Annotated in this window: 41 protein-coding genes, 1 tRNA gene and 7 pseudogenes; 7 read left to right on the forward strand and 42 right to left on the reverse strand. The window is 36.6% G+C overall.

The features are described from left to right. From ACFIK6_RS02005 to ACFIK6_RS02060, 12 genes and pseudogenes are all read right to left on the reverse strand, one after another. Positions 1-143: pseudogene (locus ACFIK6_RS02005) on the reverse strand (Arm DNA-binding domain-containing protein); the annotation flags it as partial. A 154-nt stretch (positions 144-297) separates the two neighbouring features. Beyond that, a pseudogene (locus ACFIK6_RS02010) lies at positions 298-477 on the reverse strand (filamentous hemagglutinin); the annotation flags it as partial. A gap of 64 nt (positions 478-541) precedes the next feature. Beyond that, positions 542-949, reverse strand: coding sequence for a hypothetical protein (locus ACFIK6_RS02015; RefSeq protein ID WP_375641560.1), 408 nt, complete (start codon positions 947-949; stop codon positions 542-544). Then, the gene (locus ACFIK6_RS02020; protein WP_375641561.1) at positions 946-1,839 is read right to left on the reverse strand and encodes a hypothetical protein; all 894 of its coding nucleotides are present in this window, start codon (positions 1,837-1,839) and stop codon (positions 946-948) included. Before ACFIK6_RS02020 ends, ACFIK6_RS02015 begins: the two co-directional genes overlap by 4 nt. Further along, positions 1,752-2,123 (reverse strand): annotated as a pseudogene (locus ACFIK6_RS02025) (hypothetical protein); the annotation flags it as partial. The pseudogene ACFIK6_RS02025 and the gene ACFIK6_RS02020, both read right to left, overlap by 88 nt. 25 nt (positions 2,124-2,148) lie before the next feature. Then, a pseudogene (locus ACFIK6_RS02030) lies at positions 2,149-2,640 on the reverse strand (ShlB/FhaC/HecB family hemolysin secretion/activation protein); the annotation flags it as partial. 34 nt (positions 2,641-2,674) lie between these two features. Further along, complete coding sequence (locus ACFIK6_RS02035; RefSeq protein WP_375641562.1) at positions 2,675-3,136, reverse strand: SMI1/KNR4 family protein; 462 nt, start codon at positions 3,134-3,136, stop codon at positions 2,675-2,677. A gap of 270 nt (positions 3,137-3,406) precedes the next feature. Continuing rightward, positions 3,407-3,751, reverse strand: coding sequence for an HNH/ENDO VII family nuclease (locus tag ACFIK6_RS02040; protein ID WP_375641563.1), 345 nt, complete (start codon positions 3,749-3,751; stop codon positions 3,407-3,409). 89 nt (positions 3,752-3,840) lie between these two features. Further along, the gene (locus ACFIK6_RS02045) at positions 3,841-6,414 is read right to left on the reverse strand and encodes a DUF6990 domain-containing protein (RefSeq protein WP_375641564.1); all 2,574 of its coding nucleotides are present in this window, start codon (positions 6,412-6,414) and stop codon (positions 3,841-3,843) included. A 5-nt stretch (positions 6,415-6,419) separates the two neighbouring features. Next, entirely contained in the window at positions 6,420-6,887 is a 468-nt protein-coding gene (locus ACFIK6_RS02050) for an SMI1/KNR4 family protein (RefSeq protein WP_375641565.1), read from the reverse strand. Between the two features lie 54 nt (positions 6,888-6,941). Beyond that, positions 6,942-7,514: pseudogene (locus tag ACFIK6_RS02055) on the reverse strand (SMI1/KNR4 family protein). A gap of 53 nt (positions 7,515-7,567) precedes the next feature. After that, positions 7,568-9,639 (reverse strand): annotated as a pseudogene (locus ACFIK6_RS02060) (DUF637 domain-containing protein); the annotation flags it as partial. Positions 9,640-9,849: 210 nt separating this feature from the next. Between ACFIK6_RS02060 and ACFIK6_RS02065 the strand changes: the two are divergent. Beyond that, positions 9,850-10,062: a hypothetical protein gene (locus ACFIK6_RS02065; RefSeq protein ID WP_375641566.1), complete on the forward strand. Its 213-nt coding sequence runs from the start codon at positions 9,850-9,852 to the stop codon at positions 10,060-10,062. A 1,412-nt stretch (positions 10,063-11,474) separates the two neighbouring features. Here ACFIK6_RS02065 and ACFIK6_RS02070 read toward each other — a convergent pair. The 6 genes from ACFIK6_RS02070 to ACFIK6_RS02095 form a co-directional block, all read right to left on the reverse strand. Beyond that, complete coding sequence (locus ACFIK6_RS02070; RefSeq protein WP_375677307.1) at positions 11,475-12,041, reverse strand: biotin transporter BioY; 567 nt, start codon at positions 12,039-12,041, stop codon at positions 11,475-11,477. Between the two features lie 260 nt (positions 12,042-12,301). Next, a complete protein-coding gene (locus tag ACFIK6_RS02075) occupies positions 12,302-12,865 on the reverse strand; it encodes a biotin transporter BioY (protein ID WP_375641568.1) in 564 nt (187 codons plus the stop codon). Further along, complete coding sequence (locus ACFIK6_RS02080) at positions 12,862-13,518, reverse strand: energy-coupling factor transporter transmembrane component T family protein (protein ID WP_375641569.1); 657 nt, start codon at positions 13,516-13,518, stop codon at positions 12,862-12,864. Before ACFIK6_RS02080 ends, ACFIK6_RS02075 begins: the two co-directional genes overlap by 4 nt. After that, complete coding sequence (locus ACFIK6_RS02085) at positions 13,515-14,195, reverse strand: energy-coupling factor ABC transporter ATP-binding protein (protein ID WP_375641570.1); 681 nt, start codon at positions 14,193-14,195, stop codon at positions 13,515-13,517. Before ACFIK6_RS02085 ends, ACFIK6_RS02080 begins: the two co-directional genes overlap by 4 nt. 40 nt (positions 14,196-14,235) lie before the next feature. Next, positions 14,236-15,663, reverse strand: a complete 1,428-nt coding sequence (locus ACFIK6_RS02090; protein ID WP_375641674.1) for an amino acid permease — start codon at positions 15,661-15,663, stop codon at positions 14,236-14,238. A gap of 1,078 nt (positions 15,664-16,741) precedes the next feature. Then, positions 16,742-16,945: a SlyX family protein gene (locus ACFIK6_RS02095; protein ID WP_375641571.1), complete on the reverse strand. Its 204-nt coding sequence runs from the start codon at positions 16,943-16,945 to the stop codon at positions 16,742-16,744. A gap of 450 nt (positions 16,946-17,395) precedes the next feature. Between ACFIK6_RS02095 and ACFIK6_RS02100 the strand changes: the two genes are divergently transcribed. Beyond that, positions 17,396-17,471 (forward strand) — tRNA-Thr (locus tag ACFIK6_RS02100). Positions 17,472-17,998: 527 nt separating this feature from the next. Here ACFIK6_RS02100 and ACFIK6_RS02105 read toward each other — a convergent pair. Next, positions 17,999-18,319, reverse strand: a complete 321-nt coding sequence (locus tag ACFIK6_RS02105) for a hypothetical protein (RefSeq protein ID WP_375641572.1) — start codon at positions 18,317-18,319, stop codon at positions 17,999-18,001. 508 nt (positions 18,320-18,827) lie between these two features. Between ACFIK6_RS02105 and ACFIK6_RS02110 the strand changes: the two genes are divergently transcribed. After that, positions 18,828-18,953: a hypothetical protein gene (locus ACFIK6_RS02110; protein ID WP_375641573.1), complete on the forward strand. Its 126-nt coding sequence runs from the start codon at positions 18,828-18,830 to the stop codon at positions 18,951-18,953. Positions 18,954-19,995: 1,042 nt separating this feature from the next. On the opposite strand, the gene lldD is transcribed toward ACFIK6_RS02110, so the two are convergent. Further along, entirely contained in the window at positions 19,996-21,147 is a 1,152-nt protein-coding gene (gene lldD / locus ACFIK6_RS02115) for an FMN-dependent L-lactate dehydrogenase LldD (protein ID WP_375641574.1), read from the reverse strand. Between the two features lie 1,154 nt (positions 21,148-22,301). Continuing rightward, positions 22,302-23,390, reverse strand: coding sequence for a 2'-deoxycytidine 5'-triphosphate deaminase (locus ACFIK6_RS02120; protein WP_375656669.1), 1,089 nt, complete (start codon positions 23,388-23,390; stop codon positions 22,302-22,304). A gap of 275 nt (positions 23,391-23,665) precedes the next feature. Between ACFIK6_RS02120 and mutL the strand changes: the two genes are divergently transcribed. Continuing rightward, positions 23,666-25,519, forward strand: coding sequence for a DNA mismatch repair endonuclease MutL (mutL, locus tag ACFIK6_RS02125; protein WP_375641576.1), 1,854 nt, complete (start codon positions 23,666-23,668; stop codon positions 25,517-25,519). A 108-nt stretch (positions 25,520-25,627) separates the two neighbouring features. Further along, positions 25,628-25,864, forward strand: a complete 237-nt coding sequence (locus tag ACFIK6_RS02130) for a DUF2093 domain-containing protein (protein ID WP_273787833.1) — start codon at positions 25,628-25,630, stop codon at positions 25,862-25,864. A 19-nt stretch (positions 25,865-25,883) separates the two neighbouring features. On the opposite strand, the gene lpxK is transcribed toward ACFIK6_RS02130, so the two are convergent. The 9 genes and pseudogenes from lpxK to ACFIK6_RS02175 form a co-directional block, all read right to left on the reverse strand. Beyond that, positions 25,884-26,924 (reverse strand): tetraacyldisaccharide 4'-kinase, encoded by a 1,041-nt coding sequence (lpxK, locus tag ACFIK6_RS02135; protein ID WP_375641577.1) that lies wholly within the window; start codon positions 26,922-26,924, stop codon positions 25,884-25,886. Beyond that, positions 26,914-28,236 carry a lipid IV(A) 3-deoxy-D-manno-octulosonic acid transferase gene (gene waaA / locus ACFIK6_RS02140; protein WP_375641578.1) on the reverse strand — a complete coding sequence of 441 codons (1,323 nt, stop codon included), beginning with the start codon at positions 28,234-28,236 and terminating at the stop codon, positions 26,914-26,916. The genes lpxK and waaA overlap by 11 nt, the downstream gene beginning before the upstream one ends. 904 nt (positions 28,237-29,140) lie before the next feature. Continuing rightward, a pseudogene (locus tag ACFIK6_RS02145) lies at positions 29,141-29,415 on the reverse strand (type ISP restriction/modification enzyme); the annotation flags it as partial. A 261-nt stretch (positions 29,416-29,676) separates the two neighbouring features. Next, positions 29,677-29,922: a DUF4170 domain-containing protein gene (locus ACFIK6_RS02150; RefSeq protein ID WP_375641579.1), complete on the reverse strand. Its 246-nt coding sequence runs from the start codon at positions 29,920-29,922 to the stop codon at positions 29,677-29,679. A gap of 46 nt (positions 29,923-29,968) precedes the next feature. Further along, on the reverse strand, positions 29,969-30,772 hold the full coding sequence (locus tag ACFIK6_RS02155) for a 3'(2'),5'-bisphosphate nucleotidase CysQ (protein ID WP_375641580.1): 804 nt from the start codon (positions 30,770-30,772) through the stop codon (positions 29,969-29,971). Beyond that, on the reverse strand, positions 30,759-32,090 hold the full coding sequence (locus tag ACFIK6_RS02160; RefSeq protein ID WP_375641581.1) for a TldD/PmbA family protein: 1,332 nt from the start codon (positions 32,088-32,090) through the stop codon (positions 30,759-30,761). The genes ACFIK6_RS02155 and ACFIK6_RS02160 overlap by 14 nt, the downstream gene beginning before the upstream one ends. Before the next feature lie 1,703 nt (positions 32,091-33,793). Beyond that, on the reverse strand, positions 33,794-34,243 hold the full coding sequence (locus ACFIK6_RS02165) for a hypothetical protein (protein ID WP_375641582.1): 450 nt from the start codon (positions 34,241-34,243) through the stop codon (positions 33,794-33,796). 796 nt (positions 34,244-35,039) lie between these two features. After that, on the reverse strand, positions 35,040-35,606 hold the full coding sequence (gene rsmD / locus ACFIK6_RS02170) for a 16S rRNA (guanine(966)-N(2))-methyltransferase RsmD (protein ID WP_375641583.1): 567 nt from the start codon (positions 35,604-35,606) through the stop codon (positions 35,040-35,042). Next, complete coding sequence (locus ACFIK6_RS02175) at positions 35,587-36,981, reverse strand: pseudouridine synthase (RefSeq protein ID WP_375641584.1); 1,395 nt, start codon at positions 36,979-36,981, stop codon at positions 35,587-35,589. The genes rsmD and ACFIK6_RS02175 overlap by 20 nt, the downstream gene beginning before the upstream one ends. Before the next feature lie 269 nt (positions 36,982-37,250). Here ACFIK6_RS02175 and ACFIK6_RS02180 point away from each other — a divergent pair, with 269 nt between their 5' ends. After that, on the forward strand, positions 37,251-37,697 hold the full coding sequence (locus ACFIK6_RS02180; RefSeq protein ID WP_012754668.1) for a nucleoside deaminase: 447 nt from the start codon (positions 37,251-37,253) through the stop codon (positions 37,695-37,697). A 641-nt stretch (positions 37,698-38,338) separates the two neighbouring features. Here ACFIK6_RS02180 and ACFIK6_RS02185 read toward each other — a convergent pair. From ACFIK6_RS02185 to ACFIK6_RS02195, 3 genes are all read right to left on the reverse strand, one after another. Continuing rightward, positions 38,339-38,830: a hypothetical protein gene (locus ACFIK6_RS02185; RefSeq protein ID WP_375641585.1), complete on the reverse strand. Its 492-nt coding sequence runs from the start codon at positions 38,828-38,830 to the stop codon at positions 38,339-38,341. Between the two features lie 178 nt (positions 38,831-39,008). Further along, positions 39,009-41,924 (reverse strand): isoleucine--tRNA ligase, encoded by a 2,916-nt coding sequence (ileS, locus tag ACFIK6_RS02190; RefSeq protein WP_375641586.1) that lies wholly within the window; start codon positions 41,922-41,924, stop codon positions 39,009-39,011. Between the two features lie 248 nt (positions 41,925-42,172). Further along, complete coding sequence (locus ACFIK6_RS02195; protein ID WP_375677308.1) at positions 42,173-43,897, reverse strand: outer membrane beta-barrel protein; 1,725 nt, start codon at positions 43,895-43,897, stop codon at positions 42,173-42,175. Positions 43,898-45,025: 1,128 nt separating this feature from the next. Here ACFIK6_RS02195 and ACFIK6_RS02200 point away from each other — a divergent pair. After that, positions 45,026-45,199 (forward strand): hypothetical protein, encoded by a 174-nt coding sequence (locus tag ACFIK6_RS02200; RefSeq protein ID WP_375677309.1) that lies wholly within the window; start codon positions 45,026-45,028, stop codon positions 45,197-45,199. Positions 45,200-45,742: 543 nt separating this feature from the next. On the opposite strand, the gene ACFIK6_RS02205 is transcribed toward ACFIK6_RS02200, so the two are convergent. From ACFIK6_RS02205 to ACFIK6_RS02245, 9 genes are all read right to left on the reverse strand, one after another. Next, positions 45,743-46,624: an outer membrane protein gene (locus ACFIK6_RS02205; protein WP_375677310.1), complete on the reverse strand. Its 882-nt coding sequence runs from the start codon at positions 46,622-46,624 to the stop codon at positions 45,743-45,745. 181 nt (positions 46,625-46,805) lie between these two features. Then, entirely contained in the window at positions 46,806-47,366 is a 561-nt protein-coding gene (locus ACFIK6_RS02210) for an outer membrane protein (RefSeq protein WP_375641675.1), read from the reverse strand. A gap of 596 nt (positions 47,367-47,962) precedes the next feature. Beyond that, on the reverse strand, positions 47,963-48,796 hold the full coding sequence (locus tag ACFIK6_RS02215; RefSeq protein ID WP_375641589.1) for a porin: 834 nt from the start codon (positions 48,794-48,796) through the stop codon (positions 47,963-47,965). 336 nt (positions 48,797-49,132) lie between these two features. Beyond that, positions 49,133-49,966 carry an outer membrane protein gene (locus ACFIK6_RS02220; RefSeq protein WP_375641590.1) on the reverse strand — a complete coding sequence of 278 codons (834 nt, stop codon included), beginning with the start codon at positions 49,964-49,966 and terminating at the stop codon, positions 49,133-49,135. A gap of 1,432 nt (positions 49,967-51,398) precedes the next feature. Next, a complete protein-coding gene (locus tag ACFIK6_RS02225) occupies positions 51,399-51,728 on the reverse strand; it encodes a hypothetical protein (RefSeq protein ID WP_375677311.1) in 330 nt (109 codons plus the stop codon). A gap of 1,436 nt (positions 51,729-53,164) precedes the next feature. Further along, the gene (locus ACFIK6_RS02230) at positions 53,165-53,785 is read right to left on the reverse strand and encodes a ribonuclease D (protein ID WP_375641592.1); all 621 of its coding nucleotides are present in this window, start codon (positions 53,783-53,785) and stop codon (positions 53,165-53,167) included. Continuing rightward, positions 53,778-55,172, reverse strand: coding sequence for a M20/M25/M40 family metallo-hydrolase (locus ACFIK6_RS02235; protein WP_375641593.1), 1,395 nt, complete (start codon positions 55,170-55,172; stop codon positions 53,778-53,780). The genes ACFIK6_RS02230 and ACFIK6_RS02235 overlap by 8 nt, the downstream gene beginning before the upstream one ends. Before the next feature lie 84 nt (positions 55,173-55,256). After that, positions 55,257-56,120: a bifunctional DNA-formamidopyrimidine glycosylase/DNA-(apurinic or apyrimidinic site) lyase gene (gene mutM / locus ACFIK6_RS02240; RefSeq protein ID WP_375656653.1), complete on the reverse strand. Its 864-nt coding sequence runs from the start codon at positions 56,118-56,120 to the stop codon at positions 55,257-55,259. 282 nt (positions 56,121-56,402) lie between these two features. Beyond that, positions 56,403-57,650 (reverse strand): aminopeptidase, encoded by a 1,248-nt coding sequence (locus tag ACFIK6_RS02245; RefSeq protein WP_375641595.1) that lies wholly within the window; start codon positions 57,648-57,650, stop codon positions 56,403-56,405. Positions 57,651-57,671: the final 21 nt, after the last annotated feature.

Below are 57,671 nucleotides of genomic sequence, written 5' to 3' on the forward strand. Positions count from 1 at the left end.
CGCTTATTGTGGTGCGTATAACGAAAAAACCAAGAGCGTGTATTGTCTTTTCGAACATTTAACCATAGCCCTGCCCCATCACAATATTTTCCTTGTGGAGCGGACTTTACAAGTAATGCTGATAACCGATGAATCGCCCTCACTTAACGTCCCCTCTCGTCCACCTTTTAGACCACCTTTAATTTCTGATTTGAGATTTTTCCTTTAATACTTACTTTTTTTATTGAATCATAAAAATATGTCCCAATCTTACCTCTATGCATCTTTATATGCTTTGCTTCTTGTTGCTAAGCCCCTGCTTGCCGCGTCTGGGCACACAACAAAATAAAGCGGTACATTTTTATCCTTCGTATGTTTCTCTGCATAAACAGCGGCTTCCTCTGGTGGAGTAAAGATGCCATTAAAGGAGACATGCACCTTGCCATCAGCACCTTCTTATAAATGCTTTTCTTCATCCGTTAAATAATGAGACTGAGGGAACAATCCCGCTATTCCAAACAAATGCAAAGATAGTGTGATTGTTGATCGTCACAAGCAAGACTTAAGGTTTGCATTCAGGTGCATTTTTATATTTTTTACAATAAGGGCTATTTAAGCGCTTCTTGACACTGCGCCTCGGGATCACAGAACTAGGCTGATAAATAGGGAGGTCTCTACCGTTAAAAGGAGAACACCAGTTAGCTCTCTCTTTATCACGAAAACCTGATTGTATCATGCAAGCATCAATGGTTGCATTTGCATTGTAGCTGAGCTTTCTATTTTCTGTATCAGCATTAATAAGGCTTGACAGACCGCATTCTAGCAAGGTTTTTCCTACCTCGGTAAAGTCTGCTCTTGGCTTCTTCCACACAGCCACTTCTCCTAGAGGAGGCTTATCAATATTTTTAATATTACATCCAGCAACACTTAACAAAATGAGCAAGCTTGATAAGTTAAACAATATTTTCATTTTTTGTTCCCTGCTCTCGTTGAATAAAGTTTGTTAAAACCAAATGAACCGTAATCATTTTTACACTTACGACTTGCATCATCATAACAATTATGAGGTCTCGGGTTAAGGCCCAAGACCGCTCTCCCCATCTCTCTGATTGGATTAGTTGCTATAGTCAATAAACTGTTTCCTGCAAACAGCGTCATATATAAAGGATTTTTTATACCTTTCTCCAAAAGTGAGAAATCTAGATTTAAAGGTGCCTTATAAGTCGTAGGACAATTGTAACCAATCACTGTACCAATGGGATCGAATATATAGTTTCGTAAATAAATATGATCTTTTTTACCATCACTCACATAATATAGTGCATTCGCTATCGATAGAGAGTTATCAGCCGCTCCTACAAGATAGAAGTCTGTTTTCTTGGCTACACCGTGAATACCATGCTTTTCAAAGTCACGCATTCCATTACCCACTGTCAGACTACCTCGGCTATGCGCACTAACAATCGCTCCTGTATTGCCATAGAGATACATAAAATTCTGAAACTTCTGATAAAAAGCTACCCCGAACTCTACCAGCTTATCTTCAGCTTTTGGAAAATATGTAAAATACAGGGGTTCATGCTCATTATCAACCAACTGTACCGCATGACGGGCTGCCTCATCTGATGTGTTTAAAATACCATTGTAGAACATACGCCTGTTGCCATCAAAGCCTGCTTGTAAATACTTCTCTTCCTCAGGCGTTAAATAATGATACAGAGTAATGTATTTTCCATCGCTGCCTTTTGTAGGTTTTCCATTTTCATCGGTTAAGCCGAACCCGTAACACGCAAATGCGGATTGCCCAGCATAATGCCCCCCAACTGCGATTGCCCTACTTCTTGCGCATGATTGTTCCAAATCACACCTGCATTGCCAATATTAAAATCATCATATTTATTGTGTGATAAGCCCTTGCCATTGGGGGTAACAATATCAATCGAGGGAACCCCATTGGGCGCTGCCACTATATCCGGACGATATGCGCTACCTGCGTTAGGATCCACAGTAATTTGCGCCTGTAACGCTGAAGGTGCGAATAAACAAGAAAAACCAAGTCCCCCCAATAAAACCTTTTTGAGCATCGTACTGGAGACCAAAACACCTAATAAAGCTGCTCTTTCTGCTCTCTTCTCATATCTCATACTTTAACTCCCCAATAAAAAACGCTTAAAGTTCCATTGTTAATGTCATAAAAAATGTTCCTGATTTTTTGTGCTTAACTGTGCTCCAAAAAATACTGGAATAACTGGCATCAACAGAGACTATGCCTCCCGCAAGCTTAACACCTGCTGTCCAACCGGCAAGCTGGTCACTCTTAATCCCATACAAGGGTTGTGCAAAAACACGCCCATAATCCAAACCAACATAAGGGCGAAGTTCACCAAAAACCTTTTTGAAGGTCGCGTGATTGCTCCACGGAATGGTGCGTAACAACAAATCATTCCGGCTAAAAAAACCGTTATTGCCAAAAAGCAAACTCTCACGCGTGCCACGAACATTGGAGGCGCCCCCCAACGAAATCTGCTCAGCACCCAATAAATTATGCGGTGAATATTGACCACTCAAAAGATTGCTCAGTATAAAGTCCAAGCCCCCTACCTTAAAAGGCGTCATAACACTGAGTGTGCCGGTAAATTTGGCAAATTGTGGCTCAGCATCCCACTTCGTAAATAAAACCATCATGCGAAGAATATCATTCTACACAAACTTTAATTCTTTTACAGAGAAATTCATAAAAATTACTTGCGTAATATTCGGAATCTTCAGATGTATACTTGAGATAGAGTGGGCATTCACCATCCCGAAACTGCGTATAATCAAAATAAAAGGTTTCACCAAAATCAGTTGTGCAGATAACAAGTTGTTTGGGGTCCGTAAAGCCATCTCTTCTATCGAGCAAATTTCGGTAAACAATATCACCAGCAGGAATACCTGCACAGATTTCATAAATACTAAATATTTCTTCACCTCCAATTTCTCCCCCTCCATAATTTTTTAAAAAACTCTTGTAGGAAGAGGTAAATTGTAAATCGAGAGTGTTCTCAGCTGTTTTAATCCTTACATCATCAGGGGCATTATCTTGAGTGCCAAAATTAATAGCATGACTATGCATATCAATATATTGTGCAACATTCGATAAAGTATAACTTTTCATAAATTTTTCTCCATAAATCACAGTGTGTTTTTACTCATAATGAGTGTTTCTACTGATCAATATTTCTCTACCATAGCCAATGGAATTGGGATTACATTGATAGAATATAAAGGATGTTTTCTTGAAGGAGCTCTTTTCTCATTTGTCTCTGTGCAATCATCTCGCATTTACAATATATGATGGAATTAAAGGAAGTGATCATTAAAGTTTAGAGAGCACCTTTTAGTGACATTATTTCAATATTTTCAATAATTACTTTTTCTTTTTTTCCTACTTAGAATTTTTTTTTGAAATCCAACAAATAACTTTTCTGATAAAACTTGTCTTTGGCTTCATAGGCGCAACAAAACTCTTGTCTTGATAAAATGAGTAGAGAACCTCAGCCATAGGACCTTCTTGTGTCATAGGATATAACATAATAGGCCTACAATCGACTCCAATAGGAGCTCTTCCTGATACCATTCTTTCCACATTTGTACCTGTTACTATCTGTCCTTTTTCTTTCCAAGAAGAAACTGTTTCGGGCTCAAACAGTTCATCTTCCTGATAAACTTTTTGACTTTTAAATTCCAGAGGCTCAGCTGCCCCCATAATTTTTTTCTTTATCCATTTCATGATTTATAAGCCCCTTCGATTTTTTTCAAAATAATCAATGTATTCTTTGTTCTAAATAGACTTAACAAACTCTCCTTCCAAGAAGGAGGTTATTCCTCGCTAGAAAGCTCTGAGTGACTATCAAAATCTTTTGCCATCTGTTTAATTAAAGCGTAGCTCACTTGCTTCACCTTTGCTACTTCTTTGCCTAAAGCTAATGCACGTTCAAGGTGGGTTTTATTGATGCTCTCGTCAAAGCCTAGGTGATCCCCTGCCGTAAAGCTTTTCTGATAAGATTGTAAGGTCTCAACATCACCCAATAAAGCAAGAGCGCCAAGATGAAGTAAAGCATAATCCGTATTATCTGCTTTAGACGTTGCCTCCTTTTCCCAAGGAGCTATACCATAATCAGAGCGTAGTCTTTTAGAAAGGTCAATGTCTTTGACTGACCATTCTAGCGCATCATCAAGTGCTTGCTTTAAGCGATCCGCAGTAACTTCTGGTTCAAAGATTTCTAACCCCTTTGCTTCAAAATTAAGCTGTATATCTGGAATATCTTCCGTGTGGGTAGGATCAATGAATTTACAAGCGGTGGAAAGAATGCCCGTGCTAATCATAAAGGCGTTATCAAATTGCGGGTAGTCTTTGGCAATTTCGTCGTTATAAAGAATATCTACTTCACGATCAGCCAATTGATAGCTTGCCATATAGTCATCTTCATTGATTTTCTCGGTTGACCAGCCTAGGCTTTTTAAAAGTGCATGAGCACTTTCCATGGTGAGACGATCATCAATGTCATCTGCTTCATCCACTTCCTCTGCCACTTCAACAGAAGTTGTTTTAGAAGCAACAGATGCTGTTTGCGCATCCAAGCTTAAAATCGGTGCATTTTTCGGAAAACCTGCTCGATAACCCCGTGCAAGAGTAAGAGAGTTGTCAATCGTATATTTCGTGATACCTTCCACAAAGCCTAAAGAGTTTCCCTTTCTAAAATTCTCTTTATAAAATTTGAGTTTTTCAATATCACCAATCAGAATGAGTGCTATAAAGTGACGTGCCACAAGGTGAGCTTCACTGTTTGTTGGCAAAGCGGCATAATCATAGATGATTTGATTGACATTTTGCCGATCAGCCCACTCAAGTATATCTGTACAAATCTCCTTTAGCTTGCCTTCATCCAATTCAGTACTAGAAACTGTATAAAATTCTTCTGCCTCTTTGAGAGCTATATATTGGGGCAATCTAGGAAACATCTCTCTATGAGCCGTAGAAAAACTAAGTGTTGAAAGGGAAGCCTTAAATACAACAATCGGCTCTTCTTCATCACTTTGAAGGTTATACATTATATTGATGATACGGTCTTTACTTACAAAATAAGCATTGCAATCATAGTTCTTATCTCGATAAACTGTCCACCCCATCCTTTTTAAGTCTTCAGAAACTGTATTAAGAAAAGACAAATCTTGCAAACTAAGACGATCATCTATGGCTTTTCGCTCATTAAAGATTTTCAGATGCTCTTCAGCAAATTGAACGGCGTGATTAACATACTTCTCCACTTCACGGTCTTCTAAATGTCCAGAAATCGTACCGGCTTCTAAAAAATTTTGATAAGATTTCAGGATATCAATTTGACCTGTCAATGCTAAACAAGCCAAATGCCAGACTATACGTATATTGTAGCTATACTTTTGAACACGTGTTTTGCTTTCTATTGATGCTTGTAAATCTTGGGCACGTGCCCACTGTATCACCCGCTCAGAGATTTTTGTCAACTCTTGCTCATTCAATATCTCTACACAAATATCAATTCCTTTATCAAAACCACTAAAAATTCCTCCCCCAATCGTGTTAAAAGACTTATAAATATCCGTAGGCTGTACAAGATTACGTTGTCCACAAAAATGAATATACAAGCAAGATAAAGAAATCTCTTCATTAGATATTTCAGCTTCGAGATGAACATTGCACTGATCATAGAGATATACAAAGCCAAAATCTAACTGAATAAAACGATCCGGCAAAGAGAGCCACATCTTTCCAAATTCCGTAGAAAACCACCCTTGCGTTTTGAGAATACGGCTTGCTGCTGTGAGACTCATCAAACGTTGTTTAGACTTTTTGCGTGCAAGAATATCATCTAACTCCCCATTCTTATAGGCCTGTGCAAATAAAATAAGGCGATCAATCCACCCTATTGTTTTGTAATCTGCAAATTCTGGTACATGTAATTGGGGTGTAAACTTAGAACTTTTTAAAGCATCAATATCACCAAGTAATGCTTCCGCAACAGCAGAATGATTAGCAGCTTCTTCACGCAACTTTTGTTCAATATCTTGTGCCTGCGCCCAAGCAATTACTTTATTTAAAGCAGCTTCGATATGGCTTTCGGAAAGATCTGAAGCTGTAACATCGAAATCCTCTTTCGCAGAAAATAGCGTATCTTCATACTTATCCTGTGATACTTCACCACTAGCATATTCCCAAGCAAGGCAATAAGCAGCAGTGGTAAGATTAGCCGATAGCCGAAACTTTCCCCCATCCTCTCCATAATCTACAACATCATAACTAATGCCTACAATGCGGTCGGGAAGATGATAATGCGCAAACATACTACCATCTTCAGCACGATAAGGTTCCCAGCCAAGCGTTTTTAAAATCTCTGTGACATCTTTGGTTTGCATCGTCATTACCCCCCAGCATGATCCATAATTCTTTTACAGAGAAATTCATAAAAATTACTTGCGTAATATTGTGGATCTTTGGGTGGAAAATCAAAATAGAGTGCACATTCTCCATTCTGGAATTGAGAATAATCGAAGAAAAATGTCTCACCAAAATCAGTTCTACTCACAACAAGCTGCTGTGGTTTTGCTAAACCATTTTCTATATCCGTTATATGATAATAAACAATATCATCACTACGAGAAATTTCAAAATTTGTATTATAAACACTTAATATTTCCTCACCACAGATCTCCGCTCTTCCATAATTCTTCAAAAAATTTTTGTAGGAGGATGTGAATTGCAATTTAAGAATCCCCTCTGCTTTTTCAATCAGTGCATCATCAACTGCTTCATCTGTAGAGCCAAAATCGATACTATCGCTATATTTATCAACTAGTACTACAACATCATCTAAGGTATAGGTTTTCATAGATGATCCTCAAAACGTGCGTGATAGACGTTCCGTATTTCCTCACTATCAATTTCACCTCTTCCATAGTTTTTTCCAAAAACTCTTGTAAAAAGGGATAGGTTGCGGAGTGGGAGTGTGCTCAATCTTTTCAATCGGTTGATCACCATCAGGTATCTCTTCTCCCGCGCTTTCTTTAATTCTTTTACAAAGGAATTCATAAAAATTGCTAGCTTAATATTCGCAATCTTCAGATGGAAGCATGACATAGAGTGGGCATTCACCATCCCTAAACTGTGTATAATCAAAGTAAAAGGTTTCACCAAAAGCAGCATCACAAACGATAAGCTGTTCTGGTGTTGCGAAACCACGTTTTCTATCATTTAAATTTTGGAAAACAATATCATCAAAAGGAATATCTTCTCCACACTCCTTATAAAGCCTATAGATTTCATAACCACCAATGTCCCCGCCTTTATAATGTTTTAAAAAAACTTTATAGGAAGATGTGAATTGCAGACCAAGAATTTCCTCAGCTTTTTCAATCACGAGATCATCAACCTGCTTATCTTTGCTAGCAAAATTAACAATATCACCTTCATATTTATCAACTAATACTGTAACATCATCTAAGGTATAGGTTTTCATCAATTATGCTCCATCAATTATTCTATAAGTTTCTTTTCATCAATCCTAGAGCATTACTGCCGATGCTCCTGTCCCCATCTGTCAAAATTTAGACCTATGATACCCCATTTCATATTGATTATTCCTCCTAAACTACTGTTTTTTTGTTCTCCATGCCCATTGCCGTATTCTTTCCAATATTCCTCTCTCTGCTTCTCAAATTTTTTTCTATCTATGAGCGATTGATGTGTTTTTGGATTAGCATGAATCACAGAAGTATATTTTTTATGAAATTCATGGCTCATTTCTGCTAAGGGTCCATCAGGGGTTTGATTTAGGTGATGCAACTCAACAGACTTACCATCATATCCTATAGGTGCTCTTCTTGCTTTCATTCTATCAATATTAGTGCCCCATACCGTTTTTTTGTTATTTTTCCAATCAGAAACTCTGTAAGGATCAAACAGGTCGTCTCTCCGATAAACTGTGTAGGTCTGTCCAAATTTGCTATCGGTAAATTTAGTGGGTTTTTTGTTTAACCAAAGCTTTTTTTCTTTAGCAGCGAGTTTAGTTAGTTCTTTCTTCGCCGCAAGTTTGTCAGGATCTCCTTGAGCTGCAAGTTCTGCAAGATTTTTCTTGGAAGCAAATTGGGCAAAATCTTTCCTAGCAATGAACTTGATCACAGCCTTGTTGCCAAGATTTATAGCTCCCTTGGCTGCTCCAGCACCTCCAGCAAAGTTTTCTAATACTCCGGCTGATAATCTTCCACTTTCAAAACCAGCATTAAAAGCTCCGTCAACCCCCGCTTTTTCAATATTCTCTTTTACGTAATCTATATCCCCTATAAACGCATTCTCAACACCTCCCCAGAATTGACCAGCACCTTCCCAGGCATCATCAATCACATGTCCACTCACGACCCAAGACGCTCCTGTTCCAATGTCTTTAACAGCCCTTTTCGCGCCCCCCCATGGATTGATAGCAAATATCATTATTTGTAACATCATGTTCTTCACAGCGCCATCAGCTAACTCGTATAACTTGATTGGTGCATCGGCAATGAGACCAGCCATAATTCCTGTCGCAAAAGTTCTATCTTGTTGTTCATCAATCTCGAACCATTTTTCGTTAACCTCTCTTCGACACTGATCATCAGGGCACTCTTCTAACTCTTTCTTCATCTGAGCGCGTTGTGCACTCCCCAAAAAGTTATTTGCAGCGGCATTACCTGCGGCATCGGCACCAGCATCAACATCGCCACCGGCAAGGGCAGCGGCAACGCCCCCAGCAGCCCGTGCAACATCAATGGCATGGTCTCTAAAGTCAGCAAACTCAGCATCAATCCTTGCAGTGATGCGGGCTTCCTCTTCCGCAGTTGGGGTGCGACCGTTTAGATCCCCCATTTCCTCTTTCACAATGCCTTGCATCCACAGTTTAAACTGGAGCATAGCAGTTGCTTCGCCGACAGCCCCGCCGATAGCACCGGCAGAGCAAGCGCCACTCGCAACCGCGCCTTTTAAGCAGCCAAGACCGGCGTGGGCAACGATCTGCGTGACCGTATTTATTTTGCCTTCTGCCTTGGCAGTACCAATTTCTTCTGCCAACGATTTGCCAACCGTATCAGACAGGGCGATGCGCAGATTGTTAAAAAAGTTCTTGTCAAGAGAGCCGCCCTCAAGAGCCGTTTGCACGCCTGTGCCAATGGCGGCTTTGATCAGATTCTTTTCCGCTTCAAGGGCGATACGATCGACAAAAGGAGCGGTTTTGGGCAAAGATTGTCCAACACCAGCCATTTCCGTTATTTGGCTGGTTAAGCCTGCTGTCAACATCGACGAGACAATGCTGAGAATATTCTTGGAAGAACCAAGCTCATGCAAGGCGCCGGCAATATTGCCGCGATTATTAACAAGAGCCACAGCGCTTTTGTTAATCAGTGCTTGGACACCTGCCTGTATTGCTGCATTCATGGCGGTACTCGAGCCAAGCCCAAAGCACCGGTAATGGCACTAGCAGCGCCCGAGGCTGCTCCGCCCGTAACCGCCGTGACAGCCAATGCCACGATAGCCGCACCGGCTTCTGTCAATCCTTGGGCTTTATAATCCCAATCTTTAAATTCAGCCTTAACTGCTTGCCAATCAACTTTCCTTACAAATCTTAATCAACTCAAAGTAATAGCCTGAAATAGCAGTGTGTCGTATGGAAAATTAAAAACAAAAACCGAATAAAGAAAAACTTATGTGGGGAACAAAAAAAATGCACTAAGGCTTACCTATAGCGTCACAGGTTTATTGCTATAAAAGCTTCAAATGATGATATCTCTAATACTTTTCGCTTGTTCTCTTGTGATGGCTTTCACATGCGAAAGATATGGACTATGACACCTCTTCAAGCTTATCAAACTGAACTCAAAGGTATTTCCTTATTGATTTTGAAAGAATCCTTAAAACGCATTTTGCAGAGCAAAGTAGAAGGCATGTTAAAAAAAATCATTCCAAGAGTAACAGATTTTTCTGAGTATTGTGAAGAGATTGAAAAAGATCTTCTTTCACGAGCCAAAACTCTTCAATGAATTAAAGATAGGAGAGTTTAAAATAGATTTCTAAAAAATAGCAAAATAGTGAAAAGTGCTGATCATTTTTGGATTGGATATGCATTTAAAGAGTGATTAAAAAGTTTTTTTAATGTACAATATATTTCTAAAAGCCAAAATGGCTCTATAGTATCAAATTTATAAAGTAAATAAATCCATTAATACAAATTAAGGGTTTTAGGATACGCAAATTTCAAAATATTTGTTTTTTAAAACATGAATAGCCAGCGTCAGCGCAAAAAATATTGCGGCAGTTAAGAGTTCCTTTTGTGTATTTTTGAAATAACAGAGCTTTTCTTTAATCTTTATGAAAGGGTTGCCCGTGCTATGGGCTTTTTTGAAAGGTGGATTTGGGTATCAAAATGCAAGCGCGAGTTTGGGATTATGGAGCTCTATGTTTAAAGCTAGCATCAACTATAGATAAATCATAGACGAGGTTAACTAAAGTCTTAAAAGCAACTGGATGCAATAGGAGACATTGCTATTAAAAGAAAAGCAAATGCTGAAAAAACTAAAAGGTAGTTTGTGTTTTTATATCAGAAAATAATTCAAGAAATTGAGATCATAATTTTTCCACAGGACATAAATATGTTTACAGATAAGTTGCGAAAAGCCTTGTTTGGCATTACAGCCAATTTATCAATTTCAACTCTCTGTTCATCTGTCACAGGCGATAAGTTACCCACATCAATTTCATAACGAACTTTCTTCTTTATAACGTTTTCTCTCTTTCAAATTGGCTCGCCGTGCTGAAATAATACGAATTACCTCTATGCCATCTTTATCGTCATGGACAGTATGCGCTACGAATAGTAATAAAAACATCCACAAGCACTAAAGCTTGCCAACCATACTCTCCATTTTCAATACAGTCTTGTTTAGCCATGGAGAATGGATCAGAAAAAACATATGCAGCTATTTCAAAACTTTACACGGTGCTTTCTAAGATTACTTTTTGATTTAGCTTCACCCCATTTAAATCTTATTTTTATACTTTATATTCATACATTTATAAGGGTATTATATACATAAAATTTTTTAAATGAACACTGAATTATCCATGTTTTCGTACAATTAATATAATTTAATACTTTAAAAATGAGTGATTAATTAACTAAAAATATTAAAAAAATAATAAATTATTCTAAGGCGTTATGCATATAATATGCAAATCAAATAAAACTTACAAGTATGTTGAATAAAATGATATTACTTGGCTATTTAGGGGGTACTCCTGAAGAGAACAAAGTGAATTTTAGTGCCGAAATACTCAATTTTTATATGGCTACCTCTGAGAGCTATACAGATAAAAATACCAATGAAAAGTAGATAAAACAGAATGATATTCCGTGGTGTTTTTTAATCCACATACATTTGGCAAAAATTGTTCTTCAGTACAGAGCTCCCCCTTTTTCCAAATGAATGAGAGGGGAAACTTTTTTAATGGTCAACGCTACAAAGGATGCAATCAGCACTTTCAAGAAACCACCAGCCAAAAAACCTAATGAACTTATTAAAACTGTTAGCAAAGGAATCTGTGTCATATAAGCTACCCATGGCATTCCAAAAGAATAGACTATCCCAATGCCACCCACAGTATTTATCACAAATAATATTATAAAATTTAACCGCTTCCAAAACAACTCTACCATAAAGCCAATCAAAAATGCAGCAAATGGAAAACTAATCAGATAACCACTCGTAACTCCTGAAAAAACACTAATTCCACCACGACCACCAGGCAATAGAGGTAACCCAATCGCAATAAGAACAAGGAAAAGAAGTGATGCTAAAGCTCCCCTTTTCGCTCCAAGTACAGAGCCTGCTAACATCGGAGCCATAGACTGAGCTGTAATAGGGACCCCCAACAAAAAAGGAAGATAAATAGGAGGAAAAAGACTCAAAACAGCGTAAATAGCGGCAAATAAAGCAATATAAACTAAATCTTTTGTGTTCACTGAATTATTCCTTCACTATGGAAAAGCTTTCGTTATTGTTACACAATTAATAAAAAGTATCAGATTTATAAAATTACAATTTAAAAAATGCCGTAGATATAGAGAGAAATACTATAATAACTTATTTTAATAATATTACTTATATAAATCATATTAGATTCTACAATGTTTAATTATGTCATAAATTCATATAGTTAAATTCAATAAAATTATTGTTGTATATCAATATTATATAATAACAGTATAACAAAATAATACATTTATTTTAGCTTATTATGCTTTAAATGAATGAGAGGAACAGATCTTTTAATCGCGAGAGCAACAAAGGATGCAATCAACACTTTTAAACAATCGCCTATCAAAAAACCTGATGAAGCCATTAAAACCTTCAGTACAGAAACTTTGGTCATATACGCTGTCCATGGAACACCAAAAGAATAAACTATCCCAATGCCACCCACAGTATTTATCACAAATAATGTTATAAAATTTAACCGCTTCCATAACAATTCTACCATTAAACCAATAAAAAATGCAGCAAATGGAAAACCTATTAAATAACCACTTGCAATCCCTGAAAAGACACTGATTCCACCACGACCACCAGGCAACAGAGGTAATCCAATCGCAACAAGAACAAGAAAAAGGAGTGATGCTAAAGCACCTCTTTTTGCCCCAAGTATAGACCCTGCTAGCATCGGTCCCATCGATTGAGCCGTAATAGGTACTCCTAGAAGAAAAGGAAGATAAATAGAAGGGAAAAGGCCCAAAATAGCATAAATAGCGGCAAATAAAGCAATATAAACTAAATCTTTTGTATTCATTTGATTATTCTTTTACTATAAAAACCCTGTTTATTATGAGATGCTGTATCAATAGTATCAGCATCATACGAGCGCGCTTCCAATGCTTCAGCCACTTCTGAAGCCATTCTTATGGTCCGTATAATTAAAGGTATCGCAAGGGCAACAATGTTAGTATTAAGTCCCCGTGCTTGCTGTGCTTCATGTACCTCATTAAACTTTTCACTCAAAAGAGGAATAAACCTGATCGCCATAGAGATAACCATACTCACTTTTGATGGATTTATACCAAAACAACGAAAAGGCTGGAGTCCTGCTTCAATTGCATCCACCATATCTGAAACTTTTGTTGTGAATGAAATAACTGATGATAAAGAAAAGAGGATAACAAGACGTAATATGACCTCAACCCCCGTAAGCCAACCGCTAAAAATAGTTTGAAATACAAATAGAAGAACTAAAAGCAATCCCATCGATTTAAATTGCTTTATCACAGTTTTGAAAGGGATCTTGGCGACTCTATAGAATAAGACGACAAATAACAAAAATAAACCAAGAAGCGCTATGGAAGAAACCATCATTATAAAAGTTCCACACGCCATAAGAAATAACAACTTAACTCCAGGACTTAACCTATGAATAAATGTATCGCTTGGAATATATAAACCGATCATGACATTCTTCTTATATACTCCTTGATAGCAACAGACGGTACATCATCAATTGCTATCTCCCCCTTATCAAAAACCAGCACTCTATCAAACTTTTTCAAAAACTCTAAATCATGCGATACAACTATTGCCGTTTGTGGTAATTCTTCTATCACTTGCGTAACGCGATGCTTATTTCGCAAATCAAGTAATGTCGTCGGCTCATCAAAAATAACATAGTCTGGTTTCATTGCAACTACACTGGAAATAGCAACGAGTTGTTTTTGCCCACCACTTAATAAATGGACAGCGTGATTTCTGAAATCTTGAAGTTCATAGCGCTGTAAAATTTCATCTACACGCTCCTTAATTTCATCTTTATTAAGCTTTAAATTTTTGAGACCAAAGGATAAGTCCTCTTCAACTAATGGTAAAACAATCTGATTATCGGGATTCTGAAAAACAAATCCAACTTTACGCTTTACTGCTTTTGCATCGCGCTTGGTATCAAGCCCATCAACGCTTACAAAACCATGAGATGGTAATTGAAGTCCATTAATAAGACGAACAAATGTACTCTTTCCAGAACCATTCGCTCCTATAACAGCAATTCGTCTTTCGGTAAGCTGTACAGTAATATCTCTTAAAACACACAAATCACCAAAAACTTGTGTTACCTCATCAAATTTTATAATCCCCAAGGTTTATTCCAATCAATCCCTTTTATTAGCTCTTCTTTCTCTATCGTTTCAGTTTATAACCTAAAAGTAATAACAAGCACCATAGAGGAATAATAATGACTGCCAAACTCATATCAGGCATCTGTACAGGAATATATGTTTCAAGAAAAGGCACGCTTATTCCTATCATATCAAAAAGTCGAGTCATCAATCCATTTTGCCCAAAACCACTGACAAACATAATGCAAAATAATAAAGCAAGAAAGCAGAGGCAAAGATAGTTGGCATAAGGATATAAACCAAACGCATAAGTAAAGTCGTCCTTTCTGTTCTTATGTGCATTGCGAAATTTCAAATGAACAATAACAATAATAGCCCAAGTAATCACTGCTGCTGCAGTTGCAAGAGCCATGATCCGCATGAAACTATTATCAGGAACAAGAGCATTAACAACGACAATCAACGCCGTACATAATGATGAAAAAAGGATAGCAATATAAGGAACACGAGCAGCACTCAGTTTACTAAAAATATGTGGTGCATTTTTTTGTACAGCTAAACTATAAAGCATACGGCCATTAGAATAAATACCACTATTGTAAACAGAAATAGCAGCCATAATCACCACAAAATTCAAAATATGACCAGCAGCAGGAATTCCTATAGTCTCGAAAATTGTAACAAAAGGACTCCCATTTTTTCCAATCATATTCCAAGGGCTGATTATCATAATAATGCTGATAGAACCAATATAAAAAATTATAATCCTCCACATAACTTGACGGATAGCCGCTGGAATTGTTTTTTGTGGATTAGATGCCTCTCCAGCAGCAATACCAATAAGCTCTGTTCCTCCAAAAGAAAACATTACTACAGAAGTCGCTAAAACAACCCCTACTGCTCCATAAGGAAAAAAACCGCCATGATCCCAAAGATAATGAATATTCGCTTGATTTTCTCCTAGTCCAGTGACAATGAGAAAAATTCCCAAAATAATCATACCAATAACAGCAGCCACTTTGATCAAAGCACAAGCAAATTCAAATTCTCCATAAAAACGAACATCAAACAAGTTAACGAATGTAACAAATAAAAGAACAATGAAAGATGTCTTCCAATGATCAATCAAAATCCAATGATCAAGGTAAAACCCTATCACTGTAAGTTCAGCCATGCTTACAAGAATATAAAGAAACCAATAATTCCAACCTGTTATGAAACCAGCTAATCTCCCCCAATATTTATAAGCAAAAAAACTAAATGCTCCTGACGACGGTTCTTCTACTGACATTTCACCAAGCATTCGCATAATGAAATACATAACAAGCCCGCCGACAAGATAAGATAAAATGACCGATGGACCAGCTAATTGAATCGCCTCGGTTGACCCATAAAAAAGTCCCGTCCCAATAACGCCACCCAAAGCAATCATTTGAATATGGCGATTTTGAAGGCTACGCTTCAATTCCTCGTGCTTTTTTTCAGACATCATGCCTCACTACTTCTGTTGAACCTAATCTCAACTTTTATCGAAAAATTAGGCACCTCTTTCAAAAAACACAAAACAAACGTAAACTTATTTTCTTATCATAATGCAACTCCTTATTTTTTTGTGCATTATACGTATGTCCCGTTGAAGTTTTAAGAAAAAATATGCCCCACCCTTTATTTAAATTAATGTCTTTCATTTTCGTTACCCTAACCATCATAGTATTGGTCATTGATAACGCACACTCTGTAATAACATCACATTGGACAACAACCCCCTTTAATAAAATTTTAATAAACCTTCTGCAAACAGATATCTATCAACTTAATCAATCTCTATGCAAGGTAATGCCTGATTTTCTGTCCTCAATTTGCGTTACTCTCACTTATTTACCAGCATGGTCTATCTTTGGTGCTTTAGCAATAGTATTTTGTATCTTAAGTTACGAAAAACAAAAGCCTTTCCACAAAATATCATATACATATAACGAAGAGTACATTTAATCTTGAAAAAAACTTCTAGAGCTCTCTGTACTACAACACAACCAATGTCGCTTAAAATCCCTCACTCTATTAAAACAACCGAAAACCACTTGATCATCAGAACGGATTAAAACGCTTTATTATAAATATATGCGCTCACCTATGATTTCTATAGATAAAGATAACATCACTTTATTTGTATCAATTTAAAAAATTAGCGAATAAATCTAACTCCCCTCTATACAAAAACTCTGTACAGAAAAAATTTAACATATTGCAGTTCATATATTTTTCTATAGCTGCTTCTTTATACTCTAAAAAAACTTTTCTTAATTTTCGTACTAGAAACTCCATATAAAAAACGTCTTCTAATATCAGCACTCCTTATAAGATTGGAACTTATTAAAATTAATTAAGAATCTTATAAAAATTATTCTACAAGCCTAACAAAATACGTTAAATAAAAACTAATCTGTAAATAATTGCAATTGTGATAAAAAATATTTTGCACCTTCCTCCCATTGTGATATCCACCCTATTACATCTAAAAAAAACAAGAGACTATTACTAGAAAAAATTTTTAAGCACCTTTTTCCTTATTGAGAAGATGTTAAGATAACAGCTTCAGTAACACTCTGTTCTTTAAAGTCTGAAAATCTTCTCGCTAAAATATCAACTTTTTTAGATATCTCATCCAAACTTTTCCATTGATTAGTTACCTCTTGAGAAAGTTCCTCAATGAATTTTTCTTGGTAAGCTAGCTTCATTTCTAGTTCTATCAGCCGATCTTTATCCGACATGATTCTTACTCCATCTTAAATAAAAAACGTGATTAATTTTATTAACCCTCCCCCTTTTCTTCCCATAAAAATGAGAAGTAACTTTTCAAATAATTCTACTCATCTTATTTTCACATTATAAAGGATTTATGATGATCTTTATTTTCCCAATCGCTTATGCAATAAATTTCTTTCTTAAGAATCAGAAAATGTTTTTATCTTTACTAAGTTATCTTGACACCATTTTTCATCCTAAGATCTACATTCCCAGCTTCTTAATTTAAGTGTTACCGTAAATTAGAAAGCATTTTATAGCATTAAGGTCAAAGAATACTTTTCCTGACTTTTACATACTCCTCCTTCAAATTATTATCATATTTATAAATTATTGGAAAAATGCATTCTTGCTTTTATACGTACTTTTAGCTATTACCCTCAAATTAGTTTTGTCTCATTGACTTACAAACCTATGCCGCATTAGCTCAGTTGGTAGAGCACATCATTCGTAATGATGGGGTCGCTGGTTCGAATCCGGCATGCGGCACCATTTTGTATCTTGCGCATACTGGAACATATAGATTTTTTCTTTAATACTTACTTTTTTGTTGAATCATAAAAATATGTCCCAATCTTACCTCTATGCATTTTTATATGCTTTGCTTCTTGTTGCTAAAGCCTAAACTGCCTGCATATCCCACTGTTTTTATATTTAATATATATTTTTAGATTTATTCGTAACTTGTTAGAAAAGTTTCTATATTTTGATAGAAATATCTTCTATCAGTTCACTTTTTTCAACAGATTCTGAAAAGATTCTCAAAAAGCCTGCAAAATTAAAGACTATTTAATACGTATTGTTTCTTTTTTAGAAATCAAAATTAGTGATGCCCCATTCCTTACCAGCAATTGTGTTATTTGCAGAGTAATCTGTATAAGATGGTGCAACCTCTTTTATGAAGTTAACTAAAGTTTTTTGAATTTCTAGCATATTGTTTAAAGACAAAAACTCCCTTTTATTTATGAAAGCAGCTTAGATATCGGCTGATAATCCTTCCGCTTATAAAAATCCTTTCTTTAATAACCTTCAAAACCACAATTAAAGTGGTGAAGATAAAACAAGATTTTTAGACGATCATAACGCACAATAAAATCGGACCAGTTTAAATGTTCAATGCTAACACCTGCTAAACAGAGAAAAATAAGTTTTAGCACGCCTTCAAATCGGAAGGGCTTAAGCCCCCGCGCGCTACGATGAGTTTCAACTCTCATCGTACGATTTACCTTCTCTCTAAAACTTAATCGTTGTAAATATAAAAATCTTGAAGCTCGTTCTAAATCCGTGAGAGTTTCTGGATCTTGCTGTATTAAACGTTGAAACTCCTCACGGCTGCTCATCTGAACTGCTAATATTTTTCATAAAAGGACGATAGTGGCGTTGTAATGTCCCTAAAAAGTTTACGACATCACCTGAAAGATTATTGCTAATTTCAGGGGATAGAATCAATTTCAGCTCAAAGAAAATCACACCTATGCCAACAAAGGGGGGCGTTCTATATGCTATGAAAAATGTTCTCAATAATTTTGATAATTTTTTCGGTCAAATTTCTTTTGTCACCAATATCAGCAGCAACTGTGTGGAATTAACAGGATTATAATTTTTTATCCTAAAATGTATCCATCATTTTTTTACATTCTTTCATCTATCTTAGCCTTCTTTTCACAGCTTCAAGTGATAAAAAGTAACTGCAATGTTAAGTTATCTTGTATCGAACAAATTGTTCGCAAACTATCCCTATTGACTAGATGATAATCTATCCTCTATTTAAAGAGAGAAAAACTTTTCTTTTTTATTCAGTATTAAAGTAAATATTATCCAATTACTTATGAGTAGTAATTTGATCAAATGGAAACTGTAACTCTTTCTACTCTGAGTAATCTTGTACCCGTTTATATAGGTTTAGGAAAGCGCGCTGTTATGAATATTCATAAAAATGCTTCAAAAATTGATATCAGCAAAACTTCTGTTTAAAAAAGGAAAAAATGTTCCCTTACTTGCTACTGAATAAACTGTTCAGATTTGTCTTGATGTTGCTGAAGAGCTTCAAAAAATATGAAGTTATCCCAACGCTTACAAGTGTGCCAACAATTCAACTTTGAGATAATATATCTGTGCTAGAGTTATGCCAATCTCACTAATCTGTTGTTGTCTGTAAAGAGAATAATATCAGTGGAGAAGCTTAGACATGAAATCAATCGAGAAAGCATAAATAGTGTTAGTAATGACATACTATACAAAAAATATTCAACTGCTTCCTAATATGCTCGCCAGTTCAAAAACATCATAACTCATTGAGGATGCAAGAAAATAAGAAATAACCGCACATTAATTCACGCAGACTTGCTCTCAGTAAACGAGATTTTTTAAAGATCGTATGGGTGTTTTTTTTCATTGCTTTAAAATATACTCCATAAAAACAATATCATATCCATATAATATATTATCCAATAAACTTAATATAAATAATATACGGATTATAGAAATATTATTTATTAGATCCATTTTTTATTATAATTATAGCTTACAATAAATACATATTGACATTTTTAATAATTTTATTTATATAATAATTAATATTATTCTATATTAAAATAAAACTAAATGAAGTTTACGTTTTATGTTAATGTGGAAAATAAGTAATTAACATATTATATTTTAATGTTTTTATATATATGAGGGAAAAATGCTCACAGCATTATTTATATCTATTTTTTCTATATCAACAGTTGTTTTACCTTTAATATCAGCGCTTGTTCCTTTTTATCCATAGAATGAGCTTTTAATAAATTAAGTAAAAGATGTATGCAATGTTATTAGTGTTTTTTTTGTGTTTATTATTATTAAGATTTTTGCGTTAATATTATTGTAGTTACTGAGTATTTTCTGTGATTTTATAGAGGAGCGTTTTGATCTTTTCTATTTAACTTTAACTGTCAATATATTTGTAAAGTATATAATTATGCTCCTCTATAAAAAGACTTTCTTTTTCTGAAAGCAGTATAACATATTGCTTTCATTGCTTAAAAATATCTATATTTACTAAACTCTTGCGTGTAATATCTTTGATTATCTGAGTACCGGTCAGTGTCATAGCTACCCGCATTTCATTGGCAAAAAGATCAAGGAGATGCATAACACCTTTCTTACCTGCTGCTGCAAGCGCATAAACAAAAGCACGACCAATCATAACAGCATCAGCACCTTGTGCAATCATGCGTACAACATCAAGACCAGAACGAACACCTGAGTCCGCTAAAATAGTCAAATGATCCTTTACAGCATCTGCAATTGCAGGCAACGCCCGTGTTGTTGATAATACACCATCAAGCTGACGACCGCCGTGATTAGAAACAACAATACCATCCGCACCAAACTTTACTGCTTCTCGCGCATCTTCTGGATCAAGAATACCTTTCAAAATCATTTTTCCTTTCCAAAAATCGCGAATCCATTGTAGATCATGCCAACCAATTGATGGATCAAAATTTGCACCAAGCCAACCAACGTAATCATCCAATGCAATTTTCTTTTTGAGATAAGTGGAGACATTTCCAAGATCATGAGGGCGCCCCATAACACCAACGTTCCAAGCCCAATATGGATGAGTCAAAGCTTGTAAAAAACGACGTAAGCCAGCATAAGGACCAGACATCCCCGAATGCGCATCACGATAACGTGCACCAGGAACCGGCATATCAACTGTAAAAACCAATGTGCGTACACCAGCTAACCAAGCCCGTTCTAGTGCATCACGCATGAAACCGCGATCTTTGAGAACATAAAGTTGAAACCAAAATGCACCTCCAACCGCCTCTTGCACTTCCGCAATGGGACAAACTGAAACAGAAGATAAAGTAAAAGGAATCCCTTTTGCTACTGCGGCACGCGCTGCTTTTACCTCTCCACGACGTGTATACATGCCCGTTAGCCCAACAGGAGCAAGTACAATTGGTAAATTAAGTCTCTGATCAAAAAGCTTTATTGAAAGATCAACTTCACCAACTTGCCTTAGAATTCTCTGACGCAGTGCAAGTGCTTGAAGATCTGTACAATTACGTCGCATCGTTTCTTCAGCATAAGCCCCACCATCAATATAATGAAAAAGAAAGGGAGGAAGACGACGCTTTGCTGCCTTACGATAATCAAGTGTTGAAGAAATAATCATTGATGGCACCATTGTTCCTAAATGAAAAGAGAAGACATCCTAAAACACATAAAAGCGAATCCGTGTCCCTACCTATTCGATATTCTCCCAAAACACTCTATTGAATAGATAGAAGCAACAGAGACTGCAACTTTCTAAAAAAACTAATTGATAAAAACAACGTCTTTATTTCTCTTATCCAAATTTTAAATCTCATAGTATGAAATATCATTAATAACGTATCTACTCATATATTATTCATGTGCAATTGAAATGTTATACTTTCTTTAAACGAATACCTCTTCGAAAGCGATTGCTCCGCAGATTAATTAGTTATAATTTAAAGTCGTTTCTTCCTCCAAAGGTCCTTACATTATCGGTTATAAGAATATAGGGTGTCATTAAGTATAAACCATAATCTCCCCCAAAAGATGAAAAAATCCTTTATTAATACTGGAAATAAAGCTGTCGCATACATCCAGAAATCTTCTTATATCAATATTCAAAACTGAGACCTGTTACTTATTCATGAAAATTTATAAAAATATACAGTGCCTAATTCAGATAAAGTATAAAATTTTTTTAATGTCCATACTAATAGAAGATTTCCATATTGAATTGAATAATTTTCTAGCAATATTATATATTGAGACTATAAATGAGTTACTAAAAGTAAAACAATGTTTATTAAAAAAATTGTTACTAAACTGTAGTGCGAAAGTTATTTATTGGCTCTTAAGGATAAGTTTTATACGAAATAAAATATACTGATCATTTAAGCTCTAGAAAAATGGAGTCAAGTGCAGCATCCAGTCTCGCATATTTATTTTGAAAAGTGAATACGCTACTGTTATATTGAATTTTAGTAACTTATTGATTTATTATAATAATAAATATGAATAACATATTGAATATAGTAAAATTCTTTCATTTTAGATTTTTCATGATGAAATACTCAAAGCTATTCTTTTGTGCATCATAAACGGAGTTCGTATAGATACAACCTCTTGAAAAAAGAAGTACAAATGCCTCTCATATCCTCTAAAATGTAAGGGATGCGATAACTTTTGAAACTAAAAATAGAAGGAATGGCGCCGGTTTTGCGAAGCACATAATTTTCTTTTATCCAAAATACGCTTTCTGCATACATGTTATCAAAACTCCTAGTTTCCAACTCATTTAAAATGCTTGGACAACTTTAAACCCTGTGCTTGATAATGTGAGCCAACATCATGTCCATAAAGGGTTGATGGTCGATTCAGCATATGCTCATAGACCAAACGGCCAATCATTTGACCATGCTCTAAGATAAAAGGAACTTCATGACTCCGCACTTCTAAAACCGCTCTTGCTCCTTTTCCACCCGCCTCCTTATGCCCAAATCCTGGATCAAAAAAGCCTGCATAATGCACCCTAAACTCACCAACTAAAGGATCAAAGGGTGTCATTTCTGCGGCATAAAGCGGAGGCACATGAACAGACTCTCGTGAAACTAAAATGTAAAATTCGTCAGGATCAAGAACTAACTCCCTTTGACCACGATCAAAAAGAGGTTCCCAAAAATCTAAAACGTGGGCAACAGCACGTTTATCAATATCAATAACACTTGTATGATGTTTACCACGATAACCTATAAGCCCGTTTTCATCTCCCTTTAAATTAATGGAAAGACCAATACCACCAGCGCTAATATTAGGAAGATCCTCCGATATCAGTGTTTCTTGCCTTTGCAAAGTGTGCAACTCTATTTCATTTAAATAGCTTTGCCCTTTTCTAAACCGAAGCTGTGATAAATGTGAGCCTGTATGCACCAAAATTGGAAATGTGCGTGGACTAATTTCCAAATAAAGTGGACCATGATAACCAGCACAAATTTTATCAAACTCCTGAGCATTATCCGTAATGACGCGTGTAAAAATATCTAATCGGCCTGTAGAACTTTTGGGATTGGCAACAGCAGATAAAAATTCTGGTAAAGCTAAACTTTCCAAAAGAGAAACAATATAAACACACCCCGTTTCCAAAACGGCTCCGTCTCGTAAATCAAACTCATGCAACTTTAACCGTTCAAGCTTATCCAAAACTTTTGTATCAGGGCCTGGCATAAAAGAAGCACGTATACGATAAGCTTTCTCCCCTAAACGAAGATCAAGACTTGCTGGTTGTATTTGAGATCTATCAAATGGATACTGAGCCTTGAGAACGTTATTCTCAATCAAAGCTTGTATATCACTATCTGCTAAAATACCGCTTATACGCGCCATATATATTGCCTTCCCTTTTTACATTGTTTCTTTTTTGACCTAGATGATAAATTGGTGCAAGCTATTTTAAGGTGATAAAAACTATTTTTTCTGTTTTTTCCAACTAAGTTGTTATCATAAAATAAAATACTTCGAATGATGAAGAGCTCTTTAAAAATAAAATAGGAGGTATTGTAAAAATAATACCTTCCATGCTCTCTTATTCTTGAATGTCGCACAAATGATGTTATCATAATTATTCTATAGAACCCTTAAGATTCCTATTAGAATTTATTATGATTATACGCCATCTTAGCGAAAATATTATTAACCAAATCGCCGCTGGTGAAGTTATTGAACGACCAGCAAATGTTGTCAAAGAACTTGTTGAAAACGCTATTGATGCTGGTGCAACACGCATCGAAATTATTACAGCAAATGGTGGAAAAAATTTTATAAAGGTGAGTGATAATGGTCATGGAATTCCTGCAGATCAATTAACTTTAGCAGTTTCTCGCCATTGTACCTCAAAGATTACCGATGACGTACACAATATTTGCTTCCTTGGGTTTAGAGGAGAAGCCCTCCCCTCTATTGGTTCTGTTGCTAAACTTAAACTCATTTCACGAACAAAAGATGCTGAGAGCGCTGCTGAAATTTCCGTTACTGCAGGAAAAATTGTAGGACCAAAACCAGCTGCTGCAAATCTTGGAACAATTGTTGAAGTTCGTGATCTTTTCTTTGTCACGCCGGCACGATTAAAATTTATGAAAACTGATCGGGCTGAAACAAATGCTATTAGCGATATGATTAAGCGAATTGCTATCGCATTTCCACATATCCGCTTTTCTCTTTCGGGACTAGACAGAACATCTATGGAACTGTCTGCTACAGAAAATAATATTCAAGGACAATTACAACGTATTACGCAAATTATGGGAAAAGAATTCGCCCCTAATAGCATCGCACTGAATGCTGAACGCGAAGCAGTGCGCTTAACGGGTTTTGCCTGTTTGCCATCTTTCAACCGAAATAACAGCCTTCATCAATTTGCTTATGTTAATGGGCGTCCCGTGCGTGATAAGTTTCTATGGAGCGCTATTCGAGGTGCTTATGCTGATGTCATGACACGAGATCGTTATCCTGTCGCTATTCTTTTTATTGATCTCCCACCTGCTGAGGTAGATGTTAATGTACATCCAGCCAAAGCTGATGTACGATTCCGTGATCCAGGATTAATTCGTGGTCTGATCGTTGGAGCTATTCGTGAAGCATTGCAGCAATCTGGTATTCGTCCTTCTTCAACCCGTTCTGAAGCAACGCTAGCTGCATTTCAAATACAAAAACCATTGGCACAACAACCGTTAGGCAATTTTAAGAACACGTACCAATCCTCTTCTTATAGCCCACAGCCTCATCATTTTTCCGCCGCTTCAATGGTTCACAAACCATTGGATATTACCAGCTCTTTTGGTTTAAAAGAAGATGCTACTCCTATTATGGAGGGCTTAGATATACCAAGTGGAGATGCGTACATTCCAAACACTACATCTTCATCAGAAGAGTTATCTTATCCATTAGGAGCGGCCAGAGCACAAATCCATAAAAACTATATTATCGCCCAAACACAAGATAGTTTGATCATTGTCGATCAGCATGCAGCTCACGAACGATTGGTTTATGAAGCACTCAAAAATGCACTTTATTCCAAACCGCTTCCTTCACAGTTATTACTTATTCCTGAAATTGTAGAACTCTCTGAAGAGGATGCAACATGCCTTTTAACGCATAAAGATGCTTTGCAAAAATTTGGATTAGGAATAGAGCCATTTGGACCAGGAGCAATCGTTGTGCGTGAAACACCTTCCATGTTAGGAGAGATCAACGTCCAAGCCCTTATTAAAGATCTCGCAGATGAGGCCGCTGAGTATGATACAACAAACAATTTAAAAGCAATGCTTGATTATGTTGCCGCAACGATGGCTTGTCACGGTTCAATAAGGTCAGGGCGCCTTTTACACCCCGAAGAAATGAATACACTGTTACGACAAATGGAGGCAATACCCAATACAAGTACGTGTAATCATGGACGCCCTACTTATATTGAACTCAAATTGGCAGATATAGAACGGCTTTTTGGTAGAAAATAAAATCTTAAGCATTTTATCAAGAAAAATATTTTTAAATTAACTCTCGACTTTATAATATATCTTATGGCACTTTTCTTGAATCTCTTGTATCAGTAAAAAGGAATTATAATGTTTTCCGATAGTGAACGCGAAGCAAAAATTCATTATTCTAATAATGGATATGACATTATAGAGTATGGTACCTATACCATTTGTGCTGTTAGCGGACAAAAAATCCCTATAGATGATTTAAAATATTGGAATCATCACCGCCAAGAAGCATATGCTAGTTGTGAAATCTCCTATCAGCGCGAACTTGAGTGCAACCCATATCTCAAGCAATTGTTAAAAACAAAAGAAAAATAGACCCTTAAAAGCTATAAATTTAGCCTTTGCCTTTTAGACAAGAAAATTCAAGGGAACGTTTTCTGAAGCGGGTCATTACCTCCTCAAGGACCATACGACAGAAATCTTTTTGAACAAAAGCGACATTCACATCAAAGACAATAAGGTTTTTCAAATCTTTTTGAGTGTGAAGTGTCCGTATACGGATATAATCTTTAGCTGTTGTTGCTAGCCATAAATTGTGCATCTTAGCCTTTTGTATAAGGCTTTTTAAATTTTTATCTGTGAAAAAATAGTGGTCTGGATATGTGTAAGTTTGTACCACATGACCAGACAATTCTTTAATAGATTTAAAAAATTTATCTGGATTGCCAATACCGGCAAATGCCAAAAATGATTTTCCTGAAACCTCATCAGAGGCACTTGCCTTAAGATGAGCACGATATAAAGGCTTTCCAGTACGCGAAACAAGAAAAGCAATATTATCGGATGCATCGGAGTGACCAATCAATAAAACACTATCCATAAAAGAAAACTGCGTTTTTAATGGTACGCGCAAAGGTCCTGCTGGAAAGACAGCTCCATTACCAAAACCGCGCATCGCATCAACAACGAGTAACGCATAATCCATATAAAGACGGCGACTTTGAAATCCGTCATCCATTAAAATAAGATTACATCCCTCTTTTTTCAGCCGTTGCGCTGCTGCATAACGATTAGGTGATACAGCTACAAAAGCATGCCGTGCAAGTAAAAGTGCCTCATCTCCAACATTATGTGCAGTATCATATTTCTCATTTACAAGATGTACCCCTTTAACTGATCCACCATAACCACGTAATACAATACCAGGTACGAAACCAAGTTCTTTAGCCACTTTGGTAAAAGCAATAACAACCGGCGTTTTACCCGCTCCACCACATGTAAAATTTCCAATACACAAAACTGGCAGATCAATCACAGGAGGCTGTCTTGTCATAAAACGGCTTGAAAAATAACCATACCCCCATGAAACTGGAGCTAATACAAAACGCAAAAAGCTTTTATTTTTCCACCAAAAATGGGGGGCGCTAATATGCATATCTACCCTGACGCTGACGTAAACCTGTTTGTATTACAAGGGGTTGCAAAAATGGATCTAAAATCTTTAATGTGCGCTCAAGTGCACCTGCCATACCTGTCGCTACTTCATGAGCCTTATCAACCATTTCTTGTCGCAATGTTTCATTTGTTAAAAGCTTATACACCTGAATAGCAAGCTGTTTTGTATCTTGAACCATATATGCCGCATCATGCGTTAAAAATTGTTCAAACATCTCTTGAAAATTTGAAACATGAGGTCCTGTCAAAATAGCGGAACCAAGCAAAGCCAATTCCAATGGATTGTGTCCACCTTTTCCACATAACGATTTACCAACGAAAGAAACTTTCGATAAGCGAAGAAAAAGTCCCATTTCTCCAATTGTATCTCCCCACAAAATATCGGTATTCATGTTTGGAACAGCATCTCTACTCCTACGAATAAAACGCAACCCCTTATTGTCACATTTTTTGATAAGATCTTCTGAACGTTCAGGATGACGAGGCACAATAATTGTTAATAAATCTGGCAAATAATTTTTAACAATCTTATGGACCTCAAAAGCAATCTCCTCTTCTCCTTCATGTGTTGAAACAGCTGCCCAAACTGGGCGATTGCCGATAGCATTACGATAACGTGCAAGTAATGCTTGATTTTCAACCAGAAAAACATCCGCCTTGAGATTACCAGAAAACGTAACAGATTTTACGCCAAGTGTATGGTAATAAGCTACATCTCTTTCGTTTTGACCAATCGCCAAATCAATATCCTTAAAAATATGTTTGGCAAGAACGCGTCGTTTTTGCCAAGCTTTAAAAGAACGTTCAGACATATGGGCATTAACCAAAATCTGCGGAATACGCATTTTTGCAAGTTCTTTAATACGAAGAGGCCAGATTTCTGATTCACAAATCAGGACGAGATCAGGCTTCCAATGACTAATAAAACGACGCACTGCAAAATCTAAATCCAAAGGAGCATATTGATGAATCAACCTATTACCAAAATGTTTTTTCACAAGAGTAGAAGATGTCACAGTCCCAGTTGTCATTAACACATTGATTTTCAATGATAAAATATAATTTATAAGTGGAACAAGTGCAAGTGTTTCTCCAACACTTGCTGCATGCAACCAAACTAACGAACCTTGGGGGCGTACATGAGAACTTTTACCTAAACGCTCTTTTTTGCGACACCACTCTTCTTTTCCACGAATAGCACGAAAGAACAAATAAAAAGGAATAACAGGACATAAGCAAAAACCAATCATCCGATAGCTTAAAAGAGCCGTATGTGCCTTTAATTCTGCCATTTAAAATCACCTCATCCAGCTATTTTAAGATATCTATATGCTTATTTTGTTAAAAAATTCATCAACACTATTGGTTGCATCCATATTTTTTTAATATCATCCATATCTTGATATAAAAACGCTTCACCACTAAGAAAATTCAATACATAAAGGACAAAAAATGCAATTTATTGCCATATTTTTTTTAAAATTTTCCCATAGGAATAATATATACACATTATTTAAATCTCTTTTAATGAAATTTTGTCACTTATATCGATTTTATCACTTCATTCTGCACCCTATAAAAATCTTACTTTAAAAATAACAAAACTATTTTTCAGTCGATTATAATTTTGAAAATATAAATGATAAATATCATACAACCTATGACATAAATTGTATCAATTTTTTTAAGCTCACTGAACAAATACTTCTTATGATTTTAGTGAGACTTTGAATTATGTACGTTGATATTTTAGTGAAAAAACTTATTTTTACGTATATTAGGTATTGTCAATTTTTCAAAAAATAATCCATATAGACATTACAATCTATATAAATACAACATAAAATATGTTTAAAAGGAATTTCAATCTCTATGATTTCATTTCAATAAAATGAATATGTAAAACTAATCTTAAAAAAACTTTTGAACGGTATAGAGCTTTCATTTTAAATTGTGATATAATTTCTTAAAGGTAATCCAGAAAAACCTAATCTTGTTTAAGAGAGAATTGCTTAAAAGCCTTAAAGCAATTTAAATAAGAATTTTCAAAATTTTAAATCCTCTCTTTTGAGGAGATAGCATGATATATTATTCCTTTTAAGATTGTATATAATCAGCACAAAATAACTAATTTATAGATTGTAGCTTTAAACGAATACTCAAGAAACTCTTATGAGGTAAGTTGGCTTCATAAACCTATTCAGTTTCTCTAAGTTTTTAATTTTGGTAAGTTTCTAACGACTTTCATGGTTTCTAAGCTTACAGTAATACCCCATTGAAAAAATTCCAATGGATAAGTAGGGAGTGCTAATAATCTCAACAGAGTAGTCATTGGTATCATTAATAATGCTACTTTTTTATTAATCTTAACGCATTAGTGTCTCATACCCCATTCAAAGGCAAAGTGACTATTCACAATATAATCATAAATTTCGAGTAATCGCTGTCATGATAATATTGCTGTTGTAAATAGGTTGATAGAACTGTCTTGCATTTTTATTAAACGTAAAAATGGTGGTGCAACAATGGATTTTATACCTTGCACGGACACCATTATGAAATGTGCTTGGGTGCCTTGAGAAATGTTTCCTTAAGAAAACATATGAATTTTTAACAGCAAGCATATTGTTTTTTACGGCATTCTATTTTACCCGAAGAACGTACCTATGGAAAGAACGATTAAACAAAAGCGTGAAGCAATCTACAGGCTATAATGACCAAATATTCAAGCTTTACTCTGCATCGCCTAACTCAGCATCAAGAAACGAATGCAAGTCTACAATGTAATAACGTTGTAATGCATTATCTACACTGCTTTGTGCTTTTGCCTGCCATGCTTCTTTAGCCGATTGATAATCTGAGAAAATACCAACCACATCTAAATCATCAGGATTCTTAAATTGATTACTGTTAAGATTTTTTAATTCCCCACCAAATACAAGATGTAAATATTGTTTTTTTGCGTTGGCTTCAGTCATATGTGCCTCTATATTATTTAGATTATTTTAGCGTGCTTTTACGTGATTAAACTAACTTTGTTTGACGAACAACATCTATCATATCTTGACAGCAATTATTTTTACCAGCAATTAAAAGTCCGTATTGGTAAGGTTCAATTCCATAAGATAGTAAAGGGGCATCAAGCGATAAAAAACACCCTCCACACTCCTGCAAAATAAGATCAGCAGCGGCAATATCCCATTCATGACAATTCGGACGAACTAATACGATATCAATTTCATCTTGAGCAACAAGAACAATACGGTAAGCAAGAGAAGGAAGATAATGGTAAAGATTGACTCGATTGAGAAAATCATCTGGTAATTTTTCTGCGAGCGATTTATCAAGCGAAATTTTATATTTTCGATGAACCTGAAAGGCTAAACGAGGAAGTTTTATCCCATTTAATGTTGCCCCTCCACCCGTGACAGCTGTATAAACATCTCCTTGAGCCGGACATTGTAGAACGCCCACAATAGGACGCCCATTCTCAATAATGGCAACCGAAATACACCAATAAGGACTGCCAGAAAGAAAACCTCGTGTTCCATCAATAGGATCAACAACAAAAGAGCGTTCATAATCTTGTTGTTCTCGACTATCTTTTGTTTCTTCTGAAATCCATCCATAATTTGGACGTGCTCCAAGAAGCTTCTCTTTCAAAAAATGATCAACAGCAAAATCTGCTTCACTGACTGGAGAATTACCCTCTTTAATCCAAACATCCAACGTACACCCAAAATACCGCATTGCTAAATCTCCTGCCTCTCGACAAACGTCACGCAAAAGATTTAAATCAGAAGAATGATGCGTGTTATTTTCCTGCAAGTGTCATCCCTTCAATTAACAATGTTGGAGCTGCTGTACCATAACGCCGATCAATATCATTGGCAGGTGTTAAATGTGCTAACATATGAAGCAAATCAGAACCTAGCGTTACTTCACTCACCGGATAAGCAATTTCACCATTTTCAATCCAAAAACCGGAAGCCCCACGACTATACTGACCAGTAATAAAATCAATACCATGACCGAATAATTCGGTCACATAAAATCCATTTCGCAAATCTTTTATCATATCGCAAGGCGATACTAAACCCGGTTCAATAGCAAAATTTGTACTTGTCGGCTGCACTAATGATGCCGAACGCACACCGTGTCCATTTGTTTTAAGTCCCAATTCACGTGCTGTGGATGATGAAAGAAGCCAATTTTTTAAAATACCATTTTCAATAATATTGAGGGTTTTACCCTCTACCCCTTCTCCATCAAAAGGATGAGAAGCATTTCCACGTAATCGTAAAGGTTGATCGGTTACATTAACAGTAGGCTTCATCACTTCCTTGCCTAGGAAATTCTGTAAAAGACTCGTTTTACGAGCCACAGAGGCTCCATTGACCATAGATGCGATATGCCCTGCAATTCCCCGAGCCGTACGCGGATTAAAAATAACATCAACGCCCCCAGTTGCCGCACGAACTGCACCCAAACGTCGGACAGCACCAAAACCTGCATTCTTTCCAACAGTTTCTGCTGCCTCTAAATCAGAAAAATGTAAGGCTGTTGTATAATCATAATCCCGCTCCATCTGTGTTCCTTCACCTGCAAGAGCACTACAAGAACGTGAAAAACAACTGGAGCGATAGGCTCCACAAAAACCATCGCTGGTCACAAGAATAAACCCACTACGGCCATAAGCTGTTGCAGCGCCACCAGAATTGCTTACACCTTTAACATCAAGAGCTGCTGCCTCCGTTTTTAAAGCATCTTCTGTTAAAAAATGACTGCTTGGCACAAAATCATCAAAAAGATCAAGATCTTTAGGATTCTTAACCAAACATTCTTTATCTGCCAAACCTTCAAATAAACTATCGGGAGAAGCTTTAGCCATCGCAACAGCACGTTCCGCAAGTTCTTGCGGATAAGATCCTAAATTAGCAGAAACACTTGCTACTTTTTTTCCAACAAAAACCCTTAGAGTAAAATCATTGCTCTCTGCTGCTTCTGTCGATTCGACTTTCCCAAAACGAACTGATACGCTGGTAGAATGAGCATGAACAATAGCAGCATCAGCAGCATCTGCTCCAGAACGCCTTGCTGCTTCAACCAGCGAAACTGCTTTCTCAATCTGGTTTTTGTCAGTCATCATAGACTCCCTAAAATATTTTATTATTTACATTGATAAGCATTCTGACAAATTGATATAAATCAGAATATAACTCTTGTGTGTTTATTCATATGCACATTTCATGCATTCTCTTTCTTTTAATGCATTAAATCATTTCCCTTTTAGCTTCTTTATGAAAAGACGTAATATGCCGTATATGCCGTAAAATCTCTTTAGTTTCAAGATTTCTCATGGGCCCTCATCATTTTAGATAGCCCAATCTGTACTGACAATCAAATCAACCGAAAATTTGGCAATAAACAAAGGACCTAGCAATAACATTTGAATTTAAGCCAAAATCCTCAAAAATTCGAAAAGCATAAAATGACTTAAGTCACAAGCCTTATGTCCTCTGGATAGTCAAATAACTTCCTTCATTCCTATAGCACTCTTTAATTTCCAAGCAAGAATCAAGAAAATGCCTTATATTTGTATATACTTCTTTGCTTCTATAAACTCTCTCATAATAAAATGGCAATCTTGTAAACAAAAAAACATAAATGGAATAAAAAAATTTCCTTTCATTATGGCTTCAACAAAATGAGCAGTCATAAACTTCTTTACTCTCATAGAGGCAATATCATAAAGAACTCATTTTTTGTATTTATCAGAAATAAGTCATAATCATAACATTCTCTTTCGTTTCTAATGCGTCTAATCGAGAGCATCTCATTTTTTTATGTGTCATCCCTAATCGGTTATTTTGTTATTAAACAGGCATAATTTGACTGACTTTTTTTCCTGAAACAAAAATTCTAAGATACAGGATAGATTTTGATTTAAGAACTATACTCTTTCCTCTTTCCCTTCCATTAAAAAATAAAGAAGCGTAATATTGTCATAAAACGATAATCAATAAAACTTTTATATGAAACTCAACGTTGTATTTATCGTTCAATTCAATCTGTAATAAGCATATTCTTCCAATTAATTTTGACAAGTTTATCGCTCATCATTGTTTTAACAGATACAAAAATATTTGCAGAAACTAGGATATCTGTACGCATTTAAAAAAATCGCTTTTTTAAACATTTAAACCCAATATATACAATGATACGAAATTAATTTTACGGAAATTAAGAGTGTGCTTATTTATCCTCTAGAGCCTTTTAAAGCTATACTCTTTAGAAAGTCATCATCTTTTAATCAAAAAAACACTTTGATTTATAATCATAATTGATCGTTTTGTAATTTGCATAGAAGAATCAAATATCATTAAATTTTCTCCATTTTAAACTTATTAATGTTTAAGAAATCACAACTATTCGCTCTCACATCATGAATAGAAGTAATGTTGATAAAAACTATTTAAGAAGAAGTCAAAATGCCTTTTATCAAAGCTCTCAAATCAAAAACTATCTCAATACTAGAAACTGGCAAATATCATGACAATATTGACCTACAGATTCACAAGAGCAGAAATAAGCTTCTACAACGTTCTTTATTTTCAGTAAAAATACGCACCTTATAAGCTTTTATATATTGAATAAAATTCAATGACTTTTATAAGATCTTTGGTGTAAAATTAATTTTCTCAGATGATTTGACTCGATTTCAACGACTAACTAAAAAACAGATCATAGCTCATCGATTTGCTATATACTCATAACTAATTGCATTCTAACAAGGCTAAGATTTCTGAACCTTTATAAAGGTATTAACTTCTTTATAAATGCACACCCTTACGAGGTGATTTGGTTTTCAGTAAGAGCACGTCTGCTCATTTCAATCATTGCATCACGAAGGTGTAACTTAATTTTTGACCCAATAATCATTCCAAAGAAAGGAGAAAGTAAACCAGACATGGTTACAGTATGGCGAATTGTATTATTTGAAGCATCAGATTTTTTTGAACAAATATATTCATGATCAAAACTCATGTGAGTAAGAGGAAGTTTAGCATAATCAGAAAAACAGACATTTTTTATAACTTTATCAAGTGTAAAAGTTACTGTAGGTCCCTTTTTAGGTTTCATACGTCCTATAGCGCCTTCTTTGAAAGGACCAGAAAGTTCTACCCACTCAAGCTCACTATCCCAGCAAGGCCATGATGCCACATCTTCCCACATAGCCCAAATTTGCTCAGCACTCGCTTCTGTGTTAATTTCTTCGCGATATATCCATTTAAACATGATAATTTCCCCTGTTTTAGAAATGTTTTATTGCTTAAGAATAATATAAACATTATTCTTAAAACTGTAATAACAACAACAAACTTAATACTTTTAGATTTACTTAATATGTAATGATTAACTCACTAAGCGATATTAAAAAATAAACACAAAAATATTCATGATAAATGAACAATATTGTCTACCTTAAATAAAAAATATCTGTTTTAAGTTCATACAATAACAAAGATAAAAGTTACGCACTATTTAGGATATAAATGCAGACTGCATAGTTGAAAGCCTTCAGCTTCTAATGAGATGTTGATGATTAATGTGCAACCGAAAGAAATGAGACAAAAAGGTATCATAACTGTTGTCGTGAAATATATATCCTATTGGAAAAAAACATTCATCGGTAGTAAAGCTAATAATACACTACAGCTTTGACAATGTGTTACACTTTTAATGTAGCTAAGATTAACAAATCAGCACATAACTTACAAAAATTAGCAGCAATACATACTGCTAATTTAGGTCCAATAGCATTACACCTCAAAGCAATTTTTGGCTAGACAGAAGAAGAGATGACCTCTCTATATGAAAGGACGTATATTATAAAGGACTCGCTCTTGGGGCTATAAAAAACTTCAAAAAAATGAAAGATTGAGACAAAAAACATAATGAAATAAAAATTCATCAATTCCTTTAACATTAGAATCTTTTATTTACTTTCTGCTTAACCTTTTAAAACCATATAAAATGAAGAAAACTATGAAGAAGCATTTTTTCACCCTACCGGATAAAAACGAGAACTTTCTCAAGATGTAAGCGATCGTAATTTATAGAGACGTATTGCTGTCTCACCATAAAACCGCTCATCATCTAGATAAAAGACATCAGGTAAATGAATCATTGTATCTTTCTTTTCTTCAAGTATGAAGAGTGTATCAGCTTTTGCCCACCCCCCTCGCAAAGCTTCTACGAAAGCACGTTCACCTAAACAACGGCTATAAGGAGGATCAGCGCAGATAACATCAAATGGAAGCATTGTGCCAATATTGCCAAGTTTGGTCGCATCACGACGTAAAATCCGTCCTATCGACTGTAATTCAAAAGCTTCTATATTTTTTTGAAGCACCCCACGCCCCTCAACCGAGTTTTCAACAAAAACAGCCGCCTTTGCTCCACGTGAAAGTGCTTCAATGCCTAAAGCACCAGTACCAGCAAAAAGATCAAGAATGCGTTTATTGGTCCAAAATTGTTCTTCACGGCTAGAAAGAATATTAAAAAGGCTCTCACGTGTACGATCACTCGTTGGGCGAATCAACTGATTAACAGGCGAAAACAAAACACGCCCAGCAAATTTACCGCCTATGATCCGCACGTGAACCTCCAAATCGCTTCGAAGTTTTTGCACCATCCCTATGTGGTTTAGATTTTTTCATAGCACCACCAAACGATTTTTCCTTTTTCTCAAAAAAATGCTCATCATGACCACCTTTTATCATTTTCTCTTTATCTTTTAAAAAGCGATCTTTCTTACCAAAGGGATGCGTCTCATCATGAGATGTTTTGTCATGTTTTTGAACAAAACCTCCCCTCTTCTCTTTGTGTGCCGGACTTTCTTTTAGTTTTTCCTTGCCTCGATGAAAGGATTTTCTACCATCCAAATTGCTCTTATGATCATGCGATTTCTCCTCACTATAGGAAGGCTTTCTACGTGCACTCTGCGGACGTGCACCAGGAGCCATCCAAACATTAGCACGGCGAGAACGCGGTAGAAAACGCTCTGCTTTTCCTTCTTCACTTTTCTCCTTCTTTACATTCTCATGAGACTTTGTACTGAATTGCGCGCGACTATGTTCAACAGAACCATCTCTTGGTCGGCGCCGTATCACCCTTTCACTTGAGAAAACCCAATCATCATTTGCAACAGAACGATCTTTCTGGCATTGCTTTTCTGCAACAACTGCAGAATTTGAAAAGGGTTTCAGAATAGGAGCATCAAAATCTGCATTGGCTTGCATAATCAAACGCTCACCCAACTGATCTCGTAACATTCGCCCTTTTAACTCTTGCACGGCTCCTTCTTCTAAATCAGAGAGATGAAATGGACCATAGGATACACGGATTAATCGATTAACTGATAATCCCAATGCCCCTAAAACATTCTTTATTTCACGATTTTTTCCTTCACGCAACGCAACAGAAAGCCATATATTCGACCCTTGTTCACGTTCAATTGATGCTTCAATCGAACCATAAAAAATACCATTAATCGCAATACCATTTTTAAGGTTATCCAGCGCGCTCTGCTTTACTCTTCCATGAGCACGGACGCGATATTTGCGGACCCATCCTGTTACAGGAAGCTCTAATACACGCGCTAAGCCACCATCATTGGTTAAAAGCAAAAGCCCTTCCGTGTTAATGTCAAGCCTTCCAACAGAAAGAACACGCGGCATTCCTTTTGGTAAGTTACTAAATACTGTAGGTCTGCCTTCAGGATCACGGTTCGTGGTAACAAGGCCTGCTGGCTTATGGTAAAGCCATAAACGCGTTCGTTCTATAGGAGGTAAAGGTTTGCCATCAACTTTAATAATATCAGAGCGGCTAACATTAAAAGCAGGCGTTGTCACGATTGTACCATTCACAGAAATACGACCTGCAACAATCATCATTTCTGCATCTCGACGCGAAGCAACACCAGCACGCGCTAACCTTTTAGCAATTCGTTCACTCTCATTATTTTCATTCATTTGCGTTTCAAACCAATCTTTGCCAGTATGTTCAGAAAATTATTCACATGCACCATACCGCTTATCTTAAAAAAGGAAGTAGCATAATCATTTATCATTTTCTATCCTTTAACGACAATAATGTATCTGTTGCCTTGCAAGTTTGTCTTAAATTCTTTAGAAAATAGAGATATTCCTTTCATCATAAAAGCGTAATAGATTATTCATTCCATAGCATTTCTTATCGAGATAACCTTTAGATTTTCTATACCTTCAGTAGAAAGAATATTATGACTTTGACGCCCATGGAAATAGCCCTTTTAGAAGCGCAATGGGCTGCAAAAAAAGATGAAGTTCCCGTAGGCGCTGTCATTACACGTGGAAAAGCTATCATTGCACGTGCTGGTAACTTTATAAAATCTGCATATGACCCTACAGGACACGCAGAAATGCGCGCAATCCGTATGGCTTGCGAAACATTGCAAAGCGAAAGGCTTCCTGATTGCGATCTTTATGTAACACTTGAGCCTTGTGCTATGTGTGCTGCTGCCATTTCATTTGCACGCATACGACGTCTCTATTACGCAACAAATGATCCCAAAGGGGGGGCGATAGAAAATGGTCCACGTTTCTATCAGCAACCAACCTGTCATCACAAACCTGAGATTTATTCTGGTTTTAAAGAAAAAGAAGCTGCTCAATTACTTAAAGATTTTTTTGTACAAAAGCGATACTAAAAAATCTTCTTCTTCCATAACTTTCACTCTTTAAAAACTATCCTATTTCTCAAAAAAAGGCTATTAATTCCTCTGATATATATAGCAAAAGCTATTTCGAAGCATTTTTCTCTCTTTTAATGCTGCATATTTCTTCTATTAGATGATACATTCATTCATAAGAATAATTTATTATTTTGTATATAAAATATAAAGTCCAAAATATCGTAGATATACTCTCATTCCAAATTACATTGAATCAATAAAAACCACTTTTTGCACATCGTAAGCGGATTATCGTCTAGATAAAGAACATTTTAGAAAAGACTAAAAATATCCCTTATGAAGGCTCTCAAATGCAAGAATTGTCGCAACATTGGAGTCTGAAAATAAAATGATGGTATCAGCTTTCTCCTTCCTAAGCATAAAGCTGCTGGAGCACAATAGATTTTACGTTATACTATCCACATGAACGATGTTGTAAAATGAGCTTGAAAAATGTTTCTTGTTAGAAAACGCATAAGGACTCTCTCAATGCTGTTGTCATATGGCTATTTCATGAGAATAATACCCATCTTACAGCAGTATTATAACTGTGCGTAAATGAGAGCTTGGTATCATAAGTAATTGGAAAAATACTTTTTAAATATTTTGTCTTTTCTCTATCGACCAATAGGTGCGGTTTTTGCCGGTTGGCGATAACTTAAAGGTGGTTCAGTGAGATAGCGACGGTATTTTGAACTTCCAACTTGTGCTCTCTGACGACGTAAATATTCCTGTCGTTGCTTCGCATTCAATTGTGAAGGGTTTTCTAAACCAGCACCATTAACTGACGATCCCTTGTGAGGAAAAGAAGTATTTCCTTGATTCTTCTTCGATGCTGCCATTTCATTGACAGATCTATCTTGTTGCGGCACCGGCAAAAATCTGCGCGAACTAGGGCTTGGTATTACAAGTTTTGGATGAGGTTTCATAACAATCTGGCTGCTGTTATTTGTTGGTGTTAATGAAGTAATATTAGCAACATCTTCAAAAAACTGTATCGAAACTGGTTTATTGGTACCATAGGTAGGAGCGGATAAATTACATCCCGTTAAAACAAAGCACATCCCTAAAATTCCTATTGGAAATATTTTTATTTCACGTTTTCTCACTGCCTATTCCATTTCCTAGGTGTATGGCTGATTAATATTCCCGTTATTTATGAGAGAACGGTCCATACACAAATTTCCCCCCCTGCAGATAAAACAACGGAATTTTCTTCGTACCACAAAAAACTATATTCATCAATATGAGAAATTTACTTGCATTTCTTTCCTTTAATCTAAAATTTTAAATCTTGCCAAGAATCTGCAATTCCCGCAAAGCAGCTGCATCACGAGCAGATACATCCGGATAAGCTGGATCACTCCCAACATCTTGTGTATAACGCCATGATCGCGCACATTTTTTTCCTAATGCCTTCTCTGGATATACACCAACACCTTCAACATCACTCAAAGTAAAAGCATCAGAAGGTATTGTATCCTGCGTAATTGTGAGTGCACTGGTAATACAGATCTCCGCCATGTCCACATTTTCTAATGCTTCCCGTAAAACCGGATTGGAAATAAAAACAACAGGAGCGGCTTCTAACGAGGATCCAATACGCTTATCAACGCGTTCAAGCTCTAAAGCACCTGTAACAACTTTACGGACCTGCCGAATTTTTTTCCAACGTTCAGCTAAAGATTGATTTTGCCATTCTTCTGGTACAGAGCGAAATTGTTCTAAATGCACCGATTGGCTTTCTGGGTAACGCTCTAACCAAGCTTCCTCCATAGTAAAAGGCAACATTGGAGCAAGCCATGTTACCATACGCTCAAAAATCTCACGAACAACCTGCAAGGAGGCCTTGCGTTTTTTTGATGAAGGCGCATCACAATAAAGGGAATCCTTGCGGATATCAAAATAAAATGCCGATAACTCAATGATTGAAAAATCCAATAATGCACGCATAATCTTTTTAAAATCAAATTCGTCGTAAGCGCGATTAATTAACTGATCAAGTTCAAAAAGCCTATGTAATATAAATTTTTCAAGATCCGGCAGTGCGCCATAAGATATTTCTTCTCCATCATCATATGCTAAAGTTCCGAGCATCCAACGAATTGCATTGCGTAGTTTACGATACGAATCCACATTTGTTTGAAGAATTTTGTTGCCTAAACGCTGATCTTCCCAATAATCAGTTGTCATAACCCAGAGACGAAAAATATCAGCTCCAGATGTTTTAATGATCTCTTGCGGAACAACCGTATTGCCTAAAGATTTAGACATTTTCTTACCATTCTCATCCAAAGTAAAACCGTGTGTGATCACTGCCTTATAGGGAGAGCAAGCACGCGTACCACAGCTTTCCAAAAGAGAAGATTGGAACCATCCGCGATGTTGATCTGAACCTTCAAAATAAACATCAGCAGGCCATTTCAAATCAACCCGATCTTCCAACACAAAGCTATGGCTTGCTCCAGAATCAAACCAAACATCCAAAATATCATAAACCTGTACCCAAGGCTCATGTGCACGCTCACCTAAAAAACGTTCACGTGCTCCTTCAGCAAACCATGCATCTGCCCCTTCTGCTTCAAAAGCCCGTAAAATACGCTCGTTCACACCTTCATCTTTTAGAATAACACCATCCTCATTCGCAAAAATACAAATAGGAACACCCCAAGAACGCTGACGAGAAAGAACCCAATCAGGACGATCTTCTATCATAGAAGCTAGGCGGTTTTGACCAGAAGACGGCACAAAACGCGTTTTCGAAACAGCTTCCAAAGCCCGACTACGTAAAGTTGAACCATCCCCAAAATCTTTATCCATTGAAATAAACCATTGCGGTGTATTGCGAAAAATAACGGGTTTTTTTGAACGCCAACTATGGGGATAGGAATGCTTTAAACGCCCCCGTGCAAACAATCGATCTGCTTTAATTAAAGCGTTAATGACCTCTTTATTGGCATCACCCATTTTTCCATTATCATCAATAACACGCGCAGGTCCTCCTTCACGATCTGGTCCTAAACCTGGAACATCTTTCGTATAGAACCCTGCATCATCAACAGGAAACGGTATAGACGAATCAATCCCCGCTTGCTCCAGTAAGGACTTATAATCATTCCAAATTTCAAAGTCCTCACGCCCATGGCTTGGCGCTGTATGAACAAAACCTGTACCAGCACTCTCTGTTACGTGAGAACCATCAAGCAATGGAATTTTAAAGTTATACCCCCCAGCTAAACCTTTGAGTGGATGAGAAAGAACAAGAGCTTTCAATTCTTCAGCAGAAATAACACGCAAACGCTTCAAAACAAGTTTGGCTTTTTCAGCACAACTCATCGCTAAAGCATCTGCAAAGAGAAGCTTTTCTCCCACTTGAGGACCAAAATCATTTTCAGCATTTTGAACTTCGTAAATACCATAAGAAATCTGCGAAGAATAACTCACTGCACGATTGCTTGGAATTGTCCACGGCGTTGTTGTCCAAATGACGACATAAGCACCATATAAATCATCAGAATTTGCTTCAAAAACAGGAAACTTAACCCAAAGCACCTCTGATTCATGATCATGATATTCAATCTCAGCCTCTGCCAAAGCCGTACGCTCCACAACAGACCACATCACCGGCTTGGAACCACGATAAATCTGATCTGACATAGCAAATTTTATCAATTCACTGGCAATGCGTGCTTCTGCATGGAACGCCATTGTAGTATAAGGCGTGTTAAAATCTCCCACGACACCAAGGCGTTTAAATTCTTCACTTTGAATGGTTACCCAATGCTGTGCAAATTCACGGCATTCTTGACGAAACTCGTTAAGAGGTACCTCATCCTTATTTTTTCCTTGTGCTCGATATTTTTCTTCAATTTTCCATTCGATTGGAAGCCCATGGCAATCCCAACCAGGTACATAATTTGCATTAAAACCGCGCATTTGGAATGAACGGACAACCACATCCTTTAGAACTTTGTTTAAAGCATGCCCGATATGAATATGACCATTGGCATAAGGTGGGCCATCATGAAGAATATAAAATGGACGATCTTTTGCTTGTTGGCGTAATTGCGCATAAAGCCCCATATTTTCCCAACGCGCCATCAATTCAAGCTCTTTTTGCGGAAGCCCTGCACGCATAGGAAAATTTGTCTGTGGGAGATAAAGAGTTTTTGAATAATCTATTGTTTCATTTTTCACAGCCATTGTGAAATATTCCTGTCCACTTTTACGATTTCATTTTTGCATAACTTCCCTGAACCCTGCAACTCTGGTTTTTATCTATAGGGAAAGCCGAGCTTATTATTCGTATTAAGCAGCGATCAGGAAAATATATCATCACACTCTATGGGCTTTATCACGAAATTCACAAGAAAAGAAACCAAAAATTGATCTTTTAAAAAATAAAGGCTCCACCGACAGTGGAGCCTCTTAGAAATTTACTCTTTTAAAAATTAGAATTTATAAGCTACACCAACGCGGAAATCATTGGTTTTGTAGTTAACTTCAAGTTTTTCCTTTGCAAATTTCTTTTTACCAAAATCAGAGTAACGATATTCTGCACGTACAATCACATTATCCAGAAGCGAGAAATCAACGCCACCACCAAGTGTGTAACCAATCATGGTCTTTGTTTCATCAGCTAAGTTCTTAGAAGAAACGACCCTTCCATCCTCATCCTTAACGGATATTGATACAGTGTCTTGGAACTGCCCATAAGCAATACCACCAGCAAGATAAGGCATAAAGCGATCAGCAGCAAAACCAATACGTACCCGTGTAGCACCACCCCAATTTTGTTTGAAAGTATGACTTAAAGTTTCAACTTCATCCTCTTGATCAAGACCAAGTTCAGAAGCCATCTTTTTCATTTGTTCTATACCATATACACTGGAATTGTTCTTATCCACCGCTTGTGTACTTTGTGCACCGTGAGAACGAGAAGCATGTGAATTAGTGCCATGCGCATGAGCGCCAGAGCCATGCCCACCTGCATGAGATGCACCATGCGGATTAGTACTTCCACTACCATGGGCACCATGATGAGCTCCGCTTGTTCCATTGGAAGCTTTTGCTGCTTCAGAGGATGATCCTGATCTCGCGAGTAAAAGTGGTGCACTCGGTACTGTTTTTTCTGCTGCTGATGGTTGTCCCGATGTAGGTGCTTTTGCTACTGGCGGGCTTGCTGGTGCAGTTACAGTAGGTTTTACTGGTGTAGGCACTACTGATACAGTAGCTGATCGCGATGCTGACTTCTCTGGGGTTCCTACGCCTGTTGTATGGGATGTCGGTTTAGGTGCAGCTGGCTGTGATCTACCTACCTGACCTACCGTTGCCCCTCCTGTATCTGATCTTCCCAATGAGGATGATACCGCTTGCACTGCTTTAGGGGAAGATGATTGCGCTACTGGCGATGCAGATGGCGTTTTTGGAACTCCTGACGCTCCTTCCGCCGTCACTGTTTTTCCTGCTGTTTCATTAACATTGTTAGACTTTCCAGTTGCTGCTTGATTTGATTGTACCGCTCCTGCTTGTGACGATTGAACTGTATTTACTGATCTATGTTGTGCTGGACTGGATTGCGTTGTAACAGATTTTCCTGACACGGATCCTGCTACTGGAGTCCCTACTGCTGTAGCTCCTGCACTAACAGGTGTTGCTGACGCAGGTTTTGCTGATGTAGGTGTTCCTGCAACAGCAGATCCTCCTGAAGCGGTTTGTTGTGCTTGTGTTGCTGGAAGCGTTTGTGGTTTTGTGGATCTGCGGGATCTTACGACTGAATTTTCTATTGTAGTGTTATCAGCCGCACCTATAGTAATGGTCTTTATGTGTTTTTTACCAGATACCATTAAATCCGTATCGATACCAAAAATAAAGTTATCACCGAGGTCAATATTAGAACCAGCATAAAAACCACCTACAAAACCTGAAAGTTTAGGAGAAAACTCTTTATCTAGTGGCAAACTCTTTTCTTGACCAACAAGAGCCATATCAGCTTTGCTCGAAAAACCACCAGCTTGGACACCTAAATAAAGACCTGTCCATGAAAAAGTAGGCGCAACAATGGTAGAAGAAGTCGATGATGCGGGCTGATGAGGAATCATAACATCAGCAGCTAGCGCTGTAGACGCTGAAATTAAAGAAAAAATAGACGCTGTTATTAAACGTTTTGTATTCATAAAATCTCTCCAAATATCCAAAATGAAATGTATATAGAGCATCTTTTTTGAAAGATCTGTAGCAAAAATGACACACTCACAAAAAAATAAAGATTTTTTTTGAAAATAAGGCTTCTTAATTTTTTAATTTTGCATTCAATGAAAATTTGTAAACTAAATCACTCTAGAATTATGTATCTTAAAGTTGGATTCATTTTCATTAAATTTTTGCATAACTGTTAATGATAATATTCTTTATAAATTTCTTTTTACCGAAATCTGAATAACAGTATTCTGCATGCAATAAACTATCATCTGTTATTGCAAAATCAATGCCAGAACAAATAGTGAAATCAAATATTGCCTTTTTTAAAACCAAGCGATATCAAAGTTTCATCTATTTATCACATGATCTACTTTGGGGGCTTTAGCAATAGTATTTTGTATCTAAAATTAAGAAAAACAAAGGACTTATTCAAACACTCGCAAAAAACTTTTAGATTCTTTTCATAAACATCTTCATTCTGAAACATCGGTTTGATTTATAAGGATAACTTATTATTTTCATGTTGAATGAAAATAATAATACTGTAGGATTCTATCCTTTAAAACCTGTTCCATGTTGTATTAATCAAAACCATGTTTCTCGATAGCGGAAACAGTCTATGGATAAAAAATATTAAAGAAAGAATTTTAAATGTCTCTTATAAACACTTTTAACAGCCAAGGTTTTGACCACAACATTGGTGGCTAGCAAAATGCATGATGGTGCTAGCTTGCTCTTTTTATTAAGCGTGTAAAGATAATGGTGCTCTATAGATTTTATATTACTTCATTGGGAGGCTTTACCGTCTTATATCGCTCACGGATACTGACATGAAGTGGGCTTGATGTACTTTGAAAAATATTTCTTTAAAACAAGCGTGTGAATACACAACAACAAGTGTATTCCGTTTGGGGTTCTCTGTTTTGCATAAGGGGCTTTAACAGTTTTTTTTGTAATCTATTTATATGTGTATAATAATATATATTATGGGCAGATTTATTGGGATAGGTAGAACAGCTCAAACTTTGGGGGAGTTGATTAGCACTTTACGCCGTTGGAAGGTGAAATTATTTCTGAGCATAAGGTAGTAAATCACCACCGTTATGACCTATCTAGGCTTAGACCTGATCTTTTCCATTCAAGAGAACTGTCACAAAAAAACTATTGCTTATGCTCGTGTATCGAGCCATAAAAAAGACGATTTAGAGCGATACAAACAGGTTCTCGAGCTTTATTACGCAAGCCAAGGTTGGACTTATGAAATCATCTCTGATTGAGGGTAGATTCTATAAAAAGAATGCAATAAACAAAAATGTAAGACAATGCGTCATCTTCATTTTCATTATTAAAAAAATGTTGCTCTAAATGCTTTTGAAAATCGTAAAGCTAAATTAAAAGAAGATGATACAGTTGGAAACTAGTTTTTCTCTTTGTCACTTCATATCCTTCCCCAGTGAGGCTGTATTCCCGTTTCAGAACTTACTCCAACAGATATACGTAATACGTTCGCTCTAATCTGGTATATGCAGAATAACGTTCGTCACTGGTTACGATCTTTTCCTATTTCTGAGATTAATTGAATACTTTTCACTTAGGCGTAAAACGACAGCAGTGATATAAGATTTTATGTAATCAGTAGCTATAAAATCCAGATATACCATCAATTCGCCCTCTATAATATAAAACTTTTTTCTTTAAAGTCTTATAGCGCAAAATGATACAAATAAAAATAGAAGGGATTAAGAGAGAGCGAATAAAATAAAGGCCTCGTTTAACGAGGCCTTAGTATTTTTTATGCTTCTAATTTCATTTTTATGAAATTAGAATTTGTAAGCGACACCTACACGGAAGTCATTGGTTTTGTAATTGAATTCACGTGTATCGTTTGCGAATTTCTTTTTACCAAAATCGGAGTAACGGTATTCTGCACGTAAAAGAACATTATCTGTCATTGCAAAGTCAACACCGCCGCCAATAGTAAAACCAACCATTGTCTTCGTGTCATCAGCCCAAGCACCACCAGTCAAATCTACATTTTTCTTAATTGGTGGATTTTCACCCCCGTCAGCTTTCTGCTCAACTTTATCTCTCTTTCCTTTTCCTGCAACGGATTGAATACCCTGTACCTGCGCATAGGCAATACCGCCAGCAACATAAGGCATAATACGGTCAACAGCAGCAAAACCGATACGGACGCGCGTAGCACCAGACCATTTTTCTTTGTAACTGTGCGTTTCTGTTACCTTGTCATCTTCTTGAAACTGTTGCTGACCTTTTAATTCAACCTTAGCTTTTTCAAGGTAAGCATTAAAATCTGCTGCCTCTTTTCTAGTAAGAGTCAATTCACGGGCTTTTTTTGATTCTTCACGGTCTGCCCAAACTGCATCGGTTTCAACACCGAGAATGAGACCATTTCCAAGGTCTACATTAGACCCTGCATAAATACCACCCATAAAACCAGAAGGACTAGGTGTGTTATCTTTGTTGAAAAGTTCGTTATCTTCTCCTGGAATAGTTACTTTAGTTTTACTCGAAAAGTTGCCAATTTGACCACCAAGATAAAAACCTGTCCAAGAAAACGAAGGGGCTGCTGCGATAACTGCTGGGGCTGTTTCACGAGGGATCACCATGTCAGCAGCTTGTGCCGCAGAAGCTGAAATTAAAGCGGCAACAGAAGTTGCTATTAAAGCTTTTATATTCATAATTTTGCTCCTAAATTAACTATAAAATGACCTTACAAGATTATAGATAGAAAAGCTGTAGTAAAAATGTCACAATTATACAAATAAAGCCCAGAAAACAGCGATTTTGTCAAAGTCAAGATCTCTTTAAAATTTAACTTTTTATTAATACTTTTTATTCATAATTGCGATTTTGATTAAATTAAAACTTGTAAGCGATACCTACACGAAAGTCATTGCTTTTGTAGCCTAGTTTAAGATAACCCTTTTTAAATTCCTTCTTACCAAAGTCTAAATAACGGTATTCCGCACGAAGCAGAATATGATTTGTAATCGAAAAATCTATACCACCACCAAGGGTGAAACCCACCATTGTTTTTGTTTTATCAAATACCGTAGCAGAAACGGCTTTACTTGATTTACCATTTGCCGACTTTTTTGTTCCTGAAACTTTACCAACACCTTGTATTTGCGCACAGGCAATACCACCGGACACATAAAGCATAATGCGGTCAGCGACGAAAAAGCCACCACGAACTCGTGTTTCACCAGACCTTTTTCCTTTTAAACCAATGCGACACACTGCTGTGTTACCCTTTTGAAACTTTCCATCTTCATCCAAGGTAATACCAGCATCTTCAAATTTAACAATCGCAAGAATCTTTGAGACCGTCTTCGTCTCTCCTTGGTCTATCCAGACTACATCGGTTTTAACACCTAGAATGAGGACATTTCCAAGATCTACGTTGGAACCTAAATAAATACCACTGAAACCTGAAGGCTTAGGTAGTCCATCTTTATGAAGTTTTTTCTTTTGCTTCTAAATCAAATACATCAACTTTGACTTAAAAAGTTGCTAACTTGACCACCAAGATAAAAATCTATCCAAGAAAACGAAAGGGCTGTGATAACTGCTGGGATTGTTTCACGAAGAAGAATAATGTCTGCAGCTTATGTCGTAAAAGCTCCAGCCATAGCGATAATAGACGTTTTGACTAAAGATTTTGTATTCATAAACTTTGTTCCTCATTTATTTAGAGGATAATGCTACAAGATTACATAGAGAAAAGCTGTAGTAAAAAATAATACAGTCATAGAAAATGGAGGATGCGCTCAAAACAAAATCTCTGCATGACTTTACAACGCTACTAACTTCACTTCGTGCAAGAAATTATAAATATGCATATTCATAAGATATTGATTTTACATCGTAGTTATTGTTTCTCGTTTATAAAAATCTTTTTAAGGAAATCTGAAGAATATCTTTTACATCTCCAACAAATATGGGGTATGTAATAATATAACAGAGGCTCTGTCTTTGACAGAGCCTCTTGGAAGTTTATTTTGTTTTTTACGAAATTAGAATTTGTAAGCTACACCTACACGGAAATCATTGGTTTTGTAAGCTACTTTATCCCCGTCCTTTACAAATGCTTTTTTACCGTAGTCTGAGTAACGGTATTCTGCACGCAACAGAACATTGTCTGTCATTGCAAAGTCAACACCACCACCTACAGTGAAACCAACCATTGTTTTTGATTGATCAAACACTTTAGCAGAAGCGATTTCGGCACCATCAGCTCCTTCCGCCTTAAGAAAACCGACTATCTGCAGCTGCGTATAAGCAATACCACCAGCAACATAAGGCATAATGCGATCAACGGCTGCAAAACCAACACGAACGCGTGTAGCACCAGACCATTTTTCTTTTATAGAGGTGCCCTCTACACGTTTGTCAGTCGCCGCGATACCAGCAATAGTTTTTCCTGTAGCAGGTGTAGCTTTAGCTGCTAGAAGCTCATCTTTGAAAGCATCAAGGCCAATTGCTCCAATGGCTTCTGAATGCGCTTTTGAATCTTCGCGGTCTGCCCAGACTGCATCGGTTTCAACACCTAAAATCAGACCATTTCCAAGATCTACGTTAGAACCTACATAAATACCACCCATGAAACCGGAAGGCTTAGGTGTCCAGTCTTTATCTGTAACTTTCCTGTTTGTTTCTGAATCATATGCATCAACTTTACTTGAAAAGTTTCCAACTTGACCACCGATATAAAAGCCTGTCCAAGAAAATGAAGGGGCTGCGATGACTGCTGGGGCTGTTTCATGAGGGATGACAACATCAGCAGCTTGTGCCGCAGAAGCTGCCGCTATAGCGATAACAGAAGTTGTTACTAAAGATTTTATATTCATAAACTTTGCTCCTAATTTATTTATGAGCACAGTGCTACAAGATTACAGAAAGAAAAGCTGTAGTAAAAATGATACAGTCACAGAAAATGGAAAGCACATCCCAAACAAAATCGCTTCAAAGCTTTGTTTTGCGCAAGAAATTACAAACTGTATATATAAATAACTTATTGATTTTAAATGTAATTATTGTTTATTGCTGATGAAAGTCTTTTTTATAAAATCTGAACAATATCTTTTCACATCCATAATAAATTATGTGTTGTGTGATAATATGGCAACAGAGAATAGCAGAGCCTCAGTCAAAGACAGAGGCTCTGTTATTTTACTTACCATCTTTTAAAATTTGTAAGCAACACCAACACGGAAATCATTGGTTTTGTAAGAAGTCTCATATTTATCATTTGAGAATTTCTTTTTTCCAAAATCAGAGTAACGATATTCTGCACGGACAATAACGTTATTGGTCATGGCTAAATCAACACCAGCACCAAGAGTGTAACCAACAAGGGTCTTTGTTTCATCAGACAAGGTACCAGAAGCTATTACTTTATCTGAATCTTTCCCTGTTATTGAAATCAATGCACTATCTTGAAGCTGTGTATAAGCGATACCACCAGCAACATAAGGCATAATGCGTTCAGCTGCAAAACCAATACGTACACGTGTCGCACCAGCCCACTTTTCTTTAAAAGTGAAACTGTGGGTTCGTTTAGCACCAGGTACAAGTGCATCTTTACCAATATTAATTCCAGATTCTGTTAATATCTTCTTAATATAATTTATGTGATCTGGAAGAATAACATATGTGTTTCCTGTTTTCGTGTCATCTTTATTAGACCACACGATATCTGTATCAACACCTAAAATAAGGCCATTGCCAAGATCAACGTTGGAACCTGCGTAAAGACCACCCATGAAACCAGAGAGTTTAGGCAAAAGGTCATCAGGCGCTGGAATCTTTTTTCCGTTACTGAGGATATCCATTTTCGTTTTACCAGAAAAACCACCAATCTGGCCCCCAACATAAAAACCTGTCCAAGAAAAAGTTGGAGCAACAATAACGGGAGCAACAGGTGTTGGACTAGGGGGAACAATAACATCTGCTGCTTGTGCTGCCGAAGCTGAAACAAAAGCGAAAGCAGAAGCTGTTATTAACCATTTCATATTCATATTTTCTCTCCATAGCTGAATATTTATTTGAACACATCATTCCATATAGAGCCCAAACTTCAGATATCTGTAGCAAAAATGATACACTTATCAAAAAAAACAAAAAACCAATGAAAGCACCTTTGATCGCTTGATCTGTAATATCTGCAATAAATGAGAATTAAACTATGCCAATGCACAAATGATTTTCTCTCGTCACACTTGCTCTTCTTTATGAATTTTTCAAAAATATCTGCATTATCACCGTGTAAAGCGTGTGCTATTAGCATGAAAATATAATATTATAATGAAAAAATATCTTTATATTCATTCATCTGCAATATTGAAGATGCTCTTTAAGCCTTTTTAAATTAAAGAAACCAAAACTGCCCCCTGCATCTCACAAACGAGCAAGTGTGTGTAGATAAATAAAACTACTTAAAAGCTGGAATGCTTCCTATTAATACTCTCAATATTATAACAGTGAAAACTGTTATAATATTGAGAGTAGCTAATGTAACCGTTCTATTTAAATTCATACAAATAACGTTTTTACCTTTATCCTTAGCATGACCAAAAGTGAAAGCTATGTATTTCTTTTTTCATCATTGTAAAGAACGCTTGTACCACATAGAACAAGATCTCCACTACCCCATGGACAGCAACAAGATTACATGCAATTTCATCACGCTTGCTCTTTGTTTACAATTTAGGCATCTATCGTTTTTTTGACATACTTACTATTTTTTTCTTCTCTCAACCTTATAGTAAAGTCTTTTTCAGAGCTTCAGCCTTATTTTTAGGCTATCATTTCATACCCCTTTACAAGACTAAATTGAAAAAATGCCTAAAGACAGACAACCGGTATGATAAACATTAAAACTTATATAGAAATCTCCTTAAAGCTGAAAAAATATCTAATATTTTGAATTATAGACAAATATAGAATATATTATAAATCTGTAGTCGAAACATACCATCAAAGATCAAAAGTTTAACATTTTTGTTTCTTTCTCGATTTTGACGAAGCATCCTATCAGATCCTTTCTGCAAACAGCCCAGTTTCTTGTCGAGAGGATTTTTCTTAGCTCCTTACCCATGTGATTCACTTAACTAAAGGCTCTCCCTGGACAAGCCCTACTCTATCAAGGAGTTTTATGTGCGTTACATAGCCACGCTTAAAATGACAGTATTTAAAGCATAACAGCGTAACCCCAAATCCAGAGATTATATTTATCCAAACCCATGAATTTTGTAACAAGCGATTGCCATTATACAGAGTATTCCTGCACCGAAATCCACCTACCTATATCTTTTTCAAAGAGTACTCTTCACCCCCTCCGTGCACAATCATAATACCCTTTGGCCCCCCCTCTTTTCAATTGATAAAAAACACCCATATTTTCCAACTTCAAAGCATATATCATACTTCTTGATATTGTTTTCTCACTTTTTAAAAACTCATTGGACTTCGTGAAAATAGGTTTGGCCGTCCTCTTTTCCCTAGTCCTTTTTTAGGATTATATCCTCTTTTTTTACCAGAATGTGACACAGGTACTAACTTAGCTGCTGTTATGCATTCGCTGTTATTTGTGCAAGAAAGTTCTATTTGAAAAACTTCAGATAAGACCCTGTGAAGCTGTTCACCAGAAAAAAGACCTCTTGAAGGAATAGCTGAAGATGCTCTCTGTATAAGGTTTTGAGCCGCTAAAAAACTCGTACCCTGAGTGATCGAGATTGAAGCAAAAGTAGCAAAAGCTGTAATAAAATATTTTATATTCATAAATTTAACCTCATTAATATCCATAATGGATTTTATCTAGTGCCTTCATTGCAAATTTCTAGAGAAAAATAATATGTTTATAGATAAAAAGCGAAAATCCTTAAAAATAAAGCTTTGGAGCATTTTTATTTTAAAATAAAAGCAAATTGCCCTGCGCTGCCAACATAGAAATCACTTATTGAGTAATAAATAAAGGCACGAAGTATCATCTAAAAATAATAAACTATAAGAACTTCACATCAACATATTGATTTATAAATATAATTTAATTTCCTCACACAAAATGAGCCTCTCAAATATCAGATATTCTCTCATTTCAAACTTATTCATTATATATGAAGAAAATTTATTCGCTTCCACATCATAAATGAGATTTGTATATGGATAAAACTCTTGAAAAAAGGGAGCTTCTTACGAATCTGTTGAAGTGCAAAAGCTATTACGGCATTTTGACTTAGTAAAGAGAACTCTTGCTGACTTGTTTCTAGCACACTTTTCTACGAGTTGCTCTTTGCATTATTCAGTATAATCGTAGTTATCTTTATACATTAATCATATAATATATTGATTTATAATGATCGTTTAACGTTATTTATATTGAATGAGAACCCTGAATACCGTAAGATGATCCTCTTATTCAAAATCTTTTTCATGTTGAATCAATCAAAACCATTTGTTTCCACATTACAAGTGTGGATAAAAAAAACTAAAAATGCCTCTTATGAACCGTCTCAAGTACCAAGGACTACACAATATTGGGAGTTGGCACAGTTGTGTGATAGTAGCAGCTTATTACTCCATAAGCGTAAAAATGGGAGTGCTCAACGAATTTTATATCATATTTTGGGGCTTTATCGTTATACCATTCATAAGCGCCCCCGTGAAATGGGCTTGGATGCCGGTTTCTTTAAAAAAAAGCACATGAATTAGCAACACAAATATACTCCGTTTAGGGCGTTCTGTTTTACATGAAGAACGTAAATCCATTAAAAAACGTGAGAAACAAAAGCGTGAGGCAATGCATAATCTCTATTATTTAACAGACATTGCTTTATATACTTTTGAGCTTTATATACTTTTGAAAGTCGTAAAGCAGAATTAAAAATGATAGTAAAGATGAGATTTGGTTTTTACATTTACGCCTGCATATTCTCTCCCAATTAGGTGGCATACCAGTTTCAGAGATTTAAGTCTTCTAACCTACCGTATGTTTCCAGCCTCTCCTCAAAATTGTTTTTTTCAAATAAAAGCTATTACAAAAATAAAAAATATGAATTCGCAAAAGCACTTTTATTACCTAAACTTCAAATGAAATAGCACTTAAGAATTTATTATAACTCTTATCAAAAAAATGAGAGGATAAAATGCCTATAATGTACAAGCATTTTGTCCTCTCACATGAATAATTAACCCCATTTAAAAGCCAATTTTTAAAGTTAGCTATGCGCAAAAACATCCACTTCCGCCCATCCTAAAAGGTCAAGCTTAGCTCTCATAGGCAAAAATTGAAAACAGGCCTTAGCAACACTTTCTCGCTCTTCACGTCTTAAGCGTCCTTCAAATATAACTTTTAAACGATGCAAATATAACACATCCGACGCAGCATATTCAATTTGTGCCTGTGATAACGTTTCTGCCGCCCAATCCGAAGATTGTTGCTGTTTAGAAATATTCACATTTAGCAATTCATTACAAATTTCTTTCAAGCCATGGCGATCCGTATAAGTACGCGTGAGTTTAGAAGCGATCTTTGTACAAAAAACAGCCTCTGGCATAACACCAAATGTATGCGCTAAAATAGCAAGATCAAAACGCCCAAAATGGAATATTTTGGTGACAGCATTATTTTCAAGAATCTTGACTAGATTGGGGGCACTTTTTTGTCCTTTAGCAATCTGTATAATATCGGCGGTACCATCTCCAGAAGAAAGCTGAACAACACATAAACGATCACGATGGGGTTGTAATCCTAAAGTTTCGGTATCTATCGCAACAGCATCAGTTTTATAATTGTCTAAGTTTGGTAAATCACCTTGATGAACACGAATCTCAGCCATTTACCCTCCTATTTGCAAAAGCTGCAAGAATACGCGCCCAAGACCGCTGCCCCTTATGAAACGATTTTAAATTATACTTTTCATTGGGAGAATGAATACGATCATTATATAATGCAAATCCAACCAGCACAGATTCCATATCAAGAATTGACTGAAAATCTCCAACAACCGGAATTGATCCTCCCATAGCATCGAGTACAGCAGGATTGCTCCATTCTTGCGATAAAGCTTCTTTTGCTGCCTTGATAAAAGGTGAATCATAAGGAATTTGAATTGCAGAAGAACCGCCATGCCCCTTAAATTCAACAGTACAATCAGCAGGAATTAGACTGCGCACATAATGACGGAAAGCTTGGCGTATCTTTTCTGGATCTTGCTTATGCACTAAGCGAAAAGATACTTTCGCATTCGCTTGAGAAGCAATGACCGTTTTCATCCCTTCTCCTTCATAACCACCACTAATTCCGTTAACTTCTGCTGTAGGACGCGCCCATACAAGTTCTAAAATGCTTCGTCCTTTTTCACCAACAGGAATGGAAAGTCCTATAGGACCAAGAAAGTTTTCAGCAGTACAATTCAGTGCATTCCATGACTGCAAAATCTGTGGAGGTGTTTCTTCTACGCCATCATAAAAACCTGGAAGCGTTACCCGACCATTGTCATCATGAAGCCCTGCTAAGATTTTCGTTAAAATATGAATAGGATTGGCTGCTACCCCTCCAAAAGCACCAGAATGCAAATCACGATCGGCTGATGTAATCGTAACCTCTTCTCCTAAAATACCCCGAAGAGCAATACAAACAGATGGTGTATCTGCATTCCACATCGCTGTATCACAAACCAATGCACAATCAGCCTTAAGCTCATCCTTATTTTCTTTTAAAAAAGGAACAAGAGAAGAAGAGCCACTTTCTTCTTCTCCCTCAAATAAAACAGTAACTTTAATGGGTAACTGGCCCGTTTCTTTTTTAAACGCACGACATGCCTCAACAAAGGTCATAAGCTGACCTTTGTCATCCGAAGCCCCACGCGCACAAATAACTTGTTCTCCATCTTTTTCTTTTAATGAAGGATTAAACGGATCATCTTCCCATAAATTTAATGGATCAACAGGCTGAACATCATAATGTCCGTAAAACAACACATGCAAACAATCATCTGAAGGCCCTGGATGATGTCCAACAACCATTGGATGACCTGGTGTATCGCGTCTTGAAGCCTCAAAACCTATTGTTTTTAAATCTTCTACTAACCAATCAGCTGCTTTACGACATTCATCCTTATAAGCCAAATCCGTAGAAATCGATTGGAAACGTAAAAGAGAAAAAAGGCGTTCAAGGCTCTTTTCTATATTTTCATCAAGATGTGTTAACACTTTATTCAGCATAAAAAAAACCTCTCAAGCCTTGTGTAATTATATTATAGATACGACGACTTTAAGCCTCTTGTAAGATTTTGCAAGACACCTTATTCATTTTTGACATTGTGAACAGTAAAAACTTGAACGTCCAGCCTGTAAAATACGCACAATAGGCGTGCCACATTCCAAACATTGCTTGCCTTCTCGTCCATAAACTGAAAAAGCATGTTGAAAATAACCGAGTGAACCATCTACACGCATATAATCACGTAAAGAAGAGCCACCAGACAAAATGGCTTCAGAAATCACATTGCGTATATTCTGTGCTAAAGAATCTGCAAATTCACATGCACGTGCCGTTTTTGATGCCAATGTAAAAGCACCACGTTGTGGAGACAAACGACTCCGCCAAAGTGCTTCACAAACATAAATATTCCCAAGACCTGCAACAATAGACTGATCAAGTAAAACGCTCTTGAGAGACATTTTTTTATTAACAAACGCCCTTTGTAAATAACGACCAGAAAACGCATTACTCATAGGTTCAAGCCCTAGCTTATTTAAAAGTGGATGTTCATAAAGCTTGTCCGTATTGACTAAAAGCATAAATCCAAAGCGACGCACATCATTATAAATAAGATGATAAACTTCACCATCCCTTGTTTGAATACCCATGACAAAATGATCATGCTTAACCAATTTACTTGTCGTTCTTAAAAGATCATTCTCTATACGCCATGAACCAGACATTCCTAAATGGCTTAAAATCGTTTCATTCTGAGAAAGATGAAATAATAAATATTTCGCACGCCGACCAAGTTCTATAATTGTTCTGCCAATAAGGCGCTCAGAAAAAGCCTCAGGAAAAGGAAAGCGCAAATCTCTACGATTAAGTCTGACAGATACTATCTTTGCATCAGTTACAACAGGTTCAAGTCCACGACGAACTGTCTCTACTTCAGGAAGTTCAGGCATCTCTCTTCCTTAATAATTATATACTTCCCAATTGTATCACCAATAAATTGCTTCTTTTCCCCCCCTCAAAGAACGAAAACTTCCTCTACATCTGCTCTATAAAAAACTAATCCTTGATGAGTGGTTTTCACTTGTCTTCCTACTCATGTGAGTCATTTAACTAAAGGCTTTATGGCCAAGCCCTGCCTTGAATATTCACTAGGCATTCTAAAATACTTAACGTATCAATGAGGCTTACATCCCATCCCACCTCAAATGACGATATTTGAGGGCATAGCAGGATTAAGCCCACTCACCCTTACGAAATACAGGAACTCTTACACCCTCTTGGGTAATGCCATCTATATCAATTTCGCCAGAACCAATCATCCAGTCAATATGAATGACACTTTTATTACCACCACGTGCTGCAATCTCTTCTGACGTCAATGATGCCCCATCTAAAAAGCATTTGGAATAACACTGCCCTAAAGCAATATGACATGCAGCATTTTCATCAAATAAGGTATTATAAAAAAGGAGGTCACTCTTAGAAATTGGTGAAGAATGGGGCACAAGAGCGACTTCGCCCAATCGGCTTGCACCCTCATCACTTTGCAAAACCTGTTGCAAAACTTCCTGACCCGTTGATGCACGGGATTCAACAATACGCCCTGCTTCAAAACGTACTTCAATATTATCAACCAGTGTTCCTTGATAGGAAAGTGGCTTTGTTGAGCGAACAACACCTTCAACCTTATGAGCATGAGGAGTCGTGAAAACTTCTTCTGTCGGAATATTCGGATTGCAAATCACACCATTTTGAGCAACGGATGCACCACCATGCCATTCGTGATCATCTGCCAAACCAACAGTTAAATCAGTCCCTGGCCCTGTAAAGTGTAAGGCAGAAAAACGCTGCTCATTAAGCCAAGATGATCGTTTCTTTAAATTCTCGTTATGAACAATCCAAGCATGTACCGGATCTTCTTCTGTAACACGTGAAGCAGAAAAAATTGCATCGGCTAATTTTTTAATCGCCTCATTAAGTGGTAAAGAAGGAAACATTGCCTCAGCCCATCCTGCTGTTGGATAAGCAACAATGGACCAATTTATAGCAAAATTCGATATTTTTTTGAGAGCAGGCTGGTAAGCTAGTGAAGTCGCCTTATTCAAACGCGCAACCTTATCAAAATCTTGATTGGAAAGGAGCAAAGGATTATCACCAACAATCGCTAAACGCGCTGCCCCATTTTCAAAAGCCTTCGCCATTCCCTCATAAAGCCAAGAAGGGGCACAATCAAAACTAGCTGTATGAGCATTTTCAAAACGTGTAAGCGATAATATATCATCACTAAAAATTGGTGTAATGACACCAGCACCAACCTTATAAGCATGATATGCAATACGCCGAACAAAAGGTAATGCTGAAACTGGAGCAGTCAAAACGAGATCCTGCCCCTCTTGTAAATTCAACCCCACTTTCACTGTAATTTCTGCAAGACGATTAAGCATTTCAGGCGAAATTGTCTCATGAATATCAAAGTACATTACCAATACCCTTCTTTAAAT

This window comes from Bartonella sp. AS69XJJH, from assembly GCF_042195585.1.
Classification (GTDB): domain Bacteria; phylum Pseudomonadota; class Alphaproteobacteria; order Rhizobiales; family Rhizobiaceae; genus Bartonella.

Bases quoted from the DNA above. Each gene is read 5' to 3' on its own strand.
- ACFIK6_RS02205 (WP_375677310.1), bottom strand. From the start codon at position 46,624: ATGAATATAAAAGCTTTAATAGCAACTTCTGTTGCCGCTTTAATTTCA.
- ACFIK6_RS02130 (WP_273787833.1), top strand. From the start codon at position 25,628: ATGTTTTCCGATAGTGAACGCGAAGCAAAAATTCATTATTCTAATAAT.
- ACFIK6_RS02180 (WP_012754668.1), top strand. From the start codon at position 37,251: ATGACTTTGACGCCCATGGAAATAGCCCTTTTAGAAGCGCAATGGGCT.
- mutM (WP_375656653.1), bottom strand. From the start codon at position 56,120: ATGCCTGAACTTCCTGAAGTAGAGACAGTTCGTCGTGGACTTGAACCT.
- ACFIK6_RS02165 (WP_375641582.1), bottom strand. From the start codon at position 34,243: ATGTTTAAATGGATATATCGCGAAGAAATTAACACAGAAGCGAGTGCT.
- ACFIK6_RS02015 (WP_375641560.1), bottom strand. From the start codon at position 949: ATGAAAATATTGTTTAACTTATCAAGCTTGCTCATTTTGTTAAGTGTT.
- mutL (WP_375641576.1), top strand. From the start codon at position 23,666: ATGATTATACGCCATCTTAGCGAAAATATTATTAACCAAATCGCCGCT.
- ACFIK6_RS02095 (WP_375641571.1), bottom strand. From the start codon at position 16,945: ATGTCGGATAAAGATCGGCTGATAGAACTAGAAATGAAGCTAGCTTAC.
- lpxK (WP_375641577.1), bottom strand. From the start codon at position 26,924: ATGCATATTAGCGCCCCCCATTTTTGGTGGAAAAATAAAAGCTTTTTG.
- ACFIK6_RS02035 (WP_375641562.1), bottom strand. From the start codon at position 3,136: ATGAAAAGTTATACTTTATCGAATGTTGCACAATATATTGATATGCAT.
- lldD (WP_375641574.1), bottom strand. From the start codon at position 21,147: ATGATTATTTCTTCAACACTTGATTATCGTAAGGCAGCAAAGCGTCGT.
- waaA (WP_375641578.1), bottom strand. From the start codon at position 28,236: ATGGCAGAATTAAAGGCACATACGGCTCTTTTAAGCTATCGGATGATT.
- ACFIK6_RS02105 (WP_375641572.1), bottom strand. From the start codon at position 18,319: ATGAGCAGCCGTGAGGAGTTTCAACGTTTAATACAGCAAGATCCAGAA.
- ACFIK6_RS02065 (WP_375641566.1), top strand. From the start codon at position 9,850: ATGCGAAAGATATGGACTATGACACCTCTTCAAGCTTATCAAACTGAA.
- ACFIK6_RS02215 (WP_375641589.1), bottom strand. From the start codon at position 48,796: ATGAATATAAAATCTTTAGTAACAACTTCTGTTATCGCTATAGCGGCA.
- ACFIK6_RS02090 (WP_375641674.1), bottom strand. From the start codon at position 15,663: ATGTCTGAAAAAAAGCACGAGGAATTGAAGCGTAGCCTTCAAAATCGC.
- ACFIK6_RS02110 (WP_375641573.1), top strand. From the start codon at position 18,828: ATGGAAACTGTAACTCTTTCTACTCTGAGTAATCTTGTACCCGTTTAT.
- ACFIK6_RS02080 (WP_375641569.1), bottom strand. From the start codon at position 13,518: ATGATCGGTTTATATATTCCAAGCGATACATTTATTCATAGGTTAAGT.
- ACFIK6_RS02200 (WP_375677309.1), top strand. From the start codon at position 45,026: ATGACCTATCTAGGCTTAGACCTGATCTTTTCCATTCAAGAGAACTGT.
- ACFIK6_RS02150 (WP_375641579.1), bottom strand. From the start codon at position 29,922: ATGACTGAAGCCAACGCAAAAAAACAATATTTACATCTTGTATTTGGT.
- ACFIK6_RS02040 (WP_375641563.1), bottom strand. From the start codon at position 3,751: ATGAAATGGATAAAGAAAAAAATTATGGGGGCAGCTGAGCCTCTGGAA.
- ACFIK6_RS02050 (WP_375641565.1), bottom strand. From the start codon at position 6,887: ATGAAAACCTATACCTTAGATGATGTTGTAGTACTAGTTGATAAATAT.
- ACFIK6_RS02235 (WP_375641593.1), bottom strand. From the start codon at position 55,172: ATGCTGAATAAAGTGTTAACACATCTTGATGAAAATATAGAAAAGAGC.
- ACFIK6_RS02245 (WP_375641595.1), bottom strand. From the start codon at position 57,650: ATGTACTTTGATATTCATGAGACAATTTCGCCTGAAATGCTTAATCGT.
- ACFIK6_RS02120 (WP_375656669.1), bottom strand. From the start codon at position 23,390: ATGGCGCGTATAAGCGGTATTTTAGCAGATAGTGATATACAAGCTTTG.
- ACFIK6_RS02175 (WP_375641584.1), bottom strand. From the start codon at position 36,981: ATGAATGAAAATAATGAGAGTGAACGAATTGCTAAAAGGTTAGCGCGT.
- ACFIK6_RS02075 (WP_375641568.1), bottom strand. From the start codon at position 12,865: ATGAATACAAAAGATTTAGTTTATATTGCTTTATTTGCCGCTATTTAT.
- ACFIK6_RS02160 (WP_375641581.1), bottom strand. From the start codon at position 32,090: ATGACTGACAAAAACCAGATTGAGAAAGCAGTTTCGCTGGTTGAAGCA.
- ACFIK6_RS02225 (WP_375677311.1), bottom strand. From the start codon at position 51,728: ATGAATATAAAATATTTTATTACAGCTTTTGCTACTTTTGCTTCAATC.
- ileS (WP_375641586.1), bottom strand. From the start codon at position 41,924: ATGGCTGTGAAAAATGAAACAATAGATTATTCAAAAACTCTTTATCTC.
- ACFIK6_RS02220 (WP_375641590.1), bottom strand. From the start codon at position 49,966: ATGAATATGAAATGGTTAATAACAGCTTCTGCTTTCGCTTTTGTTTCA.
- ACFIK6_RS02230 (WP_375641592.1), bottom strand. From the start codon at position 53,785: ATGGCTGAGATTCGTGTTCATCAAGGTGATTTACCAAACTTAGACAAT.
- ACFIK6_RS02045 (WP_375641564.1), bottom strand. From the start codon at position 6,414: ATGCAAACCAAAGATGTCACAGAGATTTTAAAAACGCTTGGCTGGGAA.
- ACFIK6_RS02195 (WP_375677308.1), bottom strand. From the start codon at position 43,897: ATGAATACAAAACGTTTAATAACAGCGTCTATTTTTTCTTTAATTTCA.